The organism is Acinetobacter sp. CIP 101934 (genome assembly GCF_000369585.1).
GTDB classification, from domain to species: Bacteria; Pseudomonadota; Gammaproteobacteria; order Pseudomonadales; family Moraxellaceae; genus Acinetobacter; species Acinetobacter schindleri.
Genome location: NZ_KB850094.1, coordinates 709,043 through 766,713, shown reverse-complemented (window position 1 = coordinate 766,713; position 57,671 = coordinate 709,043). Strand labels below are relative to the sequence as shown.

The following is a 57,671-nucleotide window of genomic DNA, read 5'->3' as shown; positions in this document are numbered from 1 at the left end:
CCAAAAGACCAGGCCAAAATGCTGCTGCAAGTCCACGATGAATTGGTATTTGAAGTTGATGAAGCGATTGCTGATGAGCTGGCACCTAAGCTGGCTGAAGTAATGCAATCTGTAGTGCAGATCTCTGTGCCTTTACTGGTAGAAGTGGGCCAAGGCAAGAATTGGGATGAGGCGCACTAAAGTGCTTTGAACCCCTCTTTCAGAGGGGTTTCAGGAGATTTATATTAGCCCTCTCCCCCAGGGAGAGGGAGTTACACCTAATTTTGATTACCATGAATAGTCTTATTAATTCCTTCTTCTCTTTTTAAGATAAAGAATACTATTACTTCTCAGAGATGAATTTCCAAGAAGTTACCTCTCCTCTCAGGAGAAGGTAGGAAGAGGTAAAACCTCTTTTGAAATTTATAATAAATAAAAAAGGACGCCTAAGCGTCCTTTTTTATATTCTTAAATCTTAGAAACCAGTCAACAACACCATGGCCACTTCACGCATGATCAGATCAACCACCATCAGTGCCAGAATCGCCAGAATTGGAGACAGGTCGATCATACCGATATTCGGCATGATACGACGGAATGGTGCCAATAATGGCTCTGCCAGTTCCTGAACCACTTCAATATAAGGCGAACGGGATTGAGTAAACATCACCACCCAACTCAAGATAATGGTCGCGAAAATCAGATAACGACAGAAACGGATCAGGTCCTGAATCATGGTCACAAAAGTCAGTATTAACAGATGAATTGGACCATTTGGCATACCACCAGAAAGATACATCATGCCAAAAATTTTCAGCAAATACAGCACCACTAATAATGCCAGCGCGGCAGTATTTACCCGACCCTTCGCCAGAGTTGGCAGAATACGACTAAACATATCTACAATCTTGGTGGCCTTTACAGTTGAAAGTACCACCGGATTGTAAGGACTCACCGAAGCCAACTGCATTAAAAAGCGGAAGAATACGAGCAAAATTGCGACGTTAATGATAATGCCAAAAATTAGCGCAGAATTTGCACCCATACCTGAAGGTTCCTAAATATTAAATTTGAAAATTTACTTACTGCTGTCGCTAAGCTCTTGAGCGAGCTCCTGACTGCGTTTTGCAGCAGCAGCCAGAGCTGCCTGAATGTTTTGAGAAATCTGGGCCTGATCAAAGACTTCAAGTGCAGCCTGAGTCGTACCATTCGGTGAAGTCACATTTTTACGTAATTCAGCTGGTGTATTTGCACTGGTAATTGCCATTTGCGCTGCACCTAATGCAGTTTGCAAGGTCAATGCAGTCGCCACTTTCTCATCTAGCCCCAGATTCACACCTGCGCGGATCATGCTTTCCATCATATAGAAGAAATAAGCCGGACCTGAGCCAGAAACCGCCGTTACAGCATCAATTTGCGCTTCAGAGTTTACCCAAATTGTCAGGCCAGTTGAAGCTAAAACCTGACTCGCCAGCTCACGGTCTGCTGTACTCATGTCTGCATTGGCGAATAAACCATGCGCGCCAGTCTGTACTAATGCTGGTGTATTTGGCATCACACGAACAATACGATCGGTACCAAGTAAGCTAGACAAAGTCGCAATTTCAGCACCTGCTACAATGGAAATAACCAATTTACCGTCCAACAAACCTTGCAGCGGTTTAAGCACATCCGCTAGCACCTGTGGCTTCACCGCAAATAGCACAATATCGGCATGTTTGATTGCAGCAATATTATCATCAGTAACATTCACTTCTTTTTCAGCAAGCAGTAGACGCACTTTTTCGACTGGATCAGAAACTGTAATACGGGTTGCCGGCAAACCACGTGCAATCAAGCCACCAATTAAGGCTTGAGCCATGTTACCACCACCAATGAAACTGATATTACAATTTAAAGCTGCACTCATTTTTAATGCTCGTCTTTGTGTTCTGAAATTGAAGAGACTGAAATTGGCTGCCACCCCTCCACCTCACAATAGGCAGATTCAGCCAACCAAAATCCTTTGGGCGTAAACACGCCTAGCATAACATCATCTATGCTTAATATTTGAATTGTATGCCGCATCCATGGAAATATTTGCGCATCCTGAATGGCTTTTTTCAGTGGCCAAGAACCGACACGTCCACATAAATGAATCTTTTCGCCACCTTGGCGCTGTGTCAGTTTCAAGTGCTGATTCAATAAATCCAATGATAAACCGATTGCCGCAGACCGAATCTGAAACTGTCCTGAAGGCAAATCAATACGATCCTGAAGTCTGAAAATCATCTGCTGTTCGCCAGAAAATGGCTGTTGACCTGCCAGATAAATTTCTTTACTGAGCTTATAGACCAGCTGCTGATAACGCACATAATAAAAACCTTGCCAATGCAAAGCCGCCTGGGCATCTGCACGTACATGAATGACTTCACGTTGCAAGCGCTGTACCATATCCAGTGTAGGCCGATACTGTCCTCCCCCTTTCATCCAGTTAGATAGCAGCTGGCGCTGGCGTGCTAAAGACAGTTCAGAAAATTTAGATAAGTCTAAAATATTATCTTGGATACAAACGTCTGTATCTTGTCGCAACACATCCTGCAAGATTTCCTGAGCATCCTGCATCAGATCCGTGGTTCGGGCTAAAGCTGCCTGCATTTTTGGGAAGCGCTCACTTAATAGCGGCCACAAAATCTGACGTGCCCAGGCACGATCATAATCATTATTCTGATTGCTCGGATCTTCAATATTCTGAATATTCAGGTCAGCGGCCCATTGGCAAATCTGCTCACGAGAAATATCCAAAAGTGGACGCCAGATGGTTAAATCTTCTCGTATATCTACCCGCTTCATGGCAGACAGACCATCGACTCCGGCCCCAGATAGTAAACGCAGCATCAGTGTTTCTGCCTGGTCCTGCTGATGATGCGCAAGAACTAGAATTTCATTGGGCTGTAGATGCTTCAGATAGGCCTGATAACGTGCTTCCCGGGCCTGATTTTCCAGATTACCTTGTGCCACAATAACTGGCTGGACAATACAGGGGATACTCAGCTTTTGGCATTCATGCTGAACAAATCTGCCCCATTCAGCGCTACCACTTTGCAGCTGATGATCGACATAAATCGCACGGATTTTTTCCGGGCACAAAAAAAACATCAGATGCAGTAACAGCATGGAATCCACGCCGCCACTGCATCCGATGAGAAATTTTGTTTCTGCAGGAAAGTCCTGCAGCTGTTTTAAGAAACCAGACCTAAATTGTCGCTGCCAAACTTCATTAAACGCTGGTAACGTGCTTCGCATCGTGCCTCGGCTTCCATCGGTTGCAGTTCATTCAGCGCTTCTTTCAGTACTGCTTTCAGGTCTTGCATTACCTGATCAGGATTTAAATGAGCGCCTTCACCTTCATCTACTACATATTCCACAATACCCATATGCTGCAATTTTTCCGCAGTCAGTGCCAGTGCTTCACTGGCTTGTTCAGCTTTGTCCGCAGTTTTCCACAGGATCGATGCACAGCCTTCTGGTGAAATCACAGAATAGATACTATGAGATAGCATCACCACACGGTCTGCCACCCCAATCCCCAGTGCACCACCAGAACCACCTTCACCCAGTACAGTCGCAATCACAGGTACTTTCAGGTTAGACAACTGTGCCAGACTTGTAGCAATCGCTTCAGCCTGACCACGCTCTTCTGCGCCTACGCCTGGATAAGCGCCCATCGTGTCAATAAAGGTAAATACAGGCAGATTAAAACGCTCTGCCATATCGAGCAGGCGTTGTGCCTTACGGTAACCTTCAGGATTCGCCATCCCGAAGTTATGCTGTAATTTTTCACGGGTACTACGGCCACGGTGCTGGCCAACAATCATCACAGGCTGACCGTCAAAACGCGCCAGACCACCAATCATTGCACCATCATCACCATAGAGACGGTCACCATGTAAAGCATCAAATTCAGTGAATATTTCACCCACGTAGTCCAGGAATTGTGGACGTTCAGGATGACGTGCAATTTGCACGGTCTTCCATGCTTTTGATGGAGTCGCTTTATTTTTCATAGGTTAACCGTTTTCATCCCTATAAAGGTGTTAATCAACAAATTGTTCAGACTGAATTGCGAGATCAATTTCCCAATTCCTAAACTGCACCTGTTCATCATGCAGTTCAGCCACCAGTAAAGGCCATTGTCGGGCATCACCGGCTACGCTGAGTTGCCATTGTTGCGCATTCTTCACCTTCAGTTCAATGGCAGGAAGCATCTCATCGCTACGACTGTGATTGACCAAAACCGCCAGACGAAGCAGTAAACACAGGTACAAAAGTCGAGAACCACCGACTTTGTTGACATCTATCCTGGCATCAGCGCGCAATTTACGGCGATGATGTGCGACCAAATGTGACAGATGATTCTGGTCAACTTGCGAGAAACCGGCAATGTCCGAGTGCTGTAACAAATAAGCCCCATGACGATGATAACCACTATGACTGATCGCCAGACCAATTTCATGCAGATAAGCTGCACGACGTAACAGATCACTGTCTTCGCTATTTAAAGCTAAAGGTTGTTTCACATCATCAAACAGTTTTTGCGCGGTTTTTACCACACGTTCTGCCTGTTTGGTATCGGCATTATAACGCCCCATCAAGGCATGCACAGAACGGTCACGGATATCCTCGTGCTGGAAACGCCCGAGTAGGTCATACATCACGCCTTCACGTAATGCCCCGTCAGAATAGGTCAGGTAATCAATATTCAGAACATCAAAGACGGCATACAGAATGGCAATTCCTGCTGGCAACACCGCACGGCGGTCTTCTTTAAGGCCTTCAAACTCCATGTCCGTGACATGTTTATATTTGAGCAATTTATCTTTGATTTTTTCCAGGCCTTCACGCGTCAACTCCTCGCGCTCGTTACTCCAGCCCATATTGACACAGATCTGGCGGCAGGCTTTGATGGTGCCACTCGAACCGACCACAGCATCCCAGCCTGCTGCTTTATAGGTATTGGCAATACCGGAAATTTCTTTACGTGCCGCCGTAACGGCTTTATCAAAGGCCTTTTGATTAATATCGCCATCTTCAAAATAAGCTTTGGTAAAGGCAACACAACCCATCTGCACGGATTCGGTATGAATCGGTTCAAATTCCTCACCAATAATCAGTTCAGTTGAACCGCCACCAATATCTACTACCAGACGACGGCCACTATTGGCCATGGTATGTGATACACCTAAATAGATCAGACGGGCTTCTTCTCGACCTGCAATAATTTCGATGGGTTTCGGTAAAATTTCTGCTGCCTTTTGAATAAATTCATGGCCATTTTTTGCCTGACGCAAGGCATTAGTCGCCACGATACGTAAACGATTTGGCTGAACCGAACCCAAACGCCCCACAAAGCGTGCCAGACAGGCTAGACCACGTTGCTGCGCAGCTTCAGTCAAATTCTTATTTTCGTCCAGGCCTGCTGCAAGCTGAACTTTTTCTGACATTGATGCCACTTTTTTGACTTCGCCGTGGTCCACTCGAGCAATGGCCAAATGAAAGCTGTTTGATCCCATATCGATGGCGGCAAGTAATTCTTCATCAATCAAAAAGTCAGACATTCCAGAAATAAACCTTTAACGAATTGTGCTTAGAGTAATTCACAACCATGCAATTTAAAAGCCATTTGTATCGACAATTTAATCCCTTTTAGTTTTTTCTTTCTATGTGACAATTGTGTTACACGATTATCTCTATCGTGATCATCCATTAGACAAATTGACAATATAGGTTGAAAATTTGCATATTCCCCTACATTGTTAAAGAAGGCTATGTAATACTAAGAATTATAGCCATCTTTAAAAAATTATTTTCTGGAGCACTCCATGTCTGGCAACATCGTAAATACTACTGACGCAAACTTCGAAGCAGACGTTCTTCAATCAGACGTTCCTGTATTGGTTGACTTCTGGGCTGGCTGGTGTGCGCCATGTAAAGCAATTGCTCCTGTACTGGAAGTACTTGCTGACGAATACCAAGGTAAAGTAAAAATCGTAAAAGTTGATGTGACTTCTTGCGAAGCCACTGCAGTGAACTATAGCATTCGTAATATCCCAGCTTTATTGATGTTCAAAAATGGTGAAGTGGTTGCGACTCAAGTTGGTGCAGCACCTAAATCTAAATTAACAGCGTTCATTGAAGAAAACATTTAATCAACGCTGTTTTAAAGATAAAAATACGTGATCAGATATCGCGTATTTTTTTCGCCCAGAATAAATTGACAAACGCCTGTTTCTCTCTTATATTGCTCATTCAAGAGATCAGGAATACTAAATCCTGTCAATTTCTTACAAGACACAATACATAAGATGCCGCTCGGCAATAGAAATTGTTTTTTCACATTTCTCTTTGAAACAATCAAACAAACCTCTGAATTGTTCTTGTGCAAATTCAATTGCTGTCGTTTGAATGCTTGTATGCGGCCGAATGTTACTCCCTTTCTAACCTGTACCTCAGAACTTTGATTCTATCCGACCACCTATGAATTTAACCGAACTCAAGAAAAAACCGATTGGCGAACTCATCAAGATTGCCGAGTTTATGGGCCTAGAAGGCATGGCCCGTAACCGCAAGCAAGACATTATTTTTGCCATCTTAAAGCGCCATGCGATGAATGGTGAAGAGATTTTTGGTGATGGCGTTTTGGAAATTCTGTCAGATGGTTTTGGCTTCTTACGCTCTGCGGCAGGCTCTTATCTGGCAGGTCCCGATGACATCTATGTCAGCCCTTCCCAGATCCGTCGTTTTAACCTTCGTACAGGCGATACTATTACTGGTACCATTCGCCCACCGAAAGAAGGTGAACGTTATTTTGCACTTCTAAAAGTGAACCAGATTAACTACGACACACCTGAGAACTCTCGCAACAAGATTCTGTTTGAAAACTTAACCCCATTATTCCCAACTGAGCAATTGGTCATGGAATTGGGTAATGGTACCACTGAAGATTTGACAGCTCGTGTAGTCGATCTGGTTGCCCCAATCGGTAAAGGTCAGCGTTCTATTATCGTTGCACCCCCGAAAGCCGGTAAAACCATGTTGCTGCAAAACATTGCACAGTCAATTGTTCGTAACAACCCTGAATGTTTCCTGATTGTACTGCTGATTGACGAACGTCCTGAAGAAGTAACGGAAATGGAACGTACGGTTCGTGGTGAAGTTATCGCTTCAACCTTTGATGAATCTCCGGCGCGTCACGTACAAGTGGCTGAAATGGTAATTGAAAAAGCCAAACGTCTGGTTGAACATAAAAAAGACGTAGTGATTCTGCTTGACTCAATTACCCGTCTGGCACGTGCGTACAACACTGTAATTCCTTCATCTGGTAAGGTATTGACAGGGGGTGTGGATGCACATGCACTTGAACGTCCAAAACGTTTCTTCGGTGCGGCTCGTAATATCGAAGAAGGCGGTTCACTGACCATTATTTCTACTGCATTGATTGAAACCGGCAGTAAAATGGATGAAGTGATCTACGAAGAATTCAAAGGTACAGGTAACCAGGAAATCACGCTTGATCGTCGCATTGCTGAGAAACGTGTATTCCCTGCAATGAACATCAAGAAATCGGGTACCCGTCGTGAAGAACGTCTGATGTCAGAAGATAATCTGCGTAAAGTCTGGATTCTGCGTAAGCTTTTGCATACCCAGGACGAACTGGCGGCAATGGAATTCCTGCTTGATCGCATGAAAGAAACCAAGACCAATGATGACTTCTTCGATCAGATGAAGCGCAAGGCATCTAACTAAGTCCTCAAAAATTATAGAAAGGTCATCTAAAACGATGACCTTTTTTATTTGGGTTGACATTGATTACACAAAGAAACAAAGTCTATGATGATTTGTAAACTTATTTGCAAGTTTATGATTAATAAAATAATGGTAAGAAAAATTGTATAAGTTTTAGAGGTTTAAATCGCCTTTACCCCATATAAGTCTTTCCTTTAATTGTTATTTTCTGTTAAAAAAACCATGAATTTCATGCGTTTTTTGCACTTTTTTGAACTTGCCCTGTAGCAATTAAAAATGCGCAGTGATAGCATATTTGCAGACCAGTTAGACTGCTCCTGCGTTGTTAGTACCTAACAAAATTAGGAATAATAAAAGCACATAACAGGCTAACGTCGGTTTTTTTTAATCTCAATTTTTAGAGAGTGATGCCATGTTATTCAAAAAAATCGCTATTGCTGCTGCAGTTGCTACTACTTTAGCTTTCGTTGGTTGTGCTAAAAAAACTGAAGATGCTGCTGCTGACGCTAACCAAGCTGCATCTGAAGCTGTAGAAGCTGCATCTGAAGCTGAAGCTGCTGCTGACGCTGCTGCTGTAGAAGCTACTTCTGAAGTTGCTGCTTCTGACGCTGCTGCTGTTGCTGAAGCTGACGCTGCTGCTGCAGTTGCTACTGACGCTGCTGCTGACGCTACTGCTGCTTCTGAAGCTGCTGCTCAATAATCTAACGATTATTCAGTACGAAAAAGAGAGCCATTGGCTCTCTTTTTTTATGCCTATAAAAATCGAAATTTCTACCGGCAATCTCTATCAAGAAAAAAAGCAGATCAATTGACCTGCTCAGTTCCCACACGCTGACGGAACTTCTGCCCCGCACGGAAGGTTACGACCCGGCGTGCAGAAATCGGAATTTCTTCACCAGTCTTCGGATTACGGCCTGGACGTTGACGCTTGTCACGCAACTCAAAATTACCGAAACCTGATAGTTTGACTTGCTCACCCGAGATTAGCGCCTGGCTAATCTCATCAAAGAACAATTCGACCATTTGTTTTGCTTCACGACGGTTTAAACTCGTGAGCTCACTTAAATGATCAGCCATCTCTGCTTTAGTTAGTGCTGTCATGAAGCCCTCAATGTCGCTTGATAAGTGTTTTCTAACACTTGCAGGATATTATCCATGCCTGATTTAATTTCAGCATCTTCCAGGGTGCGGGTTGGATGCTGCCAGAGAAGAGCAAATGCTAGAGAACGCTTGCCTTCTTCTACCCCTTGTCCAGTGTACACATCGAACAACCAGTTTGACTCCAGGAGCTCACCACCAGTCTTTTCGATAAGTCTCTGAATTTCGCTAACATTAATCTTATCACTAATTAAAAGCGCAATATCACGTCGAACCGACGGAAAACGTGATAATTCTGTAAAATTAGATACATAAGTTTGCAAAACGGCTTTTTGATCGAGTTCAGCGACCCAAGTGGTTGCTAAATCCAGCTCATCTTCAAGTGATGGATGTAAACGACCTAAATAACCAATCGACTGACCATTAACCATAATTTCAGCAGATTGACCAGGATGCAACCATGCACGCTCTGAACGAACATATTCAACATTCAGACGAGCTGCTGCCAGAATTTCTTCCACATCACCTTTAAAGTCAAAGAAATCCATTGGCTGTGGCTTACCATGCCATGATTCATTGGTACGTGAACCAGTCGCAATCAGGGCAAAAGTTGGAATCTGTTTCAGGTCATGAATCGATGCAGCATCCTGATAATCGAAACGCAGACCCAGCTCAAAGAAACGTACGCGGTTTTGCTGACGATTGACGTTATATTGCACACATGGAATCAAACTTGATAACAGGGTTGAACGCATTACCGCTAAATCGCTTGAAATCGGGTTTGCCAATGCCAATGGGTTTACTGCAGGGTTGAGCTGTTTTTCCAGTTTCAAGTCAGCAAAGCTAAAGCTGATCGCTTCTTGATAACCCAGAGTCACCGCAGTCTGACGAAGCTGAGCCACTTCGAACTGATCCTGGTATTTTGCAAGTTTGACATCAATTACAGGCAAGCTGATTTGAATATTGTCATAACCATGAATACGTGCAACTTCTTCGATCAAGTCCTGGTAGATCGCCATGTCATAACGGTGTGACGGTGGTACCACAGACCATTGACCTTCTGCTTTCACAGTCACTTCACAGCCCAAACGCGTTAACGCGTCGGTAATGAAGTCTGATTCAACTTTATAACCCAGAAGTTGATCTACTTGTGCCTGTTCAAGCTCAATTGCTTCACGTCTAGGCAATACTGCTGCATTTTCTGCAACTGTAATTGGACCAAACTCACCGCCTGCAAGTTCAGCAATCAGCTGAGACGCACGGTGCATTGCCATCACTGGCAATTCAAAGTCCACACCACGCTCATAACGCTGAGAAGCATCCGTATGTAAACCGAAGCTACGCGCACGACCTGCAATGTGTAAAGGTGCAAAGAATGCAGACTCCAGGAAGATCTCAGTGGTTGCATCCGTTACAGATGAAGACAGACCACCCATGATGCCTGCAATTGCCAATGCTTTTTCATCATCAGCAATCACCATCACTTTTTCGTTCAGTTCAACTTCCTGTTCATTTAATAGCACCAGCTTTTCACCGGCTGTTGCTTGACGAACGTGAACTGCACCTTGAACCTTGCCACCATCAAATGCATGCAACGGTTGACCTAGCTCGATCAATACATAGTTGGTAATGTCGACCAAAATGCTGTGTTGACGGATACCCGAACGAGCAAGCGCACGCTCCATCCATTCCGGGGTTGGCGCTTTGGTATTGACGTTTTTGATCACACGACCCAAGTAACGTGGACAGCCTTCAGTCGACACCACCACTTTCTTTTCATCAGCAATAGTTGCAGCCACTTCTTGAATTTCTGGCGCAGTCACTGGCAATTGGTTAATCACACCAATTTCACGTGCAATACCACGAATGCTGAAACAGTCACCACGGTTTGGTGTGATGCTGATGTCAATCACGTTGTCATCTAAGTCTAAATATTCACGAATATTCACGCCTACAGGTGCATCGTTTGGTAATTCTAAAAGACCATCAATTTTGTCTTCTAGATCAATTTCAGACGCCCCACACAGCATACCTTGGGATTCGATCCCACGAAGTTTGCCTTTTTTGATTTTGAAATCGCCCGGCAAAACCGCGCCAATGATAGCAACTGGCGCTTTCATACCTGCACGTACGTTTGGCGCACCACACACGATTTGGAGTGGTTCACCTGAACCGATATTCACGGTAGTTACACGTAAACGGTTTGCATCCGGGTGCTGTTCAACAGTCAGAACTTCACCCACAACAACACCTGTAAATGGTTTTGCTGCTGGAGATAAGTCATCAACTTCTAGACCAAGCATGGTCAGTTGATCAGAAAGTTTCTCGCTGTCGATGGCTGGGTTAACCCATGTGCGTAGCCAATTTTCGCTAATTTTCATTGATATAAAACCTGTAATTCAAATCTCTAGAATCCCCCTCTAACTCCCCCTTTAAGAAAGGCGGAGAACCCCAACTGATTTCGTGGAGTCCCTCTCCTTTTTTAAAGGAGAGGTTAAGAGAGGATTTAATAAAAAGTTTTAAGCAAACTGGCGTAAGAAACGCACATCGTTTTGGTAGAACATACGCAAGTCGTTAATGCCATAACGCAACATTGCAAAACGTTCTACCCCTAGACCAAATGCAAAGCCTTTGTATTTGTCAGGATCAATACCAGCAGAACGTAATACATTCGGATGCACCATACCGCAACCCAGAACTTCCAACCATTTGCCACGCTCATCCATAATATCCACTTCTGCACTTGGCTCTGTGAATGGGAAATAAGATGGACGGAAACGTACTTTTAAGTCTTTTTCAAAGAATTCATTCAGCAAGTTGACCAACAAACCTTTCAGTTCAGCGAAGCTGGTATTTTCAGCAACGTATAAACCTTCAATCTGGTGGAACATTGGTGAGTGGGTTTGATCCGAATCACAACGGTATACACGGCCTGGACACACGATACGGATTGGTGGTTGTTGCGTTTCCATAGTACGGATCTGAACACCAGAAGTATGCGTACGCAGCAAGTGGTTTACATCAAAATAGAACGTGTCGTGCATGGCACGTGCAGGGTGATGGCCTGGAATATTTAAGGCTTCAAAGTTGTGATAGTCATCTTCAACTTCCGGGCCAGTTGCCACTGTAAAACCTGCTTTGGTAAAGAACTGGCAGATACGTTCCTGTACTTGGGTCACTGGGTGGATACTGCCCACCTGCTGGCCACGACCGGGTAATGTAATATCAATAGTTTCGCTGGCAAGCTTCTGCTCCAGCGCAGCTTTATGCAGTTCTGCCTGACGTGCTGTCAGTGCAGCTGTAATCGCTTCACGCACAGCATGGATTTTTGCACCGAATTCTTTACGTTGTTCCGGATCCATTTTACCCAGCGACTTAGATTGTTCCGCGAGCTGGCTTTTTTTCCCCGTAAATTGCACTCGTACTTGATCAAGTGCAGCAAGGTCTTGAGCTGCTGCAATCGCAGCGAGCGCTTCAGTGGTCAGGGCTTCCAGTGACATAGTAACTCTCAAAGCAACAGGTTAGAAATATTTTTAAAAAACCCCGTATTCTAACAGTTTTTAGGCACGTTGATGAAGATGGCATGTAATGAAAATTAGATTGGCAGATGCAAAAATAAAAAGTATAAAATAAACATGATATCAATTAGATCAAATCATTATGGCAATCGATCAAATTTGGAAACAGCAACTTACTTTAGTAACTTATGGAAATGAGTACCTGTCTCAGGACTTAAGTTTCAATCGCTGGCTTCAGCATTCCATCTTTAATCAGCATCAATTTGCCTTTCGTGATCTGATTTCACAGCATCTTTTAGCGCAGCATTTTCAGGTATGGCTGGAAGGTTTGAAAAAACAGGGCGTACAACGTCTGAGTCTGCACCGCTCTACCCTGCTTGAAGATGAACAGAATCCCAATGTAAATGTAGAACTGCTGCCATTTGAATATTTCATTGTCAGCCATGAAGCCCAGAAAAAAAATGCCTGGATTATTGGTAAGGAATTACCCGAATGGTATACGGCAGATAATGACTATGAAGCGCCTGCTATGCAGCGATCCTCTCTACGTCATGAAACTTTCTGGCAATATGAACTCAACAGCAAACTGGCCAAACGTGTACTTGCAGACCTGGAACAACCAAACTGGGATGATATTCAGGCCTTTATGGATCATGAATTATTTGATACCAGATTTACGCAAGGTCTTGTTCAACCTGCTCAGCTTGGACAACCATATTATGGTGTGTCTTCTACTGCAGATACCAGCACTACTTATCGACTGGCGTTATTACCAACCGATTATGCAGCTGACTTTGCCCATGACATGCTGTACCGTCTGGATGCGCTGGAAGAACTGATTGAAGCTAAAATCCAGCATCCTTATCATGAAAATGGTGAAGTGCTAACACCAGATCAACAGCTTGATCTACGTCATTTTTCGCAAAAAATTGATGATCTGAAAGCAAAGTTTATTGTTAAAATCGCGAATCACTACAAGACTGCAAAACTGAGTCCGAAAATCAGCGCTGATCCATTTGCAGGAATGACTACCGACGAGCATGTGACCAAACCCTCTAAAGCACACAAACCTCATGATGCTGCCAAATCCAATTCAGGCAATGTGATTACCCTGATTATTATTACGGTAATTATCTGTTTGATTGGTTATTATTTTGGACTTTAATGCTGTGCCAGAAAAGCGTCAATTTCTCGGGGCGATCTTAATCTGATCCAGTGGATATGCTGATATTCAGGCGCATGCATCAACTTTAAATAATGCTGACGATTTTTCTGGTGGGTTTTAATCATCCACCAGATGATGGAATCACGACTCAACATCTGGCTGAAACTTTCTGTATTATTCGAGTTTGGCCAAAGCGGTTGTTTGCTAATTGCCCGCTGTATGGCTCTTTTTATGGAACGATATAGATTGAGATGGAACGGTAAATCAATCCAGATCACACTGTCGATCTCAGCCCATTTGACGGGAATACTGCGAGTATAATTACCATCAATCACATAGCCATCTTTGGCCTGATCGATGGCTGCTTGAATTTTATCAAAGAACTCTCGATCCACAGTTTCCTGCCAGTTATCCAGCCAGAATAAATTATCCAGCTCGATATAACTGAAGCCTAATTTTGCCGCTAAAGCACGAGCAAAAGTAGATTTTCCCGAGGCAGAGGTACCGACCACATTTATTCTACGAAAATCTCGTACTTCATCTTTCTCATTCATTAGCACTAAGTCATTTGTCATATTTTAAATAGCTTATACTTTTTCATCAGACAAAAAAAAGACCGCTAAAAGCGATCTTTTTTCTAAGTCATAAAGACTTATGCAGCCAATGCATCTTTAGCTTTAGAAGCTAGAGCTGCAAACGCAACTGCGTCATGCATAGCAATGTCAGCAAGTACGCGACGGTCGATAATCACTTGAGCTTTTTTCAAGCCAGCGATCATACGGCTGTACGACAAACCATTTTGACGAGCACCAGCGTTGATACGCGCAATCCATAGAGCACGGAATTGACGTTTCTTCTGACGACGGTCACGGTAAGCATATTGACCAGCTTTGATTACCGCCTGGAACGCTACGCGGTAAACGCGTGAACGAGCACCATAGTAACCTTTAGCGCGAGCAAGAATTTTTTTGTGACGGCGATGAGCCTGTACACCACGTTTTACACGAGCCATTTATAATCTCCTTAGATGTACGGGCACATACGACGAACTGAAGCAACGTCACTTACGTGAACCATTACACAGCCGCGCAATTGACGAATACGCTTAGCAGATTTTTTGGTCAAAATGTGGCGTTTGAACGCTTGTTTACGCTTAAAACCGTTAGCAGTCGCTTTGAAGCGTTTAGCTGCACCACGGCGAGTTTTCATCTTAGGCATAACAACCTCTTTTGAACACCTGTTCGGCACGTCTGCACCATTGCAAAGACGCCCTGCAGGTAAGGGAGCCGATATTCTAAAGCATCTTTGTTTAAAACAAAAGCAGTATTAAAAGTAAAAAGATAGATGACAGGCACTTAATCCTTTTTCCCATAAATATTGCGCGATGAAATATCAAGCTGACTAATCCAAGCTTTTTATAATCCACGAATCTTTCTCACAAAAAACTTCTGACTCCTGCAGCAATACATGTATAGCTTGGCTTCATTATGATTTTTTAATTATCACCTTCAATATTTATAAGGCAGAAAAATAAATTATTTTGAATGAGATACTTGCCAGTATTGCCAATTCAGGAAATACTGCGCTTCAAAATTGAACATCCTCTTTGCTTGATTCAAGACCGAAACTTATGAAACGTATTCTGTGTATGACCCTGTTGTTGAGCTTCCCTTTTGCAGCAAGCTATAGCGCATCAACAAAAAAAGCACCGCAATTGCCCACACAGACCATTGATGTGCAGCCAACACATTTGACGACACGCATTGAGTGGAGCAAGTTTCCCAAACCAAAATATAGCAATGAAGATTTAAAAGGTCAGGACCGTTCTGCGGTGGTACGTATCTATGCCAACGAGCAGGGGCATATCAAACAGGCTGTCATTCAGGACAGTACCGGTTACCAGCAGCTGGATCAGCTACTACTTAATGCCGTGAAATCTGCTGAAGTTAGACCACATATTGATAATAAAACAGCACTACCGATCATTGGCTATCAGGTGTTTAACCTGAAACTGATTGACCAGGATCAGGAATTTTGCGAATACAGTTTCAACTCTAAAAATTGGCAAGCACAACAGGAGCAGCAAAAAACTAAATTCCAGTATCTAAACCAACCTGAGCTAAACGTTGATACAGATTTACTGAATGAAAACGACCGAACAGTAGAGTTTCAGATCAAAGCCAATCGCAAAGGCGAGATTAAAAAGGTCAAGATCAGAAAAGGCTCAGGCATTTATCAACTCGATCAGCAAGTAGCAAATGCATTGAAAGATACCCAGATCATTACTAAACGCCGCGCAAGTACCCTATGGTTGTATAAACCATCCAGCTTTAAGGATGAAATTCAGTTTAAACTGAATGAATGCAAATAAACCAAAAGAGGCTTCAAACCTCTTTTTTAAATCATGCTATAAGCCATGTAAATAAACAGATAACGTCCGATTTTCGCAATACTCACGATCAGTAAGAATCGAGCAAAGTTTTCCTTAAGCAATCCTGCAATTAAGGTAATTGGATCACCAATCATGGGCACCCAACTCAGCAACAAGGACCAATAACCGTATTTCTGGTAGCTCCTTTGTGCTTTTTGCATCTGCTGTTCAGACACTGGAAACCACTTCCGGTCTTTATACTGCTCAATTCTTAGACCTAAATACCAATTCACGCAAGAGCCGAGAATATTCCCAATACTGGCAACGGCGATCAAAGTAAATGCTGAATAGCTACTATTGACCAGTAATCCTAACAATACCGCTTCTGACTGCAAAGGCAATAAAGTTGCCGCGCCAAAGGCAGACAGAAACAGAATCAGTAATACCATCTAAGTGATCCGACTATTTAGCGTGTCAGTCTTAACTGTCTTTTAGCTTTCAGATATTCCATATTTGACCAGAAAAGAGCGAGTATGATTGCAAAGATACGAGACCATTTATATTTGGTTGCCAAGGGCAAAATTGCCTCAGCCAATATATTCTGATCCTTGGTATTCAGCTCATTAATAACCAGCTGAATATGCACAATCTCAGCCACAAACAAAGCTAAACAGGCAGCCAGACCAAAGATAATGCTCCAGTAAATTCGAGAATTAGTTTCCACAATTCGAGTGAAGTTCAGGAAAAATGCTTTCATGCTGATATCCAATAAAAAACCACCTGAATCGGTGGTTTTAATAACTTTTGTACATCTTAACATAACAATCGCAGATTAACTGACCTGAATCGCTAATGCTTTTTGCACCGCAGGACGTGCCTGCATACGCTCAATATAACGGCTTACTTCCGGATAATCCGCTAAATCAATACCTTGCCATTCATAACGAAGTAACCAGGGGAAAATCGCCATATCGGCAATTGAATATTCGCCAGCGACATAGTCCTGACCGACCAGCTGTTTGTCCAGTACACCGTACAAGCGCTTGGTCTCATTCACATAGCGCTCTGTTGCATAAGGAATCCGCTCTGGAGCAAAACGGCTAAAGTGATGGTTCTGTCCCAGCATCGGGCCTAGCCCACCCATTTGCCACATCAACCATTGTTCCACCTGAATCCGCTTAATCTCATCGGTCGGATAAAACAGTCCGGTTTTACGTCCCAAATACTGCAAGATGGCACCCGATTCAAAGATCGAAATCGACCGATGATCTGGTCCATCCTGATCGACAATAGCTGGAATTTTATTGTTCGGTGAGATTGCCAGAAAGTCTGGCTGAAACTGGTCATTTTCCAGAATATTGACTGGAAGGATCTGATAAGATAGCCCCATTTCTTCTAATGCGATTGTAATCTTATGACCGTTGGGTGTACCCCAGTAATATAAATCAATCATTCGTGCCTATACTCCATACACCTTTATTATGGTGTTCCAACAAAATAATGGATCTGGTCAAAAACAACAAGCAATGCTTAATAAAATAATTTTTAATTTAATTTCAATAAATTAATTAATTTTTAAAAAAATTTCACTTAAATTTCTTGAAAATTTTCGGTCTGAACACATATTTATTTCTGCATAAGGATGGTCTATCCATCTTTTGCCCTGTCGATGATCATCATGACAGCGGTGTTTTCTTATTTTTAAAACTTTGCTGACCTCAGGAGGTTCTAATAATGAGTAATATCAATCTTCATCCATTATTCCGCCGCAGCATTGGCTTTGATCGCCTCAATGATTTCATTGATTATGCCATGCAAAGCGATGCGCCAAATTATCCACCATACAATATCGAAAAACATGGTGAAAACCGTTACCGAATTGTCGTAGCCACCGCCGGTTTTAACCAGGAAGAATTGAGTATTTCTCTTGAAAATCGCTTGCTGACAATTTCTGGAAAACCTGAAGCTGTTCAGATTGAAGGTACTGAGTATCTACATAAAGGTATAGCCCGTCGTGCCTTCAAACTATCACTGCGTTTAGACGAACACATTGAAGTACAGCAGGCAGATTATGCTAACGGTCTACTCGTGATTGACCTGCAGCGTGTAATTCCGGAAGAAAAATTGCCAAGACAAATTCCGATTGGCAAAAAGTTATTGCTGGAAAATCCGGAAGAAGTCACTGAAAAAACCGTCAATGCGGAATAAGCATATATAAAATGTTCTAAAAAGGCCCTTCGGGGCCTTTTTTGTTTTTAAGCCAATCTGGATTGTGAAGTTAATAACAGAATTTTTAACTGCTGAACGCTATGAATCAGGTAATGTGGCTGATGGGCCACCAATACAGATTCACTATTAAAACCCCAAGTTACCGCAGCGACAGCAATTCTATTCCGATGAGCTGATTCTATATCAATGATCTGGTCACCAATATAGATGACCTGTTCTGGATGCAATTTGGATTGCTGCACAATTTTTCTAATCTGTTTGGCTTTGCTTTGACATCCTCACCCACCTAAAGGAGGGTGATTCCTACTGCTAGACGCTCATGCCCGAGCGCAAGAATGTTTAGAGCTGAGTTTTTATCTCTATCGTGAGCTGTACCGCAACTCACGCACTCCCATTCTCTTATTCCAAGACCCGTCCTACCTTTCGGACTACTTGAGGTGATCTCACCACAGCACGAACAGATTTGGGTGGTATAGGCTTCATTGACTTCCTCAAACAATGCCCCTGCGTTCTCGCATTTATACTTGAGCAATGTTTTTAGTGCCGAAAACCCTGTATCTAAAACAGACTTTGCCATTTTAGTTTTGACTAGTTTCCTGGCACTTAAGTCACCCACAACAATTAGTGCATTGTTTTTTACAAGCATGGTGCTTGCTTTGTGCAAATGATCTTTACGACAATTTGCAATCTTAGCGTGTAATGCACGAACACGCTTTTTATTCCTTGATCGTTGAGCAATCCCTAATTTCTGCTCGTACTTCCGATAGAATTTAGGGTTTGTGATCACTGTGCCATCAGAGCAGGTGGCAATATCTTTTAAACCTAAATCAATGCCTATGGCTTTGGTTGCTATTGGTTTTTCTTGTTTAGATGATTCAACCACGAGGCACACATACCAGCGCCCACGACTATCTTCAACAAATGAGCCAGTTTTAACCTTGTATTTGCCTATACCATAACTGTCCCATAAGTTGAATTTAGTTTTCCCGTACTCAACCCAGCCATCGGCATACTTGAATCCTGATTTTTTAAATGGTATCCAACCCAAAGATCGTCTTGCTGATTTTTTGTTGCTTACACGCCATTTCAGCTTTGCTTTTTTAAATTGCTTTCTTCGGGTAATAAGTTCTTCTGTAATGGCTTGAACAGTTTGACTATGCAGGTTGCATTCCTTAGAAGTACCTTTGGTGTATTCTGCAATATCGTATGCCGATAGAAATTCACCCTTACGCTTGAGATGTTTAAATCCTAAATCATTCACATAATTCCAAACAAAATTCACCTCAGATGCCAATTGGTCTAGCACCTTGCAATGTTTGTTTCTTATACGTAATTTAAGTGTTTTCATCATTAGAATATATTTAGTCTATGAACAATAGTCAAGAAATTAGAACAGGCCGTCACTGTGTCTTTAATATGCACATTCACTTGGTATTTGTAGCGAAATATCGTAGAGATGTTTTCACCAATGCCATGCTTGAAACGATGCGTGAAGTATTTGAACGTGTCTGCTTAGACTTTGAAGCTGAATTGATAGAATTTGACGGTGAACATGATCATGTACATTTGCTCGTCAATTATCCACCTAAAGTCGCCATTTCTAGTTTAGTGAATAGCTTAAAAGGTGCGTCTAGTCGCATTCTACGCACTAAGCATCCTGAAATTAAGAGCAAATTATGGGGCAATGCCCTGTGGTCCCCAAGTTACTTCGCTGCGTCATGCGGAGGTGCGCCAATCGGAATTATTAAACACTATATTCAGCAACAGCAAACACCGCATTAATGGCTTACGCCAGTCGCTTATATCCTCGGGCTGAACCCCGAAGTTTTACGCTCCAACGAATAAATTGAAGCATTGCTTTCGACCCACTCAAATAGCTGAAACAGTTCCGCACCTAGATACTTTCGGCAATTATTCGGAGTATTGGAGGTGACAATTGCCATGCGAACGCCCTGCTGTTTGAGATGGCGAAGCAAATCCGCAATACCTTCAAACAATTCTGGCATTTTGCCACTACGACGCATCTCCCGTTTACAGTCATACATTAAGCGAAAGGTCTGAAATATTGACAGATTGAGTGCCTGACGGATCTGTCGTGGTGGTAAAGCTCTTAAATGCTCGACCTGATCTTTATGCATCAATGCATAGCGATATTTACCGGCAAAGCAATTCAGCAACTCGATAAACTGTTCAAAGGAATCAACCAGAGTACCATCTATATCAAAAATGACCAGCTGATAGGGTACAACGCGATTATTTAAAAAAGCCATAAGCCAGTCATCCAGCAATTTATGCCAAGTTTAAAAAATATATCTTTTCTCTACTCATATTCACTCATATTTGTAATGTTTATCACTGTAATCCTGATCAAAATTATTTCGGCACAAATAATGTGCGGCATAGTTGAGTTATTTTTTAGGCTTTAAACTGATAGCAGAAACTAGACTGTCTATTTTATGGCTATAAAATAAAAAAGCCCTGCAAGTGCAGGGCTTTTTTCGCTCAATGAGTGCTTACTTTTTCTTTTTAGGACCAAGCAGCATACCCATTTGACGGCCTTCCATTTTTGGAGACTGTTCAACTACACCAATTTCCGCTACATCAGCTTCAATTTTTTGTAATTGAGCCAGACCCAACTGTTGGTGAGCCATCTCACGACCACGGAAACGAAGCGTGATTTTTACCTTGTTGCCTTCTTCAAGGAACTTGATAATTGCACGCAGTTTTACGTTGTAATCACCTACATCAGTACCAGGGCGTAGCTTGATTTCTTTCACCTGTACTTGATGTTGTTTTTTCTTCGCTTCTTTCTGCTTTTGTTTAAGATCAAACAAATGCTTGTTAAAGTCCATGATTTTACAAACAGGTGGCTCAGCATTTGCTACGATCTCTACAAGATCAAGCTCTACGCTTTCTGCTGCACGTAAAGCTTCAGTTAAGCTTACTATACCTTTTTGCTCACCATTTTCGTCTACAAGACGGACTTCTTTCGCACGAATTTCATCATTCAACGCAGGACGGTTTGATTTGTTACCGCCCTGTTGATTACGGTCAGGCTGTTTAATCGCTGTTACTCCACAATGTACCGGCCGCGTTCGGCAACGGCTGTTTTTACCAGATCAACGAAAGCATCGATTGACATGGTACCCAAATTTGTTCCTGAGCGTGTACGGACATTTACCGTACCTTCCTCTACTTCACGGTCCCCAAGTACCAGTAAGTAAGGAATACGCTCTAAAGTACGTTCACGAATCTTAAAGCCGATTTTCTCATTTCTCAAGTCGGAAATCGCGCGGATACCGCTTTCTTTAAGTTTTGCGACGACTGACTCACAAGCCTCGGCTTGAGAATCGGTAATATTCATGACACACGCCTGAATTGGTGATAACCAAGGTGGCATAAAGCCTGCGTAGTGTTCAATAAGTATACCAATAAAACGCTCGAAACTGCCAAGAATTGCACGATGTAACATTACTGGCTGATCACGGTCGTTGTCTTCGGTCACGTAAGATGCATCTAGACGTTCTGGAAGGTTGAAGTCACATTGAATCGTACCGCATTGCCATACACGGCCCAAGCAGTCTTTCAATGAGAATTCGATCTTCGGACCGTAGAACGCACCCTCACCTGGCTGCAATTCCCACTCCAGACCAGCAGCATCTAAAGCATCTGCCAAAGATTTTTCTGCCATATCCCAAAGTGTATCATCACCAACACGTTTTTCAGGACGAGTTGACAACTTCATTTGTACTTCTTCGAAGCCAAAATCTTTGTATACATCGAGTGTCAATTTGATAAAGTCTGCAACTTCAGTACCGATTTGCTCTTTGGTACAGAAAATATGTGCATCATCTTGGGTAAAGCCGCGAACACGCATAATCCCATGTAAAGAACCTGATGGTTCGTTACGGTGACATGACCCGAATTCTGCCAGACGTACCGGAAGATCACGGTATGACTTTAAGCCTTGGTTGAACACTTGTACGTGACAAGGACAGTTCATTGGCTTCACCGCATAGTTACGATTTTCAGAATGCGTCGTAAACATGTTGTCTGCATAGTTGGCAGCATGGCCTGATTTTTCCCATAACGTGAAATCAACCACCTGTGGTGTGCGGATTTCTTCGTAGCCATTGTCCTGCTGAACTTTACGCATGTACTGTTCAAGAACCTGGTAAATGGTCCAGCCATTCGGATGCCAGAACACCATACCCGGTGCTTCTTCCTGCATATGGAACAAGTCTAGCGCTTTACCGATTTTACGGTGATCACGTTTTTCTGCTTCTTCGATACGTTTTACATAAGCAGCAAGCTGTTTTTTGTCCGCCCACGCTGTACCGTAAATACGTTGTAACTGTTCATTTTTCGCATCACCGCGCCAGTAAGCACCCGAGATTTTAGTCAGCTTAAACGATTTTAAGAATTTAGTATTTGGAACGTGCGGACCACGGCACATATCCAAATAGTCTTGATGGTAATACAAGCCCATTTGTGTTTCTTCAGGCATGTCTTCGATCAGACGGAGTTTGTATTCTTCGCCACGCGCAGTGAATTCTTTGATCACTTCATCACGTGGTGTCATTTTTTTGATGACATCGTAGTCTTGATCGATGAGCTTTTTCATACGCTCTTCAATCGCTGCCATATCGTCTAGAGTAAATGGACGTGGCATCCAGATGTCATAGTAGAAACCTTCTTCAATGACTGGACCAATTACCATTTTTGCTTCTGGGAACAATTGCTTAACAGCATGACCCACTAGGTGTGCGCAAGAGTGACGAATGATATGAACACCATCTTCGTCTTTCGGCGTAATAATCTGTAAGGTTGCGTCTTCAGTAATAAGATCACAAGCGTCTACTAAACGATCGTTCACACGACCTGCAACAGTATTTTTTGCTAGACCAGGACCGATGCTTTGAGCAACTTCCATCACAGATACGGCTTGATCAAACTGTTTTTGATCGCCATTTGGCAAAGTGATAATTGGCATATGAAATCCTTAAGGAGTGATGCCCCGTACAATGGAGCATGTCACCGCGAGATTATGATCGAGGAGAACCTCAAAAGATAAAAACGGTGGATAAATAAAAATCGCCTAGAATTTTACACGTCTCGGGCCATTTAATAAACCGTTAATCCTTTTTTCTCGGCTGAAAACATGCTTTGCTGCCAATCCCTTGCAGGATATTCAGAATGACTTGGGAGATAGCCACCATGATCCATCCTGTTATTCCCTAAAATTCTCCCACTTTTGATATTGTCCCTGCTCATAAGCATACAGCGAAGCAAATTGTGGCAGAATCGATTCACTTTGGGCGGGCCGGAAAAATACATAATCATCGACCTGAATCCGGCAACTAGATGGAATCTGCAACAATTCCTGATTACTACTGCGTCCATACAGTAAATGTGGCTTCGCACCTGGCGGATAGATACATTTCCCGCGCCAGTAACCACCATAAATACATACCGCCCGTTGCCGCGGTTGAAACCGCTTTAATCGCTCTAATCCAGGTAACTGAATTTGGTCCAGCACTTTCAATACTGGTGCAGCAATCCATAAAGCCGGTTGCATGGGCTCTAGGCCTTCCAGATCAAAATCAGTTGGCTTGAGCAACATTGAACCGAAGGATACATCATTACAGACCGTCTGGATAAAGTGGTGATGCAAGGTACCACTTCCCGCTCCATTCAGACAAAGAGCAGACAGATCCAGCTCAGGCAGCATCTGGCACATGACATTCATGAAGTTCATATAACACTGTTGAGATTTCTGATAGCTCTGGATGGGAGGAAATAATGCACTAGGCAACTTAGAAACATGAGCATCGTAACCCATCAGACCACTTAAACTCAGATATTCCGAATGGCTTTTGATAATCGCCAGGCAGTGCATAAACTGCTCTAGATCTGACAACCCACCACGATGAAGGCCAATATCAATTTCCAGATTGATCCGCAGCTGTAGATTCCGCTCCTTGGCATATGTCAGATAATTTTTCAGACGCTCAGCTGAATCAATCAGTCACTGCACTTTCGGCAGATGCTCAGCCTGATCTTCGGTAAAGCTTTTCAGGCATTGCAAAGGCACTGGCTTGCCCATCAGAATATCTGCCTGCGTATAGGCTTGCAGGATATGGACCGCATGCGGAAGATGGAACACCATAAAAGACTGGGTATTAAAGGCTTTAGCAATTCGTTTTAGCAATATTGAATTGGCTAATGATTTCACCACCAGACGCGGTTTCAGATGGGTCGGCATCTTATGTTGTAACCAGTCAATATTCTGTTCCAGCTTAGACAAATCCAGAATCAATTGAGGTTGTCCATTTCCTTGCTCATGCAGAGTTTTCTGGAGTTCCTGAAAGTAGTCAAGATATAGCATACTGTATTCCTCCTCAGCTCATTCAAGATGGAATGAACAGGCGCTCCAGATAAGGATTGAGCCATTTATCCTGTGGATCAAGGGATTTTCGTAACTGCATAAACTCATCCCATTTCGGATAGAGTTCACAAAGCTGTCGGGCTTCCAGCGAATGCAGCTTGCCCCAGTGCGGGCGTCCTCCGTATTTTCTGAAAATCGGTTCTACCAGATCAAAAATCACCTGATAATCCTGTTTGTAAAATTGATGTACGGAGATCGAAACTGAATCTTGTTGATAAAATGGACTTAGCCAGATATCGTCCCCACGTACATAACGAAATTCAATTGGAAAAAATACCGGCGCTTTCTGTTGCTGTAGTATTTCCATAACCTCCTCAAAACAGGCCAGTCCCTGTTTCACCGGCAGCTGATATTCCATTTCATTAAAACGGGTATTACGTACACTAGGAAAAATACGGCTGGACCAGTCCACTGCTTTCGATGGCCGGATCGCTATATTTAACAGACGCTGTAACCAGGGATTCAGTCCTGGCCAAATTCGATTCAGCTCACAGCACATGTTCAACATGAAGTCCTCATCCAGCCAACCATCCGGTCTTGCCTGTGCTTCTTCCTGGGTTTCATCCAGACTTTTTAGAATGACATTATCGCTATGGGTAAAGGCCCAGAACTCTATATGCCGGTGCTGATGCTTCCATTTATCGATGCTTGCATATAGATCGGTGAGTGAGCAAAGTCGAATCTGCTCCTGCAACCTGTACATGGGCCGGTTTTGTAGCTGGATACGGGTCATAATGCCCAGACTGCCACATGCCACCCGTCCTGCAGCAAAGATATCTGCATTCTGCTCAGAGTTACAGCATAGCAAGTGACCGTCCGCAGTCAGCAATTCAAATTCAGAAACCAGAGCAGAAAGACAAGGTAACTCCACCCCGGTTCCATGCGTACCTGTAGCAATGGCACCTGCCAGACTTTGCCGGTCGATATCCCCTTGGTTTGCCAATGCCTGATCAATGGTGGCCAGCTTCTCACCCACATCATACAAACGGGTCCCGGCCCAAAAGGTACTGCGACACTGTTCTCGATCATAGTCACACATCCCTTTAAGCTGATCTAGGCAAACCAGCACGTCGCTGGTTTTTGCCAAGGCACTAAAGGAATGGCTTGCACCCACAACACGTAATTTTGGATAGACACGCACAAGCCCCTGCAGCATCTCAATGCTGTAAGGATGAAAAATACTGGGACTGGATCGCTGGGAACCTGACCAGTTGGCCCACATCTCTGCACGTGCTATCTCCATAGCGGCTTCCTTTTACCCGGTTTTAAGTCAATAAAACCCGGACATAATTGCTCTTATTTTTGTTGTTATGAATATCTTTTTATTTAGAAATCATCATGCAGTCATTTAGAGAAACAAGTCAATTTTAAAGTCTATGTAAATTTGTAAAACTCGTTTTTTTATAAATACTTGCAAAATAATTTGATTTTATTAGTCACTAATCCACAAAAATAAAAGCCAGTCATTTTATCTATTTGCGCGGGTCTTTGAAGCTAAATTTCACACCGGATTCTATTTAACCCAACTTTATTCTGTTTATTATAGTGACAGACATGTAAAGTAACAGTTCATTTTATCCATCAAAGTTCAATAAAAACAAAAATATAGATATTAAAAGCTTGATCTTTCATTCACGCTCGACTAAAGCATAAATGTCACAATCACTAAAAATTGCTAGATTTAGAGTAATTAAATAATAATTATTTATTCAGGGAGTAGAACAATGGGCAGTGCATATGATGAATTACCACGCACACCAGCAAACTTTGTAGCGCTTTCACCTTTACGCTATCTAGAACGTGCGGCCTATATCTATCCCAACCAGAATGCCATTATTCATGGCCAGCGTGAAATTACCTGGCGTGACACTTATCAGCGCTGTCGTCGGTTCGCTCACCAGTTGCAACAGCTTGGTGTAGGCAAAAATGATACCGTATCTGTCCTTTTACCTAACGTCCCAGCCATGATTGAGGCGCACTTTGCTGTTCCGATGGCAGGTGCTGTACTGAATACCTTAAATACCCGTTTAGATGCCAAGACTTTGGCTTTTATGCTAGAACATGCGGAAACTAAAGTTCTACTTGTCGATCCTGAATTTACTGCTGTGGCGCAGGAAGCGCTGGCACTGATCAAGCAGGATATTTATATCATCGATGTAGCAGATGAGAACTATGAAGAAGCTGCTGATCGTATTGGCCAGATTGAATATGAAAGCTGGCTGGCTCAAGGCGATGCCAATTTTGAATGGCACTTGCCACAAGATGAATGGGACGCAATCAGCCTGAACTATACTTCAGGTACAACTGGCAACCCAAAAGGCGTGGTTTATCATCATCGCGGTGCGTATATTAATGCAGCCAGCAACATTATTGCCTGTGGCATGATGCCACGTGCAACCTATCTCTGGACCCTGCCATTATTCCACTGTAATGGCTGGTGTTTTGCCTGGACCATGGCGGCCAACGGCGGAACCAATGTCTGCTTACGCAAAGTTGATCCTGAACTGATCTTTCAGCTGATTGCCACACATAAAGTCGATTATTTCTGTGGTGCACCAATTGTCCTGTCGATGCTCATCAATACACCGGAAGAGAAAAGAACCAAATTTGATCACCGTGTAGAAGTTATGGTGGCAGGTGCTGCGCCTCCAGCAGCCATCATTGAAGGTATGCGCAATATTGGTATCAATGTAACCCACGTCTATGGTTTAACCGAGACATATGGTCCTTCTGCCCTATGTGCATCTCAAGCTGGCTGGTCCGATCTCACCATCCAGGAACAGGCCCAGTTGCACTCACGTCAAGGTGTACCATATCCATTGCAGGATGGTATGAAAGTGCTTGATCCTGAAACCATGCAGGAAGTGCCACATGATGGTAAAACGCTGGGCGAGATCATGTTCCGCGGTAACATCGTCATGAAAGGTTATCTGAAAAATCCGGAAGCTACGGCAGAAGCCTTTGCCGGTGGCTGGTTCCATACCGGTGACCTCGCTGTTTGCCAGCCAGACGGTTATGCCAAAATCACTGACCGCTCTAAAGATGTCATCATTTCTGGTGGTGAAAATATTTCTTCGCTAGAAGTAGAGGAAGTGCTGTATCAGCACCCTGCGATTCTGACTGCAGCGGTAGTCGCCAAACCAGATCCACGCTGGCAGGAAGTGCCGTGTGCCTTTATTGAACTCAAACAGGGCTTCGAAGTTACACCAGAAGAAATTATTGAATTTTGTCGTGAACATTTGGCGCGTTTCAAAGTGCCAAAAGATGTGGTGATTACTGAGATTCCAAAAACTTCGACTGGCAAGCTGCAAAAATTTGTCCTGCGTGAATGGGCCAAAGAACGCTCAACTGGTGAGTTTAGCTAATCCATTATTATTCGATAAAAAAAGGAAGTCATCTCGACTTCCTTTTGATTTCTCATCTAGAACGTCGACCAGCCACTCCATTCCATAAAACGGTATAGCCAGTATTTAAAGAACGAATCTTCTGCATATTGCGTATAGTCCACGCTCATGGCACGACCATTCAGATTTGACCATGCACCGTCAAAATATTGCTGGGCATCCTTGAACACTTCGGCCTGAGGCTGACCTAGCACACGCATATTGGTTTCCAGATTATAGTTTTTCAGATTCCGTACGGTAAAATTAGCCGAGCCTAAAATCATTTCAGCTTGCTGAGCATTGCGCTTCATCAGTATTTTACTATGACATTGCTCTCCTTGAGTACGGCACCAGCGCACATCAATATCTGCTTTATGCAGTTCCCAAGCCACTTGCCGGTTTGGAATCCCGTTTTTCTCACGGCCAAAAGCATCTTTATTTGGATCGAGTAAAACCCGGACTTTGACACCACGTTCATGTGCCGCAATCAGACTTTTAATAATTTTGCGCTCAGATAAATAAAACATCGCCAGATCAATCTGCTCATTTGCTTTGGCTGTCTGAATGAGATTCAGAATCGCATCATAAATAGCTTTTTCAGTCAGCACCTGAACTTGTGGCTGGCTGCTGTCTGCCTGAAAATCCCCGGCGACAATGGCAGGCATATTGGCTTGTGACATCATGCCGACAGATTGCTCTGTTTTCAGGATATCCACAGCGGTGCTACCCCAGACCAATAAACCAATATTGGAATGCCGCGAACTGCCATCATGCGGGTTCATGGAGGTAACCAGTGCTTTCCAGCCCTGATCGGTATCGACTACCATGGTTTTACGATGATTGGCTTTAAAGTTAAACAGCTCAAAATAACTACGCAGGGTGATTTTTTCCGGACCAAACGGATTCGGCAACCAGCCCTTGTCCGGATTATTACCAATGCCCTGACAACAGATATACCAGAAGCCCGACCAGCCTGGATTGGAAGCCCGCAATGGCGTCAGATTGGTTTCAATCACATCAACACCGTGCTGACGTAGGGCTCGATACTGCTCGGATCGAATTCCGCCATAGACCGAATTAATCGGATCGGTAATAAACTTGATTTCGACTTCAGGTTGCAACAGACGTTTACTGATTAAAGCATCCGTCAGTTGTTGACTTAATGCCTGATGTTCCTGCGTAGATGCCCCTGTTTGCTGATTAAATAAAAACATATCAAGCACGATCAGCGATTTGGCTTCTTCAATCATTTTCAGCATTTCATTAAAAATGCGATGATCTAGCTGCTGCTTGCCTTGTGCATCCAGATAAGTCTGATCAGCCAGAAATTTGACTTCGGCATGACGCAGTTTGCCTGTGTAATTCAGACCTTCAGGCAAAGGCTTATAAGTGTGGTAGATCGCTGAAGCCAGATAACCCACGGCCAGCATACTAATGATCAAAGCCGCATAACGGCGATTCGACCAGTTCAGTTTATTGTGAATTCGTTGAAAGATACGCATAAGACAAAACCTAACCCAATAGGCTCAGGCTAGGTTTAATCTTATGATTTTTCAAGTAGATTTCAGTGACATCTATTTGATTTCGTCGATTATTTCATCTAACTTATTAGAAATCATACTGTACGCCAACAGTAAAGTTACGTCCGACCTGCGGAATATTTGACAGGAAAGAGGTATGAGAATAAACCTGATCATCCAGCAGGTTATTGGCTTTGAAATACACGCGATAAGCATTTTTATCGGCAATCGTATTGGCATAGCTTAGGCCAAGATTCACCATATTGTAGCCCTGGGTTTCATCTTCATAGCTGGCGATCTTGTCCTGGTTAAAGACATGATAATACTCAGCCAGACCTGTCCAGCCATCGGCAAAGTCTGCTTCGACTTTTGTTCCTAGACGGCCTGCCGGTACACGTGGTGCATTCTCAGCTTCAATCTTGCCACGCACATAGTCACCAAAGACACTGAGCTTATACATGTCATTAACCTGATAACCAGCTTGTGCTTCTGTGCCATAGAATCTGGCTTTGTCTTGGGTATATTGCACGCCACGTAGATTACCGTTCTGCGCTACCGTTTCGCCGTAGATATAATCATCAAACCAGTTGTGATAGACATGCACATGGTAATCCAGTTTATCCCCTTCATAATGCAGACCTAATTCGAGATTATTTGAAGTTTCTTTATCAAGATCAGGATTACCGAGTTCGTAGGTATTGGTGGCAAAATGTAAGCCATCAGCATAGAGCTCCTGAGCTAAAGGTAAACGCTGTTGGTGTGAACCTACGATTGATAATTTATAGTTCGGAGCAAACTCCCAATTTGCTGCTGCTGAAGCAGATACGCCTGTTCCAGAATAATCTTTCTGTTCTGAATCTACTTTCACTTTTTGATGATCGACACGCGCACCAAGTTCAACATGCACATCGCCAAGTTGTTTATGTTCCAAAGCAAATAAGCTGTATTTTTGAGTTCTTGTGTCCGGCATTACCACACCTGAACCATGAACATGATGTTCTTCATCATCTTCATCGCCATCTTCATGATGGTCATGCTCTGAAGCGGCAAGATTAATTTTTTGCTGTGAAATCTGGGTTCCAATTACACCTTCCCAGCCTGCAACTGGCACATGCACCAATTCTAAACGACCGTCATAACCTTTGCTTTTAAAGTTACTGATCACTTCATTTTCTTCAAGTTCATCGTGTTCATAATCAGTAATGCTGGCATGTGCACGTAGTTTTTCAACACCAGCAAAAGGTTGTTCCAGTTCGGTACGTACTTCATAACGTTCAGATTTTAAGTCTACCCATGGTCCACCATGCTCTTCATGGGCTGGTGCATCTGAATCATCAGGTGTTGGACAACCATGAAAATGATCACCATGTAAGACACAGCCATGATATTCATGACTATGACCGGGCAAGCCATACTGATCCTGACGGTTACTATAAGATAGACCAACAAAACCACGATCATGAATCCATGATCCACCAATATTGACTGTTTGTCCTTCTGCAAAAGTATTGTCGACACGGCGTTCTTTATGAAAGTGGGAGTGATCTCCATGCGGCTCTTCGACCACATAATCCGGCGCAATATAATCATTGGCTTTACGTTTTGAACCTTCTACACGTAGAGCAAAGTTTTCACCAATACCTGCTGTCACACCAGCACTTGCCAGTTTTTCGTCACTACCTGAGTTATAACGCAGGCCGACTGTACCTTCCAGACCATCTTCAGGCATCTGGGTCGGAATTTTTTGATCGGTGACATTCACCAACCCACCGACTGTACCGGCACCGTAAAGTAATGTAGATGGACCGCGAATCACTTCGACCTGTTTCGCCAGAATCGGATCAACGGTGACAGCATGATCCGGAGACAAGGTCGAAACATCAGCAGTTTCTGAAGCATGCTGCAACACTTTCACACGTGGGCCATCCTGACCTCGAATCACCGGACGACTTGCACCTGTACCAAACTGATTTGAATAGACACCCAATTCATCTGCCAGTGCATCACCAATAGTCGTCGCACGCTCAGATAATGCTTTTTGATCCACCACATGATCCGCAACCGCAAAATCTGCTGCGGTTTGTATCAATGGATGGGCCTGAACCTGGATGGTTTCCAGCGTTTGTACAGCTACTGTCGCTTTTTCTTGTTGTGCGAATGCTGATGGCGTAATAACCGCAAAAATAGAGACTGTTATTAAATTCTTATGAAAAGACATGACCCAAGCTCAAAATGACTAAAATAGAATAATGTTATAATATAACATTTCATTATTTTTGCAATCGTTTACGATAACCAGTGATATATTTTATTAGAATGCTCTTTGAATATTTTTTATTACATTAAAACATTATTTTTATGCCCTTTACCTTATCGCATGCTGTGCTTGCTCCACCTATTTCACGTTTAAGCGGTAATCGGTTACCGATTGCTGCGTTGGCGATTGGCTGTATGGTGCCCGATTTACATCGACTCTTTACTTCGAGCAATTCAAATATCACGCATTTATGGTCTTCGCTGATTCATCCAGACCTCTGGATTGGGCTGGCTTTCTGTAGCATCTGGTATCTGGTTTACCGGCCAGTAATTTACCGTTTCATCGGTATTTATCATGATTTAGATATTTACAGCATCCTTTCAGCTTTAAGATTCATCTTGGCGATGTGTCTAGCACTGATCATCGGCACAGCCACTCATTTAATCTGGGATGGTCTGACCCACGTCGATTTTCGGACTTTTGCCTTCCATGAAGTTTTAGCACAACAGTTTCAGTTGTTTGGACAAAGTTATCCGCTGCACCGGATTTTACAGATTGGCACATCTTTTCTAGCCTTACCTTTTATATTGTGGATGAGTGTGCACTACTATAAAAAGCATCGCCAATATCTCGCAGTCAGCCTAAAAATCAAGTCATTTGCCTGGGGCTTATTGCTCTTTTCGATATTCACCGGCCTATTTTCTGTTTGGGATTATGCACGCTATATTCCTACAGACGTTTGGCAATCGGATCTCTACTATTTTACTGGACGATCTATTAATGAATTTAGTCAGGGCTTTCTAATCACATTCAGCCTAGGCTGTTTACTGTTTTTATTTTTAGACAGATGTCGTAGGATGGGTTAGACAAAGCGCTGGCTTTTCTTCTATTTACTTTAAAGTGATATTGTTTTTGACCCAAGTTCTTGTGACTACATGCCCAAAGAGGCATAATCCTACCTTTACGAAAAGCGGTACGCTGTTTACGTATTCGCTGACCTTAAACCATATAGTTGGATTTTTAACGCTATGATGCGAACTCATTACTGCGGTTCATTAACCGAAGCTCAAATTGACCAAACCGTAACATTATGCGGTTGGGTTCACCGTCGCCGTGACCACGGTGGTGTAATCTTCCTTGACATGCGTGACCGTGACGGTCTTGTTCAAGTGGTTATTGACCCAGATACTCCTGAAGCATTCGCAACTGCCGACAAATCACGTTCAGAATTTGTATTAAAAATTACAGGCCGCGTACGTCGTCGTTATGCAGGAACTGAAAACGCAAATATCACCAGCGGTCAAATCGAAGTTCTGGGTAAAGAAATTGAAGTTCTTGCTGCGTCAGAAACTCCGCCATTCCCATTGAATGACGAAAATACCAACATTTCTGAAGAAGTACGTTTAAAGTACCGTTTCCTGGACATCCGTCGCCCTGAAATGTTAGACCGTTTACGTTTCCGTTCTAAACTGACTAACCTGATTCGTAACTACTTCGAAGACAATGGCTTCCTAGACGTTGAAACTCCGATCTTAACTCGTGCTACGCCTGAAGGTGCACGTGACTATCTAGTACCAAGTCGTGTTTCTAACGGTAGCTTCTATGCCCTGCCACAATCACCACAGTTATTCAAACAGTTGTTGATGGTGGGTGGTATCGATCGTTACTACCAAATCGCAAAATGTTTCCGTGACGAAGACTTGCGTGCTGACCGTCAGCCTGAATTCACCCAGATCGACGTTGAAACATCGTTCATGAGTGACGATGACATCATGGATTTGATGGAAACATTAACCGTGAAGATGTTCAAAGAACTTCTAAACGTTGAATTCGACAAATTCCCACGTATGACTTATGCAGATGCCATGCGTGACTATGCATCTGATAAACCGGATATGCGTATTCCTTTGAAACTGGTTGACGTTGCAGACATGATGCAAGACGTTGAGTTCAAAGTATTCGCAGGTCCTGCTAAAGATCCTAAAGGCCGTATCGTTGCGCTTCGCGTACCGGGTGCAGGTTCATTACCACGTAGCCAGATTGATGAATACACTAAATTTGTAGGCATCTATGGCGCGAAAGGTTTGGCGTATATCAAAGTCAACGAACTTGAAAAAGGCATCGAAGGTCTTCAGTCTCCAATCGTGAAATTCATCGAGCCAATCGTGCTGGATCTATTGAAACGTGTTGGCGCTGAAAATGGCGACATCGTGTTCTTTGGTGCGGACAAAGCCAAAGTTGTTAATGATGCGATGGGTGCTTTACGTATCAAAGTCGGTCATGACATGAAACTTGCAACTTGCGAGTGGGCACCGCTTTGGGTAGTTGACTTCCCGATGTTCGAAGAAACTGATGATGGCAAATGGACTTCTGTGCATCACCCATTCACGCTGCCAAAATCAAGCGTTGAAGAAGTGAAGAACAATCCGGGTGCTGCGCTTTCAGTTGCTTATGACATGGTATTGAATGGTACTGAAATCGGCGGTGGTTCTTTACGTATTCATAACCTTGAAATGCAAAAAGCGATCTTCGAAGCACTTGGTATTGGTGAAGAAGAAGCAGAAGAGAAATTCAGCTTCTTGTTAAATGCATTACGCTATGGCGCACCTCCGCACGGTGGTCTGGCATTCGGTCTTGACCGTTTGGTAATGTTAATGACCGGTGCATCATCTATCCGTGACGTGATTGCATTCCCGAAAACCAAGACTGCTGAATGTCCATTGACACAAGCACCTGCACCAGTTGAATCAAATCAATTGCGTGATTTGGGTATTCGCTTACGTGAAAAACCAAAAGCTGAAGAAGCTAAGTAATATTTAGCGACTGATGTGATAAGCCCTGCTCTGTGCAGGGCTTTTTTATCATGATCTTAGCGATTCATTATAGTTTTAACTAGGGCTTTGAGTATAAAAAATCTTATCCTTTCAGTATGAAAATATAGATAAATTTTTTTAAACTATTTTTCACAATATTTTATATTAACCATTAAGTTGCTTTGCTATTTTTGATGAAGAGTCAGATTTTTAGGCGCTTATATAATTTTCACGATTAAACTCGCTTATTAAAGAGTCTTTTTTAAAATATGTATTTTCTACTAACTTTTTTAGCTATATTACCTTTACGCATTTTACAATTGTTCGGGTACATAATTGCTTGGTTTTTATATCAAACCAATTCATCTATTCACCGTATCACGCAGATTAATATTCAAATAGCTTATCCTAAACTAAATGATAAACAGCAAAAAAATATCATTAGAAAAAGTATTCGAAGTCAAGGTTTAAGTTATTTGGAATGTATTAAATTTTGGGGAATGTCTACTGATTATAACCTTTCACGTATCAATCAAATTCATGGCATTGAACATTTCAACCATGCTATCAATAAGAAAAAAGGTGTAATTGTCGTAGTTCCACATTTGGGAAGCTGGGAATTACTAAATGCGTGGCTTTGCTCACAAACACAACCCATGATTATGTATAAGCCGAATAGAAATAAAGACATCAATCGCTATATTTTGCAGGCTCGCCAGAAAACAAATGCAATTTTAGTCCCTGCAGATGAAACTGGTATAAGAGCTATATTTAAACATTTAAAACAAGGTGGTCTTACTGTTATTTTGCCAGATCATATTCCTAAGCCTTCGGGCGGCATCTATGCAGATTTTTTTAAACAAAACGTTCTTTCAGGAACTATTGTTCCCAAATTAGCTCAAAAAACACAATGTAATGTGGTAGGCATAAGCTGTATTCGTACCAATCGACACAGCTATTTTGATATTCACTGCAGTTCTATATCGAATAATATTATGTCTAAGGATATACAAACCAGCGTACTTTGCCTGAATCAACATATGGAACAGATGATCGCAACAGCACCGGCACAGTATATTTGGTCATATAAACGCTTTAGAAGCTGCTTTGGTAATAACAATCCTTATAAAGCTTAAATTAAATTTCATAAGCACTTGTTAGCTAACTGTTAATTCTGAAAAAATAGATTAAATTGAGATTCCGCCCTAAAAATGGCATAATCTTGTTATTCTTTTAAGATGTGGATTGTCTCCCATGGCGATGCGTCCTGCTGTCCGTAACCGTGGCATCATGCTGATTGTGTTTTCAGTCGTTCAATGGTTGTTTATGCGCTATATTCTTGCCAACAATCTATTCTCTTTAGATACTAATGACCGTATTGTTTACTTCTGTCTCAGCAGTATCATTGGTGCTTTCTTGATTTTTGTTGGTTTGATTTATATGGTTTTGAAAGGAAATGCGGATAAGGAGTAATTATCCGCCCTTTCACTCAATAATTATAAATATTTCGCTGTGAAGATGTTTTCTAACTCTTCATGTCTATCATATTGATGAACAAATAGAGGGGTTGTTCCATCTAAATTTAAAAGGATAGCGTCCTCATTTAAATTTATTTTATCAACATTCATAACACCTAATGTTGCAATTTTAGACTCTAAGGGCTGACATAAGTGCAATACAGAAAATGCACCAGAATACAATAACTTGTTATGAATACCTTGATCGTAATTCGATCTCACCATCGTATAGTAAGGCAAGCTCATAAATTCATTGATCATTACATCAAGATATTTGCTCATAGACTGATAATCGCCGAAGGTTACCCCAGCACAAGAAATCTGTTTATCAGCAATTTCTTTCAGATAGTTTTTACCATAAACATCACTAATCCACTTAATATGAAAAGAATCTTTACCTAATAGTAAACTCTTATCTTCCATTCCTAAAAAGAGCCCATCCTGATTTAGCTCGTTCAAATCACCCTGAACGATTACATCTCGTGTATCTGTAAGCACTACATGACTAAAATTATTGCGCTGCAAATAATCATAGTAATCAAAAAAACGAGAAACATGAGGCGGTGCAAGAAAATAGATAAAATCTTTCTTAAGTTTAGGTTCTGAAGAGACAATAAATTTACTTAAAAAACGAATACATTTCTTGAAGTTTTTACTAATGCTCTTGGAGCTACTGAAGGTTCCTATCTTAGAGTCCACAAACTCTAAACTAAACTTATAATTCGTTCTTTTTTTGAAAAAATCTTTATATTCAGCAACCTGAGATCCATTTAAAAATAAAGTTACGACACCTGTATAATTTGTCCGAGATATACTGTTAAGAAATAATTCAACTTTGTCGGGTGAATAACCTGTTGCTGCTCCCATAATAACAGGGCGAAATTCGGAACACTTTTCCATAAAAACAGACTACTAAAAATTCAGGAATAATTTTATCTTATCAAGCAAGCCATTTGTTTGTCTAAATTTTTTAAATATTCCAAACCAATTGTTTTTGCCTAAATAGTTTAACTGGATCATATCTGGATTTCTTAATTTTGATAAGAGATAAACTCCTTGATCATCATCCACCAAATTATTATTAAGCAATTCCATTTGGCTACTTAAGATTAGATTGTAAAAATCTGGCCATTTTTCAACACTACCAACGATACCGCCACCAATGATATAAGGTACATTACCTAAAATTGAGTTAAGCACATTAGCTTCACTGAATTCGAATTCTTCCGCAATGGTAAACAAATGTATTTTTGAAGTATCGAAGCTATAGCTCCATTGTCGTAGCTTGCTTAAGGTTTTTTTATCTCGACAGTATCCAAAATCCAACCAAGCAACTAAATCTGTCGTGATTAAGTTTTCCTTGATAGATTCATAAACAAAATAGGACTTTAAATTATTGACCAATACATAATAAGGAGACCAATATTCGGGATTCCGTAGCTGCTTATCATCTACCTTTGAACGAAAATGTTCATCATTCTGTATCACGTCTATTCTTTCTAGAACAGATGAAAATTTTTCTTTAAGGTCAATAGAAATAACAGTCGTCGGTTTACCTTCTCGAATTTCTAAAATTTTTTCCACAAAATCAGATGAAGTATAGACAATGAATGGGTTATCTAATTCAGCAAGGTTTTTAAAGTAATCAAAATATTGAGACGTAGGCCGATGTAAATAGCCAGGATGCCCCTTATCTTTAGTCCAATCTCCGCGACCAATATCGAAAAAAGCTGTCACAATCGTTATATTTGGCTCTATCATGATATTCATAGATAATAAAAGAAGAGAAAAATATATTATAGTTTAAGTCACTTATGTAAAATAGTGAAAATTTATTAATCATGGGTACAATCTAAGTGGACATTGAAAAAATTGCTATAATCACCCCTCTATTTAATGAAGAAAAAAATATATTAAATTTTATTCAATGCTTAGTAGACCAAAAAAATAAAAACTTTCATGTATATTTGCCTTTGTTGCATAAAGATTTTAAAGATAGAGCTTTCCTAAGTTGTTTAAATTTAAGTGACAACTTGGGTGTGAGGTCGGCCGAGCTCCGTAAACTTATTTAAGATGGCCACACGTGCATGAATCTCGTTGACTTGGCTATCAAAATTCCGAGCACTGAGCTTATCGCCTAATAATTTGATGCAGTGCATCTTGGTTTCTACCAGACTTCGCTGATGGTAGCCCGACCATTTTTTCCATAGTGTCCTGCCTAAACGTTTAACAGTGCGAAGTAATTCATTTCGCTCTAGCGAATGAACTTTTGTATCTTTCCAAGGCTTCGCATTTTTTCTGGGTGGAATAATCGCATGGGCATTTCGATCTGTGATCAACTGGCGACACCGCTTTGTGTCATAAGCACCATCGGTATAAACGGAGTCAATATGCTCATCTTGAGGAATCTGATCGAGTAAATCACCAAGTACTTGTGAATCACTGACATTATTTGTCGTAAGCTGAACGGCACGTATTTGCAGTGTTTCAGCATCTATACCAATATGCAGTTTACGCCATTGCCGACGGTATTCAGGCTGATGCTTCTTACGCTTCCATTCGCCTTCACCTAAAAATTTTAAACCCGTAGAGTCGACGAGTAGGTGTAACCCATCACGACTTTTCTGGTAGTTAATTTGAATATCAATATACTTTTGTCTTCTACAAAGCGTCGTGAAGTCTGGTGCTGTCCAATCTAATCCGCAAAGTTTAATTAAGCTTTGAACAAAACCAGTAACCATGCGTAAAGTGAGTCTAAATAGAGATTTGATCATCAAACAGCATTGAATCGCTATGTCGGAGTAGGTTTGACTTCGACCTTGTTTGCCTTGAGGTTCTGCATACCATTGTGTTTTTGGATCGAACCAAATGGCAATATTCCCACGATTAATGAGAGCTCGGTTATATGCGGGCCAATTGGTTGTGCGGTAGATTTTGTGTGTAGGCTTCTTCATTTGGAAATTATATTGCCGAAGGAGTCTTTAAGAACAGCTTTGTGCAACAAAGCCCTCCACAACTAAGAAAATTAATCAAAAAATGCATTATATTATAAATAATGCCATTATCTTACATAAGCTATTAAATAAACACCCAATTCAAAATAAAATTGATAAAGAGCTTTTTTCAACATTATGGGGAATAAAAAAATATATATCAAAAAACAATAAACAAATTCAAGAAAAACAAGAATGGGTTTGCAGCTTAAAAAAAGGCTGTAATTATATATTAACTAGTAAAATTTTAAAAAGACAAAGTTTTAAAAATAAGAGACGTTTTGTTATAACCCTTACTACTGTATACTTTTTTCTAATCTTTAAAAGAGGATAGTTTTATGAAATTTAGAAAAATTTACAATAAAATAAGATATTTTATTTACAAAAGACTACTTTCAGATTGTGATCATTTAGTTATTAAAAAAGAGTATCACTACCCTACGTTATTCTTAGGAAAGGGTAAAATTCATATTGAAATGGCTCAATTAGGTGTTACCCCTTCTCCATATTTTTATCATACTGCCGGATACATTGAAGCTAGAAATAGTTCAGCAAGAGTAACAATCAAAGATCATACTATTATTAACAATAGTTTTGTAATTATTGCAGATAAAACATCAGTAACTATCGGTGAACACTGCTTAATCGGTCCAAATTTTTTTATTACTGACTCCGATTTCCATGGTGTAGAAATAAAAGATCGATCAAATGGAAATTATCAGTGCTCACCTGTTTCTATAGAGAATCATGTATTTATCGGAGAAAATGTGAGAATTTTAAAAGGAGTAACCATAGGAGAAGGTTCCGTCATTGGTAACAGTTCTGTTGTCACAAAAAGCGTCCCCGCATACTCGATTTATGCAGGAAATCCAGCTAAGTTAATAAAAAAACTGAGTTCTAACTAAGGTTTCAGTTAAATTTATATTCTAAAAGAATCTTAATCTTTAAGAAAAAGGCCTTTAACTTACTTATTTTTTTCATAGGATTAACAAGCAGTCTTTTTTTTACTATATATAGGGCCTGTGCATATTTAGGTTCATCTACATATTGATCTAGTATTTTTATCATTTCAGTATACATAAAAGTATTATCTGAACTAATATTAGAATCATGCTTACGATAATTAATCAGCAATTGTGGTATATAAACCATTTTTTTATTTAGTTTTGACATACGTAACAACAAATCCCAATCTTCTACCTTTACATTAGGATTATATCCTCCAACCTGCCTCAAAATTTCTGTTTTAAACATTTGTGAAGAGGCTGGTAGATCATGTTTATTCAGAAGAATATCTTCAAATCCAGTTTCAGAATATTCTCTTACCCGTGAGGAAAGTATTTGATTTTTATTGTTAATAATATTCACACCGCCAAAAACTCCCACAGTATCAGACTTAAACGAGCTAATCTGTAAGCTTGTTTTTTCAGGAAGCATCTGGTCGTCAGAAGCAATCACACAAAAATAATCTCCTTGAGCCCATTCTAAAGCTTCATTTAAGGTGTTACATAATCCCTTATTTGGACGATCCCGAAATTCAAACCGAGTGAATCTTTGCTCACATTCAATAAGCATTTCCTTTATTTTATTCACAGACTGATCAGTTGAACCATCATCAATAATAATGAATTCAATATTTTCATATGTTTGATTAATAACACTTCTAATACTATCCTGTACGAACCCCGCATGGTTATAGCATGGGATAGCAATTGTAACTAATAAATTATCCATTACACTTTAAACTCATTACAAAGCTGAATGACTTTTTCAGCATCTTCAACCGTTAAAGTTGGCCCCATCGGCAAGCTCAAAATCTCTGCATGAATTTGCTCAGAAACTGGGTAACTTAGGTCATTCCATTCCTCATATGCTTGCTGCTTATGTGGTGGGATTGGATAATGGATTAAAGTTTGTACCCCATTTTCCGCTAAATACTTTTGCAATTCCATTCGATACTTTGAACGAATGACAAATACATGCCAAACATGCTGCTGATCATTAAGTACATCTTTATTTACTTTTGGTAATTCAATGAGTGGGTTATTAATTTCAGCCATATAAAGATTCGCTATCTGGCGTCGATTTTGTGTTTCATCATCCAAATGTTTTAATTTCACATCAAGTATTGCGGCTTGCATTTCATCCAATCGGCTATTTACACCCACGAATAAATTTTTATATTTCTCGTGTGATCCATAGTTGCGCAAGGCCCTCAATGTTTGTGCTAACTCAGCATCATTCGTCGTAATCGCCCCAGCATCACCTAGTGCACCCAAATTTTTTCCTGGATAAAAACTAAAACCTGAAGCATCGCCCCAATTACCCGCTTTTTTGCAGTCTAATTGAGCACCATGACTTTGCGCCGAATCCTCTAAAACCAACAAATTATGTTTTTTTGCAAGATTTATAATTTCTGGCATTGCAGCCAATTGACCATATAAATGAACAGATAAAATCACTTTGGTTTTGGCTGTTATTGCTTCTTCTATTTTTAATGGATCAATATTGTACGTAGCAAGATCTGGCTCAACTAAAACTGGCGTTAAGTTATTTGCTGTAATTGCTAAAATACTGGCAATATAAGTATTTGAAGGAACAATCACTTCATCACCATCTTGGAGTTTACCAAGTTCTTTCCAAGCACGTAAGGTTAAAATGAGTGCATCCAAACCATTGGCCACACCAATTGCAAACTTAACACCACAATAGTTTGCAAAATTTTGTTCAAATTGCTCTAACTCTTTACCACCAATGTACCAGCCTGAATCAATAACACGCGTACAAGCCGCAATTAGCTCTTCACGATACTGCTGATTGATATTTTTTAAATCTAGAAAAGGAATCATTCTTCTATATAACCTTTAATGATTGCAGGATTACCCACTACAATAGCATTAGCTGGAACATTTTTCGTCACCACAGCTCCTGCACCAATCAATGCATTTTGACCAATACGGATTCCCGGTAAAATAGTGGCATTTGCCCCAATGCTTGCACCTTTTTCTACAATTGTTTGAGGATATTTTTCTGGATATTGTTTTGAGCGAGGTTTTTTATCATTTGTAAATGCAACACATGGACCGATAAAGACATTATCCTCCAAAGTTATTCCATCCCAAATATAAACACCCGATTTCACCGTGACATTGTTGCCAATGAGCACATCATTTTCAATGAGTGTATGTGCACAAATATTACAGTTATCTCCAATTTCAGCTTCTGCTAGAATTACACTGTATTGCCAAACACGTGTATCTAAGCCAATTTTTTTTGTCTGGACATCGGCTAGGGGGTGAATAAAGGGCTTATGCACTTCTTTCAAAAAATCATCATAACTGCGAATATAATCAGACTCATCATAATGCTCACTTGCCAATACAAGCAAAATACAATCTACTGAAAAATCATGCATTTCATGCCATACCATAGGTGGTATTTTTAAACCTTGATTAGGCTTGCACAATACAATCTCTTGCTGTTCCTTACCACTATCCATCAATATTTTACAATTACCTTGAATGCAAAAAGCAATTTGGTGTAGTTGTCTATGTGCATGGAATCCACGTGGAACATCAGGCTGAGCGCCAAAAATATAATAAAGCCTTTGAATATTAAATGGGATACTCTTATTCGCTTCAGCAACAACAAGGTTGCCGCGGTGATCACCTAAATTAGGTAATTCAATCCAATCGATAAGGCTCATATTTATTCACTCACCAATGAAATTAGATATTCACCATAATCATTTTTACTCATGCTTTTACCAATTTCTAACACTTGCTCCTTAGTCAACCAAGCATTATTCAAAGCAATTTCTTCCAAGCATGCCACTTTATAGCCTTGACGCTTTTCTAAAGTTTCTACAAATTGTGCAGCTTCAAGTAAACTACTATGTGTACCTGTGTCGAGCCATGCAAAGCCACGTCCAAGTAGTTCCACATTTAAATCCCCACGTTCCAAATACATTTGGTTCACGGTGGTAATTTCTAATTCGCCACGCTCTGATGGTTTAACTTGTTTGGCAATTTGAATCACATCATTGTCATAGAAATACAGTCCCGTTACTGCAAAATGAGACTTTGGATGTTGAGGTTTTTCTTCTAGTGAAATTGCGCGTTTCTGCTCATCAAACTCAACCACACCAAAACGTTCAGGGTCTTTGACTTGATAACCGAAAACTGTTGCACCTTTAGCTCGGTTAACAGCCTTTTTTAGCATTGGGGTAAAACCTTGGCCATAGAAAATATTGTCGCCTAGAACTAGACAGACATTACTATCTCCAATAAATTTTTCACCAATAATAAATGCTTGCGCTAAACCGTCTGGACTTGGCTGAATCGCATACTCTAATCGAATACCAAACTGTGATCCATCACCCAGCAAACGTTTAAAGCTATTCAAATCTTCAGGTGTTGTAATGATCAGTACATCCTGAATCCCTGCAAGCATGAGTACTGAAAGTGGATAATAGACCATGGGCTTATCATAAATTGGCAATAGCTGCTTAGACACCCCTTTTGTGATTGGATATAACCGTGTTCCCGAACCACCAGCTAGAATGATTCCTTTAGTTTGATTTGACATTATATATTTACACCTAATCTTTCACGCTGGTAACTACCATCTTGTACACGACGACACCAATCCAAATTATTCAGATACCATTCAACAGTTTTTCGAATACCTGTCTCAAAGGTCTCTTGAGGACACCAGTTTAATTCTTTTTGAATCTTTTCAGCATCAATTGCATATCTCAGATCATGACCTGGGCGATCCTTCACAAAAGTGATCAAGGATTCATATAATTGCCCATCTGCTTTGGGTTTTAATTCATCTAGTATAGTACAAATGGTTTTTACTACTTCTATATTTCTTTTCTCATTGTGGCCACCAATATTATAGGTTTCCCCTATCTTTCCTTCAGTCACAACTTTATATAATGCCCTAGCATGATCTTCCACAAAAAGCCAATCTCGGATCTGTTGACCATTACCATAAATTGGCAATGGCTTTTCATCGAGTGCATTCAAAATTACTAATGGAATTAACTTTTCAGGAAAATGATAGGGACCATAATTATTTGAGCAATTGGTGACAATCACTGGCAAACCATAGGTTCTATGCCAAGCACGGACCAAATGATCTGAACTTGCTTTAGATGCTGAATATGGAGAACTTGGCTGATAAGGTGTTGCTTCAGTAAATAGATCGGTTGTTCCTTCCAAATCTCCATACACTTCATCTGTCGAAATATGATGAAAACGGAAATTTTTTTTTGTTTTTTCATCAAGATTCAGCCAATATTTTCGAGCAACCTCAAGCAAAGTATAAGTACCAATAATATTGGTTTGCATGAAGGCTGCCGGACCATCAATAGAACGGTCTACATGAGATTCAGCAGCGAGATGCATCACAACATTTGGCTGAAATCCATGAAAGAGTGCTTCGATTGCAGTCTCATTACAAATATCAGTCTGACTAAATTGATATTGATCACTTTTTTGAACTAGGCCTAATGACTCTAAATTTCCAGCATAAGTAAGCTTATCTACATTTAAAACATGGTGCTGAGTGTTTTCAATAATATGACGTATTACAGCTGAACCAATAAATCCAGCACCACCAGTTACTAGAATACGCATTTCAAGTTATTCCTATCATTTCATCACATTTATATTTGATGCTTTTAAGCAAATTTATCTAAACATTCTTTTCTGTTGGCTTAACTTTATTTAAAGTCTACTCGTTGACCAACTAAAGCGCATTTCACTTGCTTAAGCACACGAATAATTTCCAACTGAATTTTTGCCCACCCCTTCTTCTTCTGCTTACGCATACGCGCTTTACGTTCAGCAAGCAAATCACTTGAGAGAACTGTCTTCTTTTCAGGGAATAGCATCATCTCCTGAATACACAGCGCAGGTGCCATCTGGTAAACAGAATGAATTTTCTCTCGGATAAATTCATCAAACATGACTTGATCTAAAGGAATTAACTGAATCTTTCGCACATAATCCAAGTATTTTTGTGCACCTTTCAGACTTAAAATATAGCCCGCTGTCCCTAAATTTTTTCCCCTTAACTGAACAATCTGACGTGATCCATTTGCGATATCTATCTTAGGACCACTTAAAAACACCTTATCGGCAAATGCTTCAAGTTTGATAATATCCCAGTCATTTTGAATCCAGTCATACTGACTCAGAAAATAGTCAGCATTTTCTCCCAAATATACATCATCTTCAAAAACTGCCAAATGCGGAATCTGCTCATCTGCCATTTTTTGCCAGATCGATACATGACTCATAAAACAAGCGAGTTCGCCTGCCGTAATAAAATCTTCTTGCACATTTAGAGACATTTTCGCAGCAAGTGGTTTTGCCAAATCTGGTGTCAACGCATCAAAAAATTCAAAACCGATATTCTGTTTACCAAATTCTTTTTGAATATGTTCACGACGTGCAGTTGCTGTTTTTAGGCTAATTACAATGTTTTTCATACAGATTTACTTACTTTGAAGCCATCAAGTGTTTAAGTGCGTAATAGCGGTCACGCCACATGCGCTTCTGCTTCTTCAAACCATGGGACACCCCACGATTTTCTTTTTGTTTACGTGATACCCCTTGGGAAGCGACTGTTCCTAAAATATCACTGTCTAAGCCTGCAGGTCGAACCAAGGCTGGCCACACACCTAATCCCTTTCCATTTTTACTCAGCCAGGTCTGGAAGAAAATATCGACAGGCATATTTATGTTGTTACCTGCTTCTAAAAATGCTTGAGCACCTTGGCGTGACCAGATCAAACCTAATCCGCGAATTGGAAAATAAAAAGCATGCCACATGCTCATATCTTCAATCTGGGTAATATCTTTCGCCAGCTTTTTCTTTTTGGCTGCAATATTGATTAAGTACCAATCTAATTCTTTATGCTGATCCAGATATTCCAACACACCATCCAGCTTTGTTTTAAAGTCTGGATTAATTTTCATATCATCTTCAAGCACAACCAGATAATCTGCATCAGTATTCAGAAACTTCTCTGCGCAACCATAATGACTCAGATAACACCCCAATTCCGAGTTCATCAGGCTACGCCCAAGTATCTGTTGCGCACCTTGATCATCATAGTTGGTAAATTCAGTTAAAGCCTTGCCGCGGCCATCGACTGCGGAGAAACGCTCAAAAGGCCAGTGCACTGCATCTAGTTGCTGAGTCGCCCGTTCAAGCCGTTCATGACTACCATCCAGATTAATCAGATAAGTAATTACTTTCATCATGAACCTCTAAGCTAAAATTGAATTTGGCAAATAGTCAGCCAGTTTTTGCTGCATGGCATCACTGATCTGCTTTGCATCTGCTGGCTTCAATTGATCCAGACTCTGGATACAACCATATTTTATTGCAGGATTATCTAAAGCTGAAATAAAACTGTCGAGGCTATCTTCATTTTTTAGATAAGCCAATTCAATATCAGGCTTCAGCTCAGCTTGCTGCTTTTGAATCTTGATATGATTCATCAGTGAAATGGGATTAAGCTGCTCTACACTACGGAACTTGTATTTAATCTGGGTTTCCAGCAGCTGCGGATGTGCCAATAAATAATCTTTCAAAGCATGACGATCGACAATATGCGGATAATGGTGAATTTCAAAGAACCTTTTGAAACCCAGGATATTAGCCCCTAACATTTGTGCAATCATGTGCTTCGGCTGAATCGGCTTGCCAAATTGACGCTGCAAAAATTGGCGATATTTTAACTTTGTCTTCAGCGCAAAACTGCTTTGCCAGTGGCCATAGATCACCAAATGATTACCGTTTAGAAAATCTTCTGGCTGTGCAGTTGAATTAAAGAAAAAGTCATCATTCAAATAAATAAAGTAGTCTGATAATCCTTCAATGTTCCAGAGCATACTTTCAATGGATCGGGTATTGAAAGTGGGCAAATGCTGCTCATAACCTCTAAAAATTTCCCGATGATCCACTACACGAATTTTATCGGCAGTACACAGGCCTTGTGCAGCAAATTCATCGATAAATTCTGGGCGCTGGTTATCGGTCACTACAAAAATATTACGGCAAAAAGGTACATATTTCAGGATTGAAGCAATGTTGTAGTAGATTTCATTATTACTGGCGAAGCGGGTATCACTGACTGCATCGGATGCATCTTCACCAGTCAGATATTTATGCCGTTTCTTTTTTAATTCCAGATCATTGCCATCCACCCAGGCAATTACAATATCAATTTGCTGCTGCATTTACTTCATCACTTTAAAATAGGTACCGGATTGCTTAATTACTACACTTAATAATTATTGCCACGCATCCTTGATCCATTGCGATGGCAGAACATAACGGTACCATTTACCACCACCGCCGTTAATTGCGTCAGGTGGATTGATTTCACCATGGAAAATAATAATTTTGACGCCTTCCGGCTTTACAGGCGGCTTAAAATAAGCCATTGGAATTTTTTGCAGACAGTGATATTTATAGCTCTTGCACCAGGAATCCGGCCAGTAACTCAGTTTCTTTTCCTGATCAACATACCAGGATAAATAAGCCTGCTCATTACGAAACTTCTGACGGATTTCATCAAAATGTTCACGGAAATATGGCATCAAACCAGGAAAAGCTCCTAGCTTGAAACGATAAACCGAGCTATTTCCAGTAATACGCCATGGACGTTTCCAGTCATGAATAATCAGGAAATCACCCGGATGGGTAAAGAAACTATCGATATTATCAACAATCACAACATCTAAATCGAGGAAAAGTGCATTTCCTTTTAAACCATACAAGTCAGGTTCAAAGGTCGATAACTTATTCCAGCCACGTTCAGGACTACCTGCTGGTAAGGCCAATGGCGGAATAGGAAAACATTCAACAGCAGGATCAATACCCTCGGTACGGTCTGTCAGACACACCATTTTAAAGTCAACCGTAGTATGACGCTTGACCATGTTGTATAAACGATTGACGTACTCTGCCCCATATTTGGTGCCCCACTTCATGCATAGCACAATATTCTGTTCAGACTGTATATGAGCCTGACCTGACAGTGAGTCGTTTACGTTTTCCTGCATGTATTCATCTTCCACCAGCATTCTGCGCCATATCATACCATCTCTAAAGCAAAGTTACTCCCCCGCTTTTCAACACCTTCATAATACTCAAAATACTTTATGGTATGATATGAAACCGCCTTGAGAACACCACTATTGGCTTGGGCTCTGGCTTCCTTATTAAAAATACATAATCAGGTTGATATGAAAATAGCAGTTGCAGGCACCGGTTACGTCGGCCTTTCCAATGCCATGATCTTCTCACAACATCATGAAGTCGTGGCATTAGATATTATTGACAATAAAGTTGAAATGTTAAATCAGAAGATTTCCCCGATTCAGGATCCTGAAATTTCAGCTTTTTTAAGTGAAAAGCCACTAAACTTCCGTGCAACAACTGACAAATATGAAGCTTATCAGAATGCTGATTTTGTCATTATTGCGACACCGACGGATTATGATACCAAAACCAATTATTTTAATACCCAAAGCGTCGAAAGCGTCATTGGTGATGTGACCGAGATTAACCCTCAAGCGGTCATGATTATTAAATCTACGGTTCCTGTGGGCTTCACCAAAACGGTTAAAGAGAAATTTCATACAGACAATATTATTTTCTCTCCAGAGTTCTTGCGTGAAGGTAAAGCTTTACATGATAACCTTTATCCATCACGTATTATTGTTGGAGAGAAGTCAGCGCGTGCTCAACAATTCTCAGATATGCTGATTGAAGGTGCAATCAAAAAAGACAGTCCTGTTCTGTTCACTGACTCAACCGAAGCAGAAGCAATCAAGTTATTTGCCAATACCTATCTGGCTATGCGCGTAGCTTTCTTCAATGAACTGGATACCTATGCACAAACGTTTGGTTTAGATACCCAACAAATTATTGAAGGTGTCTGTCTGGATCAGCGAATTGGCAATCACTATAACAACCCTTCCTTTGGTTATGGGGGTTACTGCCTGCCAAAAGATACCAAGCAGCTATTGGCGAACTATAGTCAGGTACCTAGCAATCTGATTCAAGCTATTGTGGATTCTAACCGCACTCGTAAAGACTTTATTGCTGATTCTATTTTGGCAAGGAATCCGTCGGTGGTCGGGATTTATCGACTGGTTATGAAAAGTGGCTCAGATAATTTCCGTGCCTCTGCCATTCAGGGGGTAATGAAACGCCTTAAAGCCAAGGGGGTTGAAGTCATTGTTTATGAACCGGCATTAAAAGAAACCGAGTTCTTTAAATCTGAAGTGATTACTGATTTAGAAGCCTTTAAACAGCGGGCAGATGTGATTATCACTAATCGTCAATCCAAAGATTTGAATGATGTTGAAGATAAAGTGTATACCCGTGATATTTTTGGAGGCGATGAATGAAAATTCTGGTAACAGGTGCAGCAGGTTTTATTGGATTCCATGTTTCCAAAAAGCTTTTAGAACGTGGTGATGATGTGGTCGGTTTTGACAACATGAATGACTACTACGATCCAGCTTTAAAACAGGCACGTGTAGATCTGCTAACTCAAACCGCGGAACAGCAGTCGGGGCAGTTCGACTTTTATCATGCCAACCTTGCAGATAAAGCCGCAGTTGACAAGTGTTTCCAGGAACATCAATTTGATCGCGTGATTCATCTTGCTGCACAGGCAGGCGTACGTTATTCGCTTGAAAATCCGATGAGTTATGTGGAAAGCAATATTGTCGGTTTTACCAATATCATTGAAGCCTGTCGCTATGCCAAAACACCACATCTGACTTATGCCAGTACCAGTAGCGTGTATGGTGCCAACACTACCATGCCTTTTAGTGAAAAGCATGGTGTCGACCATCCGATCCAGTTCTATGCAGCAACAAAGCGTGCCAATGAATTGATGGCACATAGCTATAGCCACCTCTTCAAACTGCCAACCACAGGCTTGCGCTTCTTTACTGTCTATGGTCCTTGGGGGCGTCCGGATATGGCTCTCTTTAAGTTCACCAAGAACATTATTGAAGGCAAATCTATTCCGGTTTTTAACCACGGCAACCATACCCGTGATTTCACCTTTGTTGCAGATATTGCTGAAGGCGTGATCCGTTCCAGTGACCAGATTGCTGCACCAAATCCAGACTGGGATAGCAACAATCCTGATCCATCCACCAGCAATGCCCCGTTCCGGATCTTTAACATTGGCAATAATTCGCCAGTCAGACTGATTGAATATATCTATGCCATTGAAAAAGCAGTCGGCAAAGAAGCCATTCTGAACTTACTGCCACTACAACCCGGTGATGTACCAGATACTTTCGCGGATAGCTCAGCACTAGAACAAAGTGTAGGTTACAAACCTTCCGTTTCTGTTGAAGATGGCGTAAAACAGTTTGTTGACTGGTATCGGGATTTCTATCAGGTTTAATAGATTCTTCTAGCCATAAAAAAAGGACTCATTTGAGTCCTTTTTTTATCTGTTGAACTTATTTTACGTAAGTTAACCAGTGCGCATATTTAGGGTCTTTACCCTGAACCGCATTGAAGAATGCAGTCTGGATTTGCTCAGTGATCGGACCACGTTTGCCTTCACCGATTTGACGGTCATCGTATTCACGGATAGGCGTTACTTCAGCAGCAGTACCGGTGAAGAATGCTTCATCAGCAATATAGAATTCATCACGGGTAATACGGCGTTCAACCACTTCATAACCAAGATCTTTGGCAATGGTAATAATCGTTTGACGCGTAATACCATCAAGCGCACCACCTGCGATATCCGGTGTATGAATCACGCCATCACGTACCAGGAATACGTTTTCGCCTGAACCTTGACATACATAACCTTGTGGATCTAGAAGCATTGCTTCGTCATAACCAGAATGTGCTACTTCTTGATGTGCAAGGATAGATAATGTGTAGTTACCTGATGCTTTGGCTTTACACATGGTCACGTTAGGGTGATGGTGCGTAAATGAAGAAGTTTTTACGCGAATACCCTTCGCCATTGCTTCATCACCCAGGTAAGCACCCCAGCTCCACGCAGCAACCACTGCATGAATGGTATTGTCAGTTGCGGCAATACCCAGTTTTTCAGAACCAATAAAGATAATTGGACGTAAATAGCAAGACGCTAATTTGTTTTCACGAACGACATCAATTTGAGCTTGTTCTAACGCTGCCTGATCAAATGGAACTTTCATTTGATAAATTTTTGCAGAATTAAGTAAACGTTTGGTGTGTTCTTTCAGACGGAAAATAGCCGTTCCATTCGGGGTTTCATAAGCACGGACACCTTCAAACACTCCCATGCTGTAGTGCAAGGTATGTGTTAATACGTGAGTTTTTGCCTCACGCCAATCTACCAGTTGTCCGTCTTGCCAAATGAAACCATCACGATCAGCCAAATTCATGCCACAAACTCCAATTTTTCACAATTATTCACTATCCAGTGCAAATACTGCACTTGGATCAATCAGTCTTTGCCATAACTTGCAAACGGTCTTTCGGGTATCGTGCCAGTCGCTTGCAGACACTTGCATGGATTGATTTGCAAGGGCTAAGCGGTGGCTCTCGGCGCGTTCACGGAGATAAGCTTGAATCAGAGCAGTCGCATCGTCGCTGGATAAGCAACCTGATTTTGCGGCATCCTCAAGGATTCGTACATTGTCGGAGTAATGGGCGAGATCTTTATTCGTCCCACTCCAAGCTAACACCGCATACTGTGCCATAAATTCGATATCAACGATACCACCTGCATCTTGTTTTAAATGAAAAATTCCATCTTTTTTTTGCTCTTTTGAAGAACCCAGATGATCTTTCATTTTCTGACGCATTTTTAATACTTCTTCACGCACATGACCGATATCCCGTTTTTGGATCAAGATATCACAGCGCAATATCTCGAATTTTTTACGTAAACTCATTTCCCCTGCGATTGGACGGGCACGTACCAAGGCTTGATGTTCCCAGAGCCAGGCGCTCTTAAACTGATACTGTTCAAAAGCTTTCAGACTAGTAACCAATAAACCTGCTTCCCCTGAAGGACGTAAGCGGGTATCAACTTCATAAACCCGCCCATCCAAGGTTTGTGTAGTCATGAGCGACATCAGCTTTTGCGCCACACGCATGGCAAATTCAAAGCCACTAATTGGTTTCAGTCCGTCAGTATCTGCCTGTTCATTCATAAAATGAATAAATACCAAATCCAGGTCCGAACCATAACCGAGTTCAATCCCGCCCACCTTGCCATAGCCAATCACGGCAAAAGCAGTATGATCGACTGAACAGCGTTGCCCTTCGGCATCGAGTGGGAAACCATGCTTTTTGGCCACAATTTGATAAGCCAAATGCAAGGCAGCATTTACAGATACCTCAGCAATATCAGTTAAAGCATCTGATACTTTCATCAAAGGACTTTCTGCCAACACATCACTGGCAGCAACAGCCAGCACATTGGATTTTTTAAACAGACGCAATACCCGCATCTGGTCTTCCACCTGATCAAGTTCAATACGCAGCAACTGCTGACGTAGAGAATCTTCAAGATCTTTACGCTTTGGCAGTTCAAAATCCATAGACAGGAATTCATCCAGTAACACCGGATAATGGGTTAATTCCTCACAAATCCATGGACTGACAGTTGCCATCTTGACCAGACGTTGAAGTGCACCTTTGCTTTCAATCAGCATGACCAAGTACACAGTGCGGCGCATGACTGACTCAACCAATGGCATCAGACGCACTAAAGCCGTCTGCGGCTGATCAGATTGCAAAATTGCTTCGATCAGATAAGGCCAAAACGTTTTCAAACGCTGTAAGGCTTTAGCCGGCAATTTTTTTAAGGTATTACTGTTCCAGAACTCATGCACCAGATTTCTGGCATTTACATCTAATACTGCGTTTAACTGCTGTTCCAGTTGGCTAAAACTTGAGAGTTGAGTTTCTGGACCATTCTCTTTAATCAGATGTTCAAACTGGTAAATCACTTTGGCGCGCTTCTGATCCAACACATCCATAAAGGCTGTCCAGTCAGTAAAGCCCAAAGTATCAGCAATGCGCTGGCGAGGGTCATCTTCGGTTGGTAATGACTGAGTTTGCTGGTCATTCAGCGCCTGAATCGCATGTTCAACCCGGCGCAGGAATAAATAAGCATCCTCAAGATCTTCTACTGCTTGCTCATCCAGTAATTCAGCCGTAACCAAGTGCTTGAGACTGACCAGACATTGGCGATCCTGTAATTCTAGCTTGGCGCCACCATAAATCAGCTGATACACCTGAACAATGAATTCAACTTCACGAATCCCGCCAGCACCAAGCTTGATATCATCTTCAATATTGCGGCGCTGCACTTCACGCTGGATCATCGCTTTCATTTCACGCATAGCAGCGAAAGCACTGTAGTCCACATAGCAACGGAACACGAATGGACGTGTCATCTCCAGTAACTCATCACCCTCAGGCGTTGGATTGACAATCCGCGCCTTGATCCAAGCATAACGTTCCCATTCACGACCATGCTGGCTGAGATATTTTTCCAGCGCGATATGGCTAATTGCTAATGGTGAACCATCTCCCCAAGGACGCAGGCGCATATCGACACGGAAGACAAAACCATCTGAGGTAATATGATCTAACAGGTAGATCAGCTTTTGTCCCCATAGAATGCAAAACTGCTGCACATCAATACATTTTCGCCCATCGGTTTCCCCTTGCTCATCAAAGGCAAAAATCAGATCAATATCACTAGAAAGATTGAGTTCCTGAGCACCCAGTTTCCCCATAGCAATTACAATTAAGTCTTGCACCTTTCCATTGTAGCCAATCGGCTGGCCATACTTTGCAACCAAGGGAATACGGGCAAAATCTTTGGCGGCACAAATGGCGGCATCGGCAAAATCAGAAAGTTCACGAGTGAGAGTAATGACATTAGTAAGTTGATTGGCATCCTGCCAGATCCAGCGAAACATCAGGCGAGCACGCAGAGTACGTAACGTACTCATCCATTGCTCTTCATCACTAATATTGGTAAGGGCATCTGTGACAGATTGCTTGATTTGTTCAGTACTTAAAGCATGCTGAAAATGGTCAACTGCATAGTCCTGCTGCAGCAAGGCAGCGTGTCTGGACAATACCTGCTCGGCATATTGGCTTGCCCTTAAAGTTTTCTGCAATTGTACGTCGTTCATTTCCAGTCCTTGTCACCTGCAAGATTTTTTCTAGTTATAACAGGTGACTGGCAGCGCTGTGAATGCCTTGGACGGAAATTAATTTTTTTCTTTTAATGCACCTGCCGGTTCAGCAAGTGCCAGTGCCTGATGTTCATTGGTGGCTTTTGGCAACAATACACTAAAGGTCGTACCCTGACCTTCTTTAGAGTCCACATAAATTTGACCATGATTCAGATCGACAAATCGCTTACACAATACCAGCCCAAGACCCGCGCCTTTTTCATTATCTGTGCCTTTCACACTTACTGTCAGATTTGGCTTAAACAGATTTTGCATCTGTTCTTCAGTCATGCCCAGACCGGTATCCTGCACGCTGATTCTGACCAGCTCGTCTTCAGCTTCAGCAGTCAAAATGACCTGACCCTGCTGATCGGTTGGGGTGAATTTCAGTGCATTGGAGACCAGGTTTTGCAGCACTGAAGTAATCATGTTGATATCCGCATTGACTTTCACTCCTTCAGGAATGCGGTCAATCAGGTCGATTTTTTTATTCAATGCTAAGCTTTTGAGTACATCGCAAACAATTTTGCTGGACTGTTTTAGCTCAAAGTTGATCGGATGGTAAACGAAACGTCCACCTTCAGCCATCGCCCAAGTCAGCAGGCTTTCCAGCAAGTTATAAGTTGACTTGGCATTTTCACAGAGATAATCGGCAATATTCTGAACACTTGAATCATCCAGTGTATGACGTTCTTCAGCCAATACTTCCGAGAATCCAAGTAAACCATGAAAGGGTGCACGCAGGTCATGAGCAATAATCTGGAAGAATTTCGTCTTACTGAAGTTCATGGCGCATTGCTGCTCGTACATTTCCTTCAGTTCATTATAGTCTTCATGCAAGCGAATCCGTCCGACCAGCCCATCGGCAAACTCCTGCACCAGACGAATATCTTCTTGATCAAAGCCCTCTTCTTCCTGATCAAAAAATACCACATGACCAATTGAATGGGTATCACTGGCTTTCAGATTAAAGGAGATCAGGCGCTTATGCTCTACGCCAAGACTACGAATATATTCTGACATTTCTGTATAGGCAGGATGCGTACGATCCAGACAGTCATCATTTTTAAGATAATTGAGCAGATTTAATTCGGGCGGCGTTTCAAACCCCCAAAATTCTGAAGCAGTGGAATACCAGATATAAGGTTCTTTATGAAAACCCAGTAAACATTTTTCAGTCTTAAGTAGCCGACGTGCGACTCGAGCAAATGTATTAATTAGGTTATTGGAAGTATTTACGCCCAAAATAAGAGACAGGCGGCATGAGCTTAGCTGTTCAGTATTTTGACCTATCTCCAGAAGGTTAAGCTTCATCTCTGCCTCTCATGGTTATGTTTATTTATTCGACCAATTTTATACAATCAATAACAAAGAATCTAAACAGTCTCAACAACATTTCCTAACATCTAGATTAATTGATTTCATTACATTTAACTACGTATACGTTCATTTTTTCTTTAAAAAATGTAAAACAAATTTGACATTAACCGTTATTTGTAAACCTATAAGCAACCTTGATAATGCTGCCGACATGTCTATTTTTTCACCATAACTTGTAACATGCACCTAAACTAAATACTAGTGCCAAGCCTATAGATAATTAATTTAATTTAAAATAATAGCACTAAAATAAATTCTTTAGATTAATATTATTAAGAATTTCTTCACAAACCAATCTTTTACGAGTAAATATCCTATTTTTTGCTTCATAATGCTCAAATGATTAATCTTCTAACTAACCATGTAATTTAGTTAATTCTTTGATATGTCTAATTTTTGTTAATTAAGCACAATAAAACTGGCATAAAGTACCAATTTTTTTGTTAATGACTGAGATTTCCTTACGGCTTTGTTGCACAAAGATTTGAAATGCAAAGCGCCCCTAATTGAGCCAAATTTAAGGCGTAACTTGGGTAAGTGGGCGACCTAATTCCGTAAATCTGTTAAGGACTGCTACACGTGCATGGATCTCATTCACTTGGCTATCAAAACTCCTTGCACTGAGTTTATCTCCTAATAATTTAATGCAGTGCATCTTAGTTTCAACCAAACTTCGCCGATGATAGCCTGACCATTTTTTCCATAGTGTCCTGCCTAAACGTTTAACTGTTCGAAGTAATTCATTTCGCTCTAGCGAGCTACTCTTTGTATCTTTCCATGGTTTCGCATTTTTTCTAGGTGGAATCACCGTATGCGCTTGCCGATCTGCAATGACCTGACGGCATTGCTTGGTGTCATAAGCTCCATCGGTATAAACAGAGTCAATCTGCTCATCTTGTGGAATCTGATCAAGTAAATCACCAAGCACCTGTGAATCACTGACATTATTGGTTGTAAGCTGAACTGCTCGTATTTGTAGGGTTTTGGCATCTATACCAATATGAAGTTTACGCCATTGGCGACGATATTCAGGTCCATGTTTCTTGCGTTTCCATTCGCCCTCACCTAGAAACTTCATGCCTGTAGAGTCCATGAGTAGATGCAGCCCATCGCTACTTTTTTGGTAGCTGATTACAATATCAATATGCTTTTGTCTTCTACAAAGCGTGGTGTAATCTGGAGCTATCCAATTTAATCCGCAAAGTTTAATCAGACTTTGTACAAAGCCAGTAACCATACGTAAAGACAGACGAAATAAGGATTTAATCATTAAGCAGCATTGGATGGCTGCGTCGGAGTAGGTTTGATTTCGCCCTTGTTTGCCTTTTGATGGAGCATACCATTGCGTAGCAGGATCAAACCAAATGGCAATATTTCCGCGACTCATGAGTGCTCGGTTATATGCGGGCCAATTGGTTGTGCGGTAGATTTTGTGTGTAGGCTTCTTCATTTGAAAATTATATCGCTAAAAAAGCCTTTACAGATAGGTTTGTGCAACAAAGCCTTTCCTTACTGTTAATTGTAAGCAGCCACTACAATTCTTATAAATTGTTTCTTTAAAAGTTATGCTTGGGTTCATAATTCCAGATCATGAATCTTATATAATTTTCCGTCTGGTAAAATACGGATATAAAAAAAGCGACCTTCTAGGCCATTGCTGTCCCACAATTTTTCACAAGAGGAAGCTCATTTGAGCTTCCTCTTGTTTTATGGGTATTTTATTGGGTGAAAATAAAGCTTTTAAAGTTCTTCTTTCAAACAAATTCACCTGAATTATTCTGAGTAAACGTTGAACTGTCCAACCTATTTTTCCTAAATGTTGAGCGAAACTCACCAATAAATAGGCGATCATCGCAATCCAGATTTGTGTCTGAATTGCGTTCCTGCTGCGGCCTAGAAACGCTTTTAATTTGAGATTCTGCTTAATCGCCTTAAAGAACAGCTCAACTTTC

General features: G+C 41.3%; 54 protein-coding genes and 2 pseudogenes (1 of these 56 cut by a window edge). 16 read left to right on the top strand and 40 right to left on the bottom strand.

What is annotated here, in order from left to right; translation table 11 throughout:
- Window positions 1-180 carry the 3' end of a DNA polymerase I gene (gene polA / locus F899_RS04095; RefSeq protein ID WP_005221030.1) on the top strand. Its footprint begins 2,577 nt before the window's first position, so the window shows 180 of its 2,757 coding nt (coding positions 2,578-2,757); its start codon lies beyond the left edge, outside the window; it ends in the stop codon at window positions 178-180.
- 274 nt (window positions 181-454) lie between these two features.
- Here polA and F899_RS04090 read toward each other — a convergent pair whose 3' ends face one another.
- The 5 genes from F899_RS04090 to ppx are packed head-to-tail and all read right to left on the bottom strand — an operon-like array spanning window position 455 to window position 5,576.
- Window positions 455-1,024 (bottom strand): YggT family protein, encoded by a 570-nt coding sequence (locus F899_RS04090; RefSeq protein ID WP_005221029.1) that lies wholly within the window; start codon window positions 1,022-1,024, stop codon window positions 455-457.
- Window positions 1,025-1,057: 33 nt separating this feature from the next.
- On the bottom strand, window positions 1,058-1,888 hold the full coding sequence (proC, locus tag F899_RS04085; RefSeq protein WP_005221028.1) for a pyrroline-5-carboxylate reductase: 831 nt from the start codon (window positions 1,886-1,888) through the stop codon (window positions 1,058-1,060).
- A 2-nt stretch (window positions 1,889-1,890) separates the two neighbouring features.
- Window positions 1,891-3,264 (bottom strand): tRNA lysidine(34) synthetase TilS, encoded by a 1,374-nt coding sequence (tilS, locus tag F899_RS04080; RefSeq protein ID WP_082180215.1) that lies wholly within the window; start codon window positions 3,262-3,264, stop codon window positions 1,891-1,893.
- Window positions 3,201-4,025 (bottom strand): acetyl-CoA carboxylase carboxyltransferase subunit alpha, encoded by an 825-nt coding sequence (locus F899_RS04075; RefSeq protein WP_004812992.1) that lies wholly within the window; start codon window positions 4,023-4,025, stop codon window positions 3,201-3,203. Before F899_RS04075 ends, tilS begins: the two co-directional genes overlap by 64 nt.
- A 30-nt stretch (window positions 4,026-4,055) precedes the next feature.
- Window positions 4,056-5,576, bottom strand: coding sequence for an exopolyphosphatase (gene ppx / locus F899_RS04070; protein WP_005221026.1), 1,521 nt, complete (start codon window positions 5,574-5,576; stop codon window positions 4,056-4,058).
- Between the two features lie 264 nt (window positions 5,577-5,840).
- Between ppx and trxA the strand changes: the two genes are divergently transcribed.
- The 3 genes from trxA to F899_RS04055 all read left to right on the top strand — a co-directional run bounded on the left by trxA (window position 5,841) and on the right by F899_RS04055 (window position 8,464).
- Window positions 5,841-6,167, top strand: coding sequence for a thioredoxin (gene trxA, locus F899_RS04065; RefSeq protein ID WP_004812997.1), 327 nt, complete (start codon window positions 5,841-5,843; stop codon window positions 6,165-6,167).
- Between the two features lie 328 nt (window positions 6,168-6,495).
- Window positions 6,496-7,764 carry a transcription termination factor Rho gene (rho, locus tag F899_RS04060; RefSeq protein ID WP_004812998.1) on the top strand — a complete coding sequence of 423 codons (1,269 nt, stop codon included), beginning with the start codon at window positions 6,496-6,498 and terminating at the stop codon, window positions 7,762-7,764.
- Window positions 7,765-8,176: 412 nt separating this feature from the next.
- Window positions 8,177-8,464: a hypothetical protein gene (locus F899_RS04055; RefSeq protein ID WP_004813000.1), complete on the top strand. Its 288-nt coding sequence runs from the start codon at window positions 8,177-8,179 to the stop codon at window positions 8,462-8,464.
- A gap of 104 nt (window positions 8,465-8,568) precedes the next feature.
- On the opposite strand, the gene F899_RS04050 is transcribed toward F899_RS04055, so the two are convergent.
- The 3 genes from F899_RS04050 to pheS all read right to left on the bottom strand — a co-directional run bounded on the left by F899_RS04050 (window position 8,569) and on the right by pheS (window position 12,362).
- Window positions 8,569-8,865 carry an integration host factor subunit alpha gene (locus F899_RS04050; RefSeq protein WP_004813003.1) on the bottom strand — a complete coding sequence of 99 codons (297 nt, stop codon included), beginning with the start codon at window positions 8,863-8,865 and terminating at the stop codon, window positions 8,569-8,571.
- Window positions 8,862-11,243 carry a phenylalanine--tRNA ligase subunit beta gene (gene pheT / locus F899_RS04045; protein WP_005221025.1) on the bottom strand — a complete coding sequence of 794 codons (2,382 nt, stop codon included), beginning with the start codon at window positions 11,241-11,243 and terminating at the stop codon, window positions 8,862-8,864. The genes F899_RS04050 and pheT overlap by 4 nt, the downstream gene beginning before the upstream one ends.
- A gap of 138 nt (window positions 11,244-11,381) precedes the next feature.
- Window positions 11,382-12,362, bottom strand: a complete 981-nt coding sequence (pheS, locus tag F899_RS04040; protein WP_004813006.1) for a phenylalanine--tRNA ligase subunit alpha — start codon at window positions 12,360-12,362, stop codon at window positions 11,382-11,384.
- A 160-nt stretch (window positions 12,363-12,522) separates the two neighbouring features.
- Between pheS and F899_RS04035 the strand changes: the two genes are divergently transcribed.
- A complete protein-coding gene (locus tag F899_RS04035; RefSeq protein ID WP_004889886.1) occupies window positions 12,523-13,545 on the top strand; it encodes a hypothetical protein in 1,023 nt (340 codons plus the stop codon).
- Here F899_RS04035 and F899_RS04030 read toward each other — a convergent pair.
- The 3 genes from F899_RS04030 to rpmI form a co-directional block, all read right to left on the bottom strand.
- The gene (locus F899_RS04030) at window positions 13,542-14,120 is read right to left on the bottom strand and encodes an AAA family ATPase (protein WP_004889890.1); all 579 of its coding nucleotides are present in this window, start codon (window positions 14,118-14,120) and stop codon (window positions 13,542-13,544) included. The two genes, F899_RS04035 and F899_RS04030, sit on opposite strands and share 4 nt — an antisense overlap.
- 77 nt (window positions 14,121-14,197) lie before the next feature.
- Window positions 14,198-14,557, bottom strand: coding sequence for a 50S ribosomal protein L20 (rplT, locus tag F899_RS04025; RefSeq protein WP_004647525.1), 360 nt, complete (start codon window positions 14,555-14,557; stop codon window positions 14,198-14,200).
- 11 nt (window positions 14,558-14,568) lie between these two features.
- Window positions 14,569-14,763, bottom strand: a complete 195-nt coding sequence (gene rpmI / locus F899_RS04020) for a 50S ribosomal protein L35 (RefSeq protein WP_004278281.1) — start codon at window positions 14,761-14,763, stop codon at window positions 14,569-14,571.
- A 412-nt stretch (window positions 14,764-15,175) separates the two neighbouring features.
- Here rpmI and F899_RS04015 point away from each other — a divergent pair, with 412 nt between their 5' ends.
- Window positions 15,176-15,916, top strand: a complete 741-nt coding sequence (locus F899_RS04015; RefSeq protein ID WP_004889893.1) for a TonB family protein — start codon at window positions 15,176-15,178, stop codon at window positions 15,914-15,916.
- A 26-nt stretch (window positions 15,917-15,942) separates the two neighbouring features.
- On the opposite strand, the gene F899_RS04010 is transcribed toward F899_RS04015, so the two are convergent.
- The 3 genes from F899_RS04010 to F899_RS04000 all read right to left on the bottom strand — a co-directional run bounded on the left by F899_RS04010 (window position 15,943) and on the right by F899_RS04000 (window position 17,369).
- Complete coding sequence (locus F899_RS04010) at window positions 15,943-16,365, bottom strand: YqaA family protein (RefSeq protein WP_004889899.1); 423 nt, start codon at window positions 16,363-16,365, stop codon at window positions 15,943-15,945.
- 17 nt (window positions 16,366-16,382) lie between these two features.
- A complete protein-coding gene (locus F899_RS04005) occupies window positions 16,383-16,673 on the bottom strand; it encodes a hypothetical protein (RefSeq protein WP_004889900.1) in 291 nt (96 codons plus the stop codon).
- A 75-nt stretch (window positions 16,674-16,748) separates the two neighbouring features.
- On the bottom strand, window positions 16,749-17,369 hold the full coding sequence (locus tag F899_RS04000; protein ID WP_004889903.1) for a glutathione S-transferase family protein: 621 nt from the start codon (window positions 17,367-17,369) through the stop codon (window positions 16,749-16,751).
- Window positions 17,370-17,650: 281 nt separating this feature from the next.
- Here F899_RS04000 and F899_RS03995 point away from each other — a divergent pair, with 281 nt between their 5' ends.
- A complete protein-coding gene (locus F899_RS03995; protein WP_004889904.1) occupies window positions 17,651-18,124 on the top strand; it encodes an Hsp20 family protein in 474 nt (157 codons plus the stop codon).
- Between the two features lie 47 nt (window positions 18,125-18,171).
- On the opposite strand, the gene F899_RS03990 is transcribed toward F899_RS03995, so the two are convergent.
- Window positions 18,172-18,399, bottom strand: a complete 228-nt coding sequence (locus tag F899_RS03990) for an HAD family hydrolase (protein WP_081400747.1) — start codon at window positions 18,397-18,399, stop codon at window positions 18,172-18,174.
- A gap of 32 nt (window positions 18,400-18,431) precedes the next feature.
- Window positions 18,432-19,493: an RNA-guided endonuclease InsQ/TnpB family protein gene (locus F899_RS03985; RefSeq protein ID WP_034429534.1), complete on the bottom strand. Its 1,062-nt coding sequence runs from the start codon at window positions 19,491-19,493 to the stop codon at window positions 18,432-18,434.
- A 20-nt stretch (window positions 19,494-19,513) separates the two neighbouring features.
- Between F899_RS03985 and tnpA the strand changes: the two genes are divergently transcribed.
- Window positions 19,514-19,927, top strand: a complete 414-nt coding sequence (gene tnpA, locus F899_RS03980) for an IS200/IS605 family transposase (RefSeq protein ID WP_004889908.1) — start codon at window positions 19,514-19,516, stop codon at window positions 19,925-19,927.
- 17 nt (window positions 19,928-19,944) lie between these two features.
- Here tnpA and F899_RS03975 read toward each other — a convergent pair whose 3' ends face one another.
- From F899_RS03975 to F899_RS03955, 5 genes and pseudogenes are all read right to left on the bottom strand, one after another.
- Window positions 19,945-20,415 carry an HAD hydrolase-like protein gene (locus F899_RS03975; protein WP_004889909.1) on the bottom strand — a complete coding sequence of 157 codons (471 nt, stop codon included), beginning with the start codon at window positions 20,413-20,415 and terminating at the stop codon, window positions 19,945-19,947.
- 243 nt (window positions 20,416-20,658) lie between these two features.
- Window positions 20,659-21,156, bottom strand: coding sequence for a translation initiation factor IF-3 (gene infC / locus F899_RS03970; protein WP_004889910.1), 498 nt, complete (start codon window positions 21,154-21,156; stop codon window positions 20,659-20,661).
- Window positions 21,157-21,215: 59 nt separating this feature from the next.
- The gene (thrS, locus tag F899_RS03965; protein ID WP_004813026.1) at window positions 21,216-23,138 is read right to left on the bottom strand and encodes a threonine--tRNA ligase; all 1,923 of its coding nucleotides are present in this window, start codon (window positions 23,136-23,138) and stop codon (window positions 21,216-21,218) included.
- 237 nt (window positions 23,139-23,375) lie between these two features.
- Window positions 23,376-24,533 (bottom strand): annotated as a pseudogene (locus tag F899_RS03960) (alanine racemase).
- A gap of 22 nt (window positions 24,534-24,555) precedes the next feature.
- Window positions 24,556-25,836, bottom strand: coding sequence for a D-arabinono-1,4-lactone oxidase (locus F899_RS03955; RefSeq protein WP_004889919.1), 1,281 nt, complete (start codon window positions 25,834-25,836; stop codon window positions 24,556-24,558).
- A gap of 481 nt (window positions 25,837-26,317) precedes the next feature.
- Between F899_RS03955 and F899_RS03950 the strand changes: the two genes are divergently transcribed.
- The gene (locus F899_RS03950; RefSeq protein WP_004889922.1) at window positions 26,318-27,958 is read left to right on the top strand and encodes an acyl-CoA synthetase; all 1,641 of its coding nucleotides are present in this window, start codon (window positions 26,318-26,320) and stop codon (window positions 27,956-27,958) included.
- Between the two features lie 56 nt (window positions 27,959-28,014).
- Here the strand turns inward: F899_RS03950 and F899_RS03945 are convergent, their stop codons facing one another.
- On the bottom strand, window positions 28,015-29,478 hold the full coding sequence (locus tag F899_RS03945; protein WP_005221006.1) for a phospholipase D-like domain-containing protein: 1,464 nt from the start codon (window positions 29,476-29,478) through the stop codon (window positions 28,015-28,017).
- Between the two features lie 106 nt (window positions 29,479-29,584).
- Complete coding sequence (gene znuD / locus F899_RS03940; RefSeq protein ID WP_005221004.1) at window positions 29,585-31,714, bottom strand: zinc piracy TonB-dependent receptor ZnuD; 2,130 nt, start codon at window positions 31,712-31,714, stop codon at window positions 29,585-29,587.
- A gap of 140 nt (window positions 31,715-31,854) precedes the next feature.
- Between znuD and F899_RS03935 the strand changes: the two genes are divergently transcribed.
- From F899_RS03935 to F899_RS03920, 4 genes are all read left to right on the top strand, one after another.
- Window positions 31,855-32,619, top strand: a complete 765-nt coding sequence (locus F899_RS03935) for a DUF4184 family protein (protein ID WP_005221003.1) — start codon at window positions 31,855-31,857, stop codon at window positions 32,617-32,619.
- Window positions 32,620-32,781: 162 nt separating this feature from the next.
- A complete protein-coding gene (aspS, locus tag F899_RS03930; protein WP_004889934.1) occupies window positions 32,782-34,566 on the top strand; it encodes an aspartate--tRNA ligase in 1,785 nt (594 codons plus the stop codon).
- Between the two features lie 269 nt (window positions 34,567-34,835).
- Window positions 34,836-35,702 (top strand): lysophospholipid acyltransferase family protein, encoded by an 867-nt coding sequence (locus F899_RS03925; protein ID WP_005221002.1) that lies wholly within the window; start codon window positions 34,836-34,838, stop codon window positions 35,700-35,702.
- Between the two features lie 118 nt (window positions 35,703-35,820).
- Complete coding sequence (locus tag F899_RS03920; RefSeq protein ID WP_004813045.1) at window positions 35,821-36,039, top strand: hypothetical protein; 219 nt, start codon at window positions 35,821-35,823, stop codon at window positions 36,037-36,039.
- A gap of 23 nt (window positions 36,040-36,062) precedes the next feature.
- Here the strand turns inward: F899_RS03920 and F899_RS03915 are convergent, their stop codons facing one another.
- From F899_RS03915 to F899_RS03905, 3 genes are all read right to left on the bottom strand, one after another.
- The gene (locus tag F899_RS03915; protein WP_004813047.1) at window positions 36,063-36,983 is read right to left on the bottom strand and encodes a hypothetical protein; all 921 of its coding nucleotides are present in this window, start codon (window positions 36,981-36,983) and stop codon (window positions 36,063-36,065) included.
- A gap of 12 nt (window positions 36,984-36,995) precedes the next feature.
- A complete protein-coding gene (yibB, locus tag F899_RS03910; protein ID WP_017401395.1) occupies window positions 36,996-37,844 on the bottom strand; it encodes a protein YibB in 849 nt (282 codons plus the stop codon).
- Between the two features lie 260 nt (window positions 37,845-38,104).
- Complete coding sequence (locus F899_RS03905; protein WP_004811110.1) at window positions 38,105-39,037, bottom strand: IS5 family transposase; 933 nt, start codon at window positions 39,035-39,037, stop codon at window positions 38,105-38,107.
- Window positions 39,038-39,414: 377 nt separating this feature from the next.
- Here F899_RS03905 and F899_RS03895 point away from each other — a divergent pair, with 377 nt between their 5' ends.
- Window positions 39,415-39,981 (top strand): acyltransferase, encoded by a 567-nt coding sequence (locus tag F899_RS03895; RefSeq protein WP_004813050.1) that lies wholly within the window; start codon window positions 39,415-39,417, stop codon window positions 39,979-39,981.
- A gap of 4 nt (window positions 39,982-39,985) precedes the next feature.
- Here F899_RS03895 and F899_RS03890 read toward each other — a convergent pair whose 3' ends face one another.
- The 9 genes from F899_RS03890 to F899_RS03845 form a co-directional block, all read right to left on the bottom strand.
- Window positions 39,986-40,810 (bottom strand): glycosyltransferase family 2 protein, encoded by an 825-nt coding sequence (locus F899_RS03890; RefSeq protein WP_004813051.1) that lies wholly within the window; start codon window positions 40,808-40,810, stop codon window positions 39,986-39,988.
- Window positions 40,810-41,925 (bottom strand): DegT/DnrJ/EryC1/StrS family aminotransferase, encoded by a 1,116-nt coding sequence (locus tag F899_RS03885; protein WP_005221001.1) that lies wholly within the window; start codon window positions 41,923-41,925, stop codon window positions 40,810-40,812. The genes F899_RS03890 and F899_RS03885 overlap by 1 nt, the downstream gene beginning before the upstream one ends.
- Window positions 41,922-42,782, bottom strand: coding sequence for a WxcM-like domain-containing protein (locus tag F899_RS15335; protein ID WP_005221000.1), 861 nt, complete (start codon window positions 42,780-42,782; stop codon window positions 41,922-41,924). Before F899_RS15335 ends, F899_RS03885 begins: the two co-directional genes overlap by 4 nt.
- 2 nt (window positions 42,783-42,784) lie before the next feature.
- Window positions 42,785-43,663 carry a glucose-1-phosphate thymidylyltransferase RfbA gene (rfbA, locus tag F899_RS03870; protein WP_005220999.1) on the bottom strand — a complete coding sequence of 293 codons (879 nt, stop codon included), beginning with the start codon at window positions 43,661-43,663 and terminating at the stop codon, window positions 42,785-42,787.
- A complete protein-coding gene (gene rfbB, locus F899_RS03865) occupies window positions 43,663-44,721 on the bottom strand; it encodes a dTDP-glucose 4,6-dehydratase (RefSeq protein ID WP_005220998.1) in 1,059 nt (352 codons plus the stop codon). Before rfbB ends, rfbA begins: the two co-directional genes overlap by 1 nt.
- A gap of 86 nt (window positions 44,722-44,807) precedes the next feature.
- The gene (locus F899_RS03860; RefSeq protein WP_005220997.1) at window positions 44,808-45,578 is read right to left on the bottom strand and encodes a glycosyltransferase family 25 protein; all 771 of its coding nucleotides are present in this window, start codon (window positions 45,576-45,578) and stop codon (window positions 44,808-44,810) included.
- A gap of 10 nt (window positions 45,579-45,588) precedes the next feature.
- On the bottom strand, window positions 45,589-46,353 hold the full coding sequence (locus F899_RS03855) for a glycosyltransferase family 25 protein (protein ID WP_005220996.1): 765 nt from the start codon (window positions 46,351-46,353) through the stop codon (window positions 45,589-45,591).
- 9 nt (window positions 46,354-46,362) lie between these two features.
- On the bottom strand, window positions 46,363-47,337 hold the full coding sequence (locus F899_RS03850) for a stealth family protein (RefSeq protein ID WP_005220994.1): 975 nt from the start codon (window positions 47,335-47,337) through the stop codon (window positions 46,363-46,365).
- Window positions 47,338-47,391: 54 nt separating this feature from the next.
- A complete protein-coding gene (locus tag F899_RS03845) occupies window positions 47,392-48,165 on the bottom strand; it encodes a hypothetical protein (protein WP_051061901.1) in 774 nt (257 codons plus the stop codon).
- 183 nt (window positions 48,166-48,348) lie between these two features.
- Between F899_RS03845 and F899_RS03840 the strand changes: the two genes are divergently transcribed.
- Both F899_RS03840 and F899_RS03835 read left to right on the top strand, forming a co-directional pair.
- Window positions 48,349-49,518, top strand: coding sequence for a nucleotide sugar dehydrogenase (locus F899_RS03840; RefSeq protein ID WP_005220979.1), 1,170 nt, complete (start codon window positions 48,349-48,351; stop codon window positions 49,516-49,518).
- Window positions 49,515-50,537: an NAD-dependent epimerase gene (locus F899_RS03835; protein WP_005220977.1), complete on the top strand. Its 1,023-nt coding sequence runs from the start codon at window positions 49,515-49,517 to the stop codon at window positions 50,535-50,537. Before F899_RS03840 ends, F899_RS03835 begins: the two co-directional genes overlap by 4 nt.
- Window positions 50,538-50,595: 58 nt before the next feature.
- Here F899_RS03835 and F899_RS03830 read toward each other — a convergent pair whose 3' ends face one another.
- The 5 genes and pseudogenes from F899_RS03830 to F899_RS03810 form a co-directional block, all read right to left on the bottom strand.
- Window positions 50,596-51,522 (bottom strand): branched-chain amino acid transaminase, encoded by a 927-nt coding sequence (locus F899_RS03830; protein ID WP_004813074.1) that lies wholly within the window; start codon window positions 51,520-51,522, stop codon window positions 50,596-50,598.
- Window positions 51,523-51,546: 24 nt separating this feature from the next.
- A complete protein-coding gene (glnE, locus tag F899_RS03825) occupies window positions 51,547-54,297 on the bottom strand; it encodes a bifunctional [glutamate--ammonia ligase]-adenylyl-L-tyrosine phosphorylase/[glutamate--ammonia-ligase] adenylyltransferase (RefSeq protein WP_005220974.1) in 2,751 nt (916 codons plus the stop codon).
- Window positions 54,298-54,375: 78 nt separating this feature from the next.
- Entirely contained in the window at window positions 54,376-55,653 is a 1,278-nt protein-coding gene (locus tag F899_RS03820; protein ID WP_005220972.1) for a sensor histidine kinase, read from the bottom strand.
- 583 nt (window positions 55,654-56,236) lie between these two features.
- Entirely contained in the window at window positions 56,237-57,169 is a 933-nt protein-coding gene (locus tag F899_RS03815) for an IS5 family transposase (RefSeq protein ID WP_034433886.1), read from the bottom strand.
- Between the two features lie 222 nt (window positions 57,170-57,391).
- Window positions 57,392-57,671 (bottom strand): annotated as a pseudogene (locus F899_RS03810) (IS4 family transposase); the annotation flags it as partial.

Excerpts from the sequence above, each read along its gene's own strand:
- F899_RS03955 (WP_004889919.1), bottom strand. The coding sequence starts at position 25,836 with ATGGAGATAGCACGTGCAGAGATGTGGGCCAACTGGTCAGGTTCCCAG.
- tilS (WP_082180215.1), bottom strand. The coding sequence starts at position 3,264 with ATGCGAAGCACGTTACCAGCGTTTAATGAAGTTTGGCAGCGACAATTT.
- F899_RS03855 (WP_005220996.1), bottom strand. The coding sequence starts at position 46,353 with ATGAAAGTAATTACTTATCTGATTAATCTGGATGGTAGTCATGAACGG.
- F899_RS03835 (WP_005220977.1), top strand. The coding sequence starts at position 49,515 with ATGAAAATTCTGGTAACAGGTGCAGCAGGTTTTATTGGATTCCATGTT.
- F899_RS03905 (WP_004811110.1), bottom strand. The coding sequence starts at position 39,037 with ATGAAGAAGCCTACACACAAAATCTACCGCACAACCAATTGGCCCGCA.
- glnE (WP_005220974.1), bottom strand. The coding sequence starts at position 54,297 with ATGAACGACGTACAATTGCAGAAAACTTTAAGGGCAAGCCAATATGCC.
- F899_RS03890 (WP_004813051.1), bottom strand. The coding sequence starts at position 40,810 with ATGGATAATTTATTAGTTACAATTGCTATCCCATGCTATAACCATGCG.
- F899_RS15335 (WP_005221000.1), bottom strand. The coding sequence starts at position 42,782 with ATGAGCCTTATCGATTGGATTGAATTACCTAATTTAGGTGATCACCGC.
- F899_RS03995 (WP_004889904.1), top strand. The coding sequence starts at position 17,651 with ATGAGTAATATCAATCTTCATCCATTATTCCGCCGCAGCATTGGCTTT.
- F899_RS03915 (WP_004813047.1), bottom strand. The coding sequence starts at position 36,983 with ATGGAAAAGTGTTCCGAATTTCGCCCTGTTATTATGGGAGCAGCAACA.
- F899_RS04000 (WP_004889903.1), bottom strand. The coding sequence starts at position 17,369 with ATGATTGATTTATATTACTGGGGTACACCCAACGGTCATAAGATTACA.
- F899_RS04035 (WP_004889886.1), top strand. The coding sequence starts at position 12,523 with ATGGCAATCGATCAAATTTGGAAACAGCAACTTACTTTAGTAACTTAT.
- thrS (WP_004813026.1), bottom strand. The coding sequence starts at position 23,138 with ATGCCAATTATCACTTTGCCAAATGGCGATCAAAAACAGTTTGATCAA.
- trxA (WP_004812997.1), top strand. The coding sequence starts at position 5,841 with ATGTCTGGCAACATCGTAAATACTACTGACGCAAACTTCGAAGCAGAC.
- F899_RS03860 (WP_005220997.1), bottom strand. The coding sequence starts at position 45,578 with ATGAAAAACATTGTAATTAGCCTAAAAACAGCAACTGCACGTCGTGAA.
- F899_RS04090 (WP_005221029.1), bottom strand. The coding sequence starts at position 1,024 with ATGGGTGCAAATTCTGCGCTAATTTTTGGCATTATCATTAACGTCGCA.
- F899_RS04030 (WP_004889890.1), bottom strand. The coding sequence starts at position 14,120 with ATGACAAATGACTTAGTGCTAATGAATGAGAAAGATGAAGTACGAGAT.
- F899_RS03950 (WP_004889922.1), top strand. The coding sequence starts at position 26,318 with ATGGGCAGTGCATATGATGAATTACCACGCACACCAGCAAACTTTGTA.
- rfbB (WP_005220998.1), bottom strand. The coding sequence starts at position 44,721 with ATGCGTATTCTAGTAACTGGTGGTGCTGGATTTATTGGTTCAGCTGTA.
- proC (WP_005221028.1), bottom strand. The coding sequence starts at position 1,888 with ATGAGTGCAGCTTTAAATTGTAATATCAGTTTCATTGGTGGTGGTAAC.
- tnpA (WP_004889908.1), top strand. The coding sequence starts at position 19,514 with ATGAACAATAGTCAAGAAATTAGAACAGGCCGTCACTGTGTCTTTAAT.
- F899_RS03895 (WP_004813050.1), top strand. The coding sequence starts at position 39,415 with ATGAAATTTAGAAAAATTTACAATAAAATAAGATATTTTATTTACAAA.
- F899_RS04075 (WP_004812992.1), bottom strand. The coding sequence starts at position 4,025 with ATGAAAAATAAAGCGACTCCATCAAAAGCATGGAAGACCGTGCAAATT.
- pheT (WP_005221025.1), bottom strand. The coding sequence starts at position 11,243 with ATGAAAATTAGCGAAAATTGGCTACGCACATGGGTTAACCCAGCCATC.
- F899_RS04050 (WP_004813003.1), bottom strand. The coding sequence starts at position 8,865 with ATGACAGCACTAACTAAAGCAGAGATGGCTGATCATTTAAGTGAGCTC.
- ppx (WP_005221026.1), bottom strand. The coding sequence starts at position 5,576 with ATGTCTGACTTTTTGATTGATGAAGAATTACTTGCCGCCATCGATATG.
- F899_RS03945 (WP_005221006.1), bottom strand. The coding sequence starts at position 29,478 with ATGCGTATCTTTCAACGAATTCACAATAAACTGAACTGGTCGAATCGC.
- pheS (WP_004813006.1), bottom strand. The coding sequence starts at position 12,362 with ATGTCACTGGAAGCCCTGACCACTGAAGCGCTCGCTGCGATTGCAGCA.
- F899_RS03845 (WP_051061901.1), bottom strand. The coding sequence starts at position 48,165 with ATGCAGGAAAACGTAAACGACTCACTGTCAGGTCAGGCTCATATACAG.
- F899_RS03975 (WP_004889909.1), bottom strand. The coding sequence starts at position 20,415 with ATGGCTTTTTTAAATAATCGCGTTGTACCCTATCAGCTGGTCATTTTT.
- aspS (WP_004889934.1), top strand. The coding sequence starts at position 32,782 with ATGATGCGAACTCATTACTGCGGTTCATTAACCGAAGCTCAAATTGAC.
- F899_RS03850 (WP_005220994.1), bottom strand. The coding sequence starts at position 47,337 with ATGCAGCAGCAAATTGATATTGTAATTGCCTGGGTGGATGGCAATGAT.
- F899_RS03935 (WP_005221003.1), top strand. The coding sequence starts at position 31,855 with ATGCCCTTTACCTTATCGCATGCTGTGCTTGCTCCACCTATTTCACGT.
- F899_RS03985 (WP_034429534.1), bottom strand. The coding sequence starts at position 19,493 with ATGAAAACACTTAAATTACGTATAAGAAACAAACATTGCAAGGTGCTA.
- znuD (WP_005221004.1), bottom strand. The coding sequence starts at position 31,714 with ATGTCTTTTCATAAGAATTTAATAACAGTCTCTATTTTTGCGGTTATT.
- F899_RS03815 (WP_034433886.1), bottom strand. The coding sequence starts at position 57,169 with ATGAAGAAGCCTACACACAAAATCTACCGCACAACCAATTGGCCCGCA.
- F899_RS03840 (WP_005220979.1), top strand. The coding sequence starts at position 48,349 with ATGAAAATAGCAGTTGCAGGCACCGGTTACGTCGGCCTTTCCAATGCC.
- F899_RS03820 (WP_005220972.1), bottom strand. The coding sequence starts at position 55,653 with ATGAAGCTTAACCTTCTGGAGATAGGTCAAAATACTGAACAGCTAAGC.
- F899_RS03920 (WP_004813045.1), top strand. The coding sequence starts at position 35,821 with ATGGCGATGCGTCCTGCTGTCCGTAACCGTGGCATCATGCTGATTGTG.
- rfbA (WP_005220999.1), bottom strand. The coding sequence starts at position 43,663 with ATGTCAAATCAAACTAAAGGAATCATTCTAGCTGGTGGTTCGGGAACA.
- F899_RS04055 (WP_004813000.1), top strand. The coding sequence starts at position 8,177 with ATGTTATTCAAAAAAATCGCTATTGCTGCTGCAGTTGCTACTACTTTA.
- F899_RS04005 (WP_004889900.1), bottom strand. The coding sequence starts at position 16,673 with ATGAAAGCATTTTTCCTGAACTTCACTCGAATTGTGGAAACTAATTCT.
- rho (WP_004812998.1), top strand. The coding sequence starts at position 6,496 with ATGAATTTAACCGAACTCAAGAAAAAACCGATTGGCGAACTCATCAAG.
- F899_RS03830 (WP_004813074.1), bottom strand. The coding sequence starts at position 51,522 with ATGAATTTGGCTGATCGTGATGGTTTCATTTGGCAAGACGGACAACTG.
- F899_RS03925 (WP_005221002.1), top strand. The coding sequence starts at position 34,836 with ATGTATTTTCTACTAACTTTTTTAGCTATATTACCTTTACGCATTTTA.
- rpmI (WP_004278281.1), bottom strand. The coding sequence starts at position 14,763 with ATGCCTAAGATGAAAACTCGCCGTGGTGCAGCTAAACGCTTCAAAGCG.
- yibB (WP_017401395.1), bottom strand. The coding sequence starts at position 37,844 with ATGATAGAGCCAAATATAACGATTGTGACAGCTTTTTTCGATATTGGT.
- F899_RS04010 (WP_004889899.1), bottom strand. The coding sequence starts at position 16,365 with ATGGTATTACTGATTCTGTTTCTGTCTGCCTTTGGCGCGGCAACTTTA.
- rplT (WP_004647525.1), bottom strand. The coding sequence starts at position 14,557 with ATGGCTCGTGTAAAACGTGGTGTACAGGCTCATCGCCGTCACAAAAAA.
- F899_RS04015 (WP_004889893.1), top strand. The coding sequence starts at position 15,176 with ATGAAACGTATTCTGTGTATGACCCTGTTGTTGAGCTTCCCTTTTGCA.
- F899_RS03885 (WP_005221001.1), bottom strand. The coding sequence starts at position 41,925 with ATGATTCCTTTTCTAGATTTAAAAAATATCAATCAGCAGTATCGTGAA.